Genomic DNA, 45192 nt, shown 5'->3' with positions numbered 1-45192 from the left:
ACGTATTGCTAAGGTTAATACATGCTCCTGTTGTTAGGGAGGCAGCACCTGGTTTTACCCTACGGATTTCCTGCAATAAAATCATCTCCATCAATCACGACAAAAGCCCAATCTCCATCTAGCATGTTGCAAAAATCATAGCCAAACTCTTTCGCAATAAATGTACAATTACTTCTGAATCTGATTTTGTTCTAAAAGTATGTGCTTTCAAAACATCATTTCGTAATTCCTGATGATTATATATTTCGCCATTATGAACCATCCAAGCAGAAGATGTTCCCTGAATAGGTTGTTTTCCCGAATACAAATCTATAATAGACAGACGTTCATGACTCATGATATGCCCTTTTTCCATTATATGCAAATCACTTTCATCTGGACCACGATGTGACATTCTTTCTGAATGTTCTTTTACAAGTTGCGGGTCTTTTCCTTTTCCAATAATGGCTAATATTCCACACATAACTATATATTTTTAATACTTTTAAAATTTTGCGATAACAAATATGGTTAAAATTTTCTTTCAACCCATTGAATTAATAGCTTTTATATTTACAAAGAAAAACGTTCTCAAATTTGAGAGCGTTTTCTTTATATTATTCTATACTGAAACAATTATTCACTTTATGCTTTAGCGTAAGCGTCATCATGAACACTAGCAACTGCTCTACCTGAAGGATCGTTCCATGTTTTTAAATGCCTCATCCCATTCTAAAGCAATTTTTGTACTACAAGCTACACTTGCCTCCTGAGGCACACATTAAGGCTGCGGCATCGCTCTGGAAAATGTTCCGCAAAAATAGAACGATAGTAATATTCTTCTTTAGAAGTTGGTGTCTGCAAAGGGAATTTATATTTTGCATTCGCCAATTGTTCATCCGAAACTTCTTTTGCCACTACTTCTTTCAAAGTATCAATCCAGGTATATCCTACTCCATCTGAGAACTGCTCTTTTTGCCTCCAAGCAACACTTTCTGGCAACATATCTTCAAAAGCCTTACGAACTACCCATTTTTCCATAGGATGCTCTTTATTGATCATTTTGTCTTGTGGGTTAATACGCATAGCAACATCCATAAATTCTTTATCCAAGAACGGCACTCGTCCTTCAATTCCCCAAGCTGCTAAACTTTTATTTGCACGCAAACAGTCATACATATGTAATTTACCTAATTTACGAACGTTTTCTTCGTGGAATTCTTTTGCATTTGGCGCTTTGTGAAAGTATAAATACCCTCCAAATAACTCATCTGCCCCTTCACCAGACAACACCATTTTAATCCCCATTGACTTAATAACTCTTGCCATTAACCACATTGGAGTTGATGCTCTAACTGTAGTTACATCATACGTTTCTAGGTTGTAAATTACATCTCGAACTGCATCCAAACCTTCCTGAATCGTGAATTTAATTTCGTGATGAATTGTTCCAATATGTTTTGCTACAATTTGAGCTGCAGCTAAATCTGGTGAACCTTCTAATCCTACCGAGAAAGAATGTAATTGCGGATACCAAGCATCTGTTGTATCATCTGATTCTATACGTTTTTGAGCATATTTTTTAGCTACTGCCGATGTTATAGAAGAATCTAAACCTCCTGAAAGTAAAACTCCATAAGGTACATCACTCATTAATTGTCTGTGAACTGCCGCTTCTAATGCTTTTTTAATTTCAGGAATACTTGTTTCGTTATCTTTTACCGCATCATACTCCATCCAGTCTCTTTTGTACCATTGTACAAATTCACCATCTTTACTTGTCATATAATGCCCTGGAGGAAACAACTGTATTTTTGTACAATACCCTTCTAAAGCTTTCAATTCTGAAGCTACATAAAAAGTTCCATCCTGATCCCATCCAATATATAGCGGAATAATTCCCATATGATCACGAGCAATAAAATACTCATCCTTTTCTACATCATATATTGCGAATCCAAAAATACCATTCATTTCATCTAAAAAATGAGGTCCTTTTTCTTTATAAAGTGCTAAGATAACTTCGCAATCACTTTCTGTTTGAAAGTTAAATTTCCCTTCAAATTGTTTACGTAACTCTCTGTGGTTGTAAATTTCACCATTTGCTGCCAGAACTAATTTCTTATCTTCTGTAAACAAAGGCTGCTTTCCTGAAGCCGGATCTACAATCGCCAAACGCTCATGTGATAAAATTGCTTTGTCATTACTATAAATACCACTCCAATCTGGTCCGCGGTGGCGAATGATTTTAGACATTTCTAATACTTGAGGTCTTAAGGTTTCTGCTTTTTGCTTTAGATCAAAAGCACATACTATTCCACACATAACTATATATTTTTATATTTTTATTCATTTTGATAAGGCAAATATCCAATAACAGTTACAAATACAAAACACAAATAGCTATTTCAGTTATAATTCATAACCAAAATAGACAATTTACAACAAAAACAAAACAATTAAGAAATAAAAAATAGCATTATAGTTATAATTTTAAATTCTTAACTCCATTTTAGTTTAAAAGTGAAAGAAAAAAGCTTTTTACGAAACACTTTCGATAGTATAATGTGTTTTATTAATTTCAAATTTAAAACCAACTACATTACCCATTAAGTGGGTTCCTAATGGTGACTGAGGTGATAATGCAATCACATTAATTCCATCGATAGTAATCTTTGGTAAAGCTACACTCAAGTACAAATAAATGCCGTTTGCCTGAACTAAACTTCCAATAATAATAGTCGAAGAAACAAAATCAGCATCTATTCTATCCAGAATTGTCTTTTGAGCAATCGCTTCTTTTAATTTATTAGTTAGTTTTTCTTGTTCAATATGCATCATCGACAAAGCTGTTTCATGCTTATCCCCCGCTGAGCCTTTAGCATCATTTTTAGAATCTTCTGTCAACTCCGAAATCATGTCTTTAAAAACATCTATTCGATCCTGAACCATTTGTAAATAATAAGTATGTATTTTTTGTTTGAAAGTCATTTATTTTAAGGTACTAAGTTTCTTAGGCACTGAGATGCTAAGTTTTTTTTCTAACAACAAAGCATATCAGACTCACGCAAAGATCGCAAAAAAGAATCTATTTATTTAATATGGATTTTACTAACTCAAATTAAGAATTTAGCCGCAAAAAATATTTTAGATATGTGGTATGATTTTCACCAATTGCTAAAAAAACAAAACTCGCTAATCCTTTTTTAAGGCTTAGCGAGTTTTGTGTATCCCGATAGCTATCTAAACTACTCTCTTTGCGATTAAACTCTTTAAAAATCAAATTTGTAATTAGCTCCAGCCATAATCTGAAAACCTTGAACTGGGTAATTCAACCATCTTTGGTAAGCCTGATTGGTAATATTATTTGCTTTTAAATAGAAAGTCAATCTTTCGCTGTATTTATACCCTACATGTGCATTTAAATCGAAATAGCTTTTTAATGTAATCGGACTTGCATCTATTCCTAAGCTAGTATTTACCTGCTCGTCTTTTCTTTCTCCTACATAAAATAAATTAAAACCTGCATACCATTGTTTAGTAACATTAAAATCTAAACTTGTACTTAATTTCATTGTTGGCAAATTCCAAGCTTCACTTTGGTGATCATTACTATAACTATTAAAAGTTCCGTTGATTCCGAAAGAAACATTCTCTGAAAAATCGGCTTTTAACTCTCCATAAAAACGCATTGTTGTCATATCATCATACACTATTTGAAAAGAGTTTCCAAAAGCATAATTCTCATTAGCTATATCTTCTGTATAATTATTGCTTTTGAACAATGCTTTATTTCTTTCGTTTACATATGACCCCTGAACTTTATAACTTACATTATTTGCTAATTTCCCTTTTAAACCTGCAAAAATATCAAACTGTTTATCTGTTGGATTAATATTTAATGTTGGAGATAAAAATGGGTTTTGATCCACAAAGTCCATATAAGTATTTTGCTCTAAATTCCCTTCCGCTCCAGCGTAAAAAATCATTAAATCACCAACTACTTTATACGAAGCAGTCACGTTTGGATACACTAAAATTTTACTATTACTATTTTCATTATCTAAACTATAAAATAATTTAGCTCCTAAATTCAGCGTCCAATCATCTTGCTGCATTACAAAACTCGGTGATAATCCAAAATTTGTAAAACCATATTTTATAGGCTGTAAATTTGTTTTCTCGTAATTATTCTCAAAACTTCCACCTACATAATCTACAATTACATCTGTATTAATAGATTGATCCATTATCTCTACTTTAAAAGATGGCTTTATGTAAAATCTATTTTCAGAAGATTTTAAACCATCCGAAAAGTGACTGTATTTCATACTTGCTTTAGTAAAAATCCCATCACTGAAATCAATATTCCCTCCAAGATTAATTCCGTTATACGAATGCTTTGGACTTATACTACTAAGTAGCATTCCACGATCCTGCGGAGTTAAAGTTGAACCAAAATCAACTGGCAGCCCATACCAATTATAAATTTGATTTTGATATCCTAAATCAATACTCCAGGACATATCTCTATTTTTTACTCCATAGATCACATCTAATGAAGTATCATAAAATTTGTCATTAAGATCTATTCCTTTTATTCCTCCTTGTGATGATTGATGCTTAAACATTCCTGCTACATAGTCATTGTTTCCTAATTCCTGCGCAACAAATAATTCAGCATTTAAATTACCATAATTTCCAACTCCTGCAGTTGCATAATTAGTAAACAAATGCTCTTTTTTAGCTTTATCTACTCCTTGTGCATTACCTTTTGAAGGCGTAAAAGTCGATGCTACTGGAAAAGAAAAAATAGTATATTTAATCGTTTCTTTAGGAGCATTTCCTTCATCATTTAAAGAAGGAATTTCTTTTACCTTAAAAGCATCTGAGATTGTAGGCAAATATGCTTTTACCACATTTACTTCTTCGGTTCCAATTGTTTCTTCTTTCTTTTTTGTTTCATCCTTTTTTTGTGCCAAAGTCAACTGTGAACTTAGCAGTAAAAGAAAAGCGATATGTTTATTTTGGAAATTGATTTTCATATTTTATTTTTTTGAGAAAATAGAGAAAAGAGGATAGAAAATAGATTTCAATATCTATTCTCTTTATTCTATTCTCTTTATTCTATATTCTTTGTTCTATTTTCTACTTTGTAATCGATGAATTGGTTTTAGATTCTTCTGCTTTAATAGCACTTAATTCTTTTTCAGCTTCAGAAACCACATCTGGATAAGCTGTAAAATTCTGAATTACATTTTCTAAAATATAAGTCGCCTGATAACTATCTTTTAGTCCATAGAAATTTTTCGCCATTAGCACCAACCCTTTTGCACCAAAATATTTAAATGATGAATAGTTTTTTGCTAATTTTTGTACTGCTGCATTTGAAGCATCATACTTATTCTCTTTATTTTTAAAATAAGCATCATAATACAATGATTCTGCTGCCAACTCTCCTTTTGATGTTGTAGCCAATTTTGCATAAGCTGTTTTAGCCTTATCTTCATCACCAGATTTAATTGCTGCTCTTGCTACAATAATTTGAGCATCACTTTTTACATTTTCATCAGTTTTAGGATTTTGCAATACTTTTTCTGCATACACAACTGAGTTACTATAATCGTTTTTATCATAATAACATTTCATTAGGTTCGCTTGTGCAAATGTTTTATTCTGAGAAGAATCACCTTCGTCTTCTATACGAGACAAAACAGGAATTGCTTTATCACAATCTTTAGCTTTTAAGAATATCTGAGCCAATCGCATTAAAGATTGCTCTGTATATTCACTACGAGGCTGCTCAATTACATATTGATAATTAGGGATCGATTTAGTTTCTGAACCTTCTGCCGTATAGGCTTGCGCTAATTTAAAATTCGCTTCCAGTGCATGAATTCCTTTTGGAAATTTACTCACATAGCTACTCAAACCTACAATCGCTTGTTTAGTATTATTTTGATCATATTGTTTTATAGCCCCTTCAAAAGTATCGTTATCCAAGTCGGCATCTGTAACTGCTACAAAATCCAGCGTACGTACCCAAGTTGCATATTCATCTACTCTTCCGTTATCTACATAAATCAATCTCGCTGTAGAAACCGCTTCAAGAGCCTCTGGAGTTCTAGGGAAGTCAGCGGCAACTTTTTTAAATTTCGCCAAAGCCAATTGATCTCTATCTGAATTATAATAAATTAACCCTTCACGTAAAATAGACTTCGCTGTGAAAGCTCCATTTTTGAACTCAGCAACTAATTGATCATACATTTTAATTGCCTGCTCTTGTTTTTTTACTGCAGCGTATGTATTTGCTAACTCAAACATAGCGTCATCACGATATTCTGATTTTTTATACATCTGAAGAAACCCATTAAGCTCCTCGATTTTTTTGTCATTTTTATTCATAAAACCATAACAAATGGCTTTTTGATAATAAGCATAATCAGCATCAACTCCTTTAAAACTCATCACTTTTGTATAAGCCTCCATTGCCAATGCGTACTTAGAGGTTACAAATCGACAATCAGCTAATCTTAAATAAGAATCATGTAATCTTGAAGTATCTTCTTTTGAATTATCAATTTGAGTTTGAAATGAATTACCAGCATTATTGTATTCTTTTAATTTAAAATACGTATAAGCAATATTGTAATTGACATTTTTAAACTCTGGAGTCGCTTTGGCTGCTGCCAAACCTGCAAATTGTTTATAACTTATTAAAGCATTTTTAAAATCATCATTAAGATATTCTGTTTCTCCTTTCCAAAAAGTAGCACGAGCCGTAAACTCAGGGCTTTTTTGTTCGTTAAGAGATTTCACAAACATCTTAGAAGCTTCTTGATAATTATTATCATTATACAATTCTAGACCTCTATAAAAAAGCACTTTTTGATAAGCTAATCTATTCTCTGGAGATTTGTTTTTTTAAAATAAGTTTAAAGCTTCACTATAATTTTTAGACGAAATATAAGAATCTATCAATAACTTCTCTACTTCTGATTTACTAGAATTATTTGGGTATTTCTTCAAAAAATCAAGCAATACTACTGGTACATTTTGGTACGAATTCCCAATTTCGTAACTCAGCTTAGCATAATTTAAACTTGCATCTTCTTGAATTGCTTTATCATAATCCATTTCGGCTGCATTCTTAAATGCATTTAAAGCTTGTTGCTTTTTATCAGTATTTAAATAACTCTGACCTAAATGATAATATGCATTTTGTGCTACAAAATCTTTTCCTTCAATAATTTTATTGAATTGTGGATAGCATTTTCGTAATCTTTTTGCTGATAGTAAGCATATCCTAATTGGTAAAAATCAGTATTATTCCATTTCCCCTTTTTACCTTTATATTGTACTAAAATGGAATTGCCTTATCATATGCTTTTAAATTAAAATAGCTCTCTCCGATAATCTATTCAATTCTGACTTTTCGATTTCATTTGATTTCGGCATTGCTTTTTGTCCTAAATCAATTGCTTTTTGGAAATTCCCTAATTTAAAATTCATATCAGCCTGATAATACGAAAGCTTTTCTTTGTATTTCTCTTCTCCTGAAACCTCATCAAAATATTTGGTTGCTTCTTTATAATCATCACCTTCATAAGCCATAAATCCTAAGAGAATACTTGGCTTGAGAACCATATTCAGGAGAATTCACCACCTTTATTAAAAATAAGTCGTTGCTTCTTTTTTCTTTTCTAGAATTAAAGTAACTGTATCCTTTCTGGAAGTTAAATTTATCTAAATCGTTCTTGCTCATATAGCTCTCATCTACACGATCAAACCACTGCAATGCTTTTGGATAATTTGCCTGGTCGAAAAAATAATGAGCGGCCTACTTCTATATACGCTTGATTTTGTTTGGTGCTTATTGGGTAATCCTCAACAAAACGCTCCATAAGCTCATCAGCATTTGGCTGATTGGTTCTTATGGCGCAATTAGCAATATAATAAGTACAATCTGCCTTTACTTCTTCTCTCGCATCTTTTTCTTTTACTTTTTCGAAAATAATCTGAGCCGATGCATATTGTTTGTCATTATATAAAGAAACTGCTTTGTCAAAATCCTTTAAATCATAGGTATAAATAGCCGACTTTTGTGCCGAAACCTTAATCGATAAAGGGAAAACTAGTATAAAAATTAACCGTGAAAGTTTGTGCATTGTGATTTTAATTTAATTTTCAAATGTATCATTTTCTACTGGGTATAACGAATTGGTTTTAGTATTTATTATAAACAAAACCACAACTATCATCATTTAACACTCTTATAAAAGCCAACATCCACACACTTATAGCCTTAAATAATGGTATATAAAGGACTATTTCTTTAAATGAGGAAATTTTATTTTGAATACAGCCGTTAACTTATTACTTTTACCATTCAAATTAATTTTATCATGTCACAAACCGTACTGTCTCTTAAAGATGTAGCTATTTATCAAGAAGGAAAAAATATTTTATCTCATGTAAATTTAGAAGTAAAACATGGAGAGTTTATTTATATCATCGGAAAAACAGGTTTGGAAAAAGTAGTTTCATGAAAACTTTATATGGCGACTTACCATTAACAGAAGGTGAAGGTCATATTGTTGATTTTGATTTGGCTACCCTAAAAGAAAATGATATTCCGTATTTGAGACGTAAAATTGGGATTGTATTTCAAGATTTTAAATTACTTCCGGACAGAACTGTACAAGACAACATGCTTTTTGTACTTAAAGCAACGGGATGGGTTGATAAAGAAGGAATGGAACGTAAAATCGATGAAGTCCTTGATAAAGTTGGCATGAAAGAATTTACTCAAAAAATGCCTCATCAACTTTCAGGTGGAGAGCAACAACGTGTTGCAATTGCAAGAGCTTACTAAACGATCCTGAATTTATTCTTGCTGATGAGCCTACAGGAAACCTAGATCCTCAAACAAGTTCAGAAGTTCTTGAAGTTTTAAGAAGCATCAATGCACTTGGAAAAACCATTATCATGGCAACACACGATTATGCATTATTAATGAAATTCCCTTCGAAAACATTAAAATGTGAAGACGCTAGAATTTTTGAAGTAGTTCAGAGAACGGTGTAATACACTTTTAAATTATTTTTCAAAAACTAAGATATCTTGAAAATCTAATAGGGGCTTATCTCCTCTTTTAGACCAAGTTCCGTATATTTTATTTTCAATTTTTAATTTACTTAGCCCTGCCATTTTATATAAATACTTTTCATTAAAAGCGATATTAGCTGATGGTACTTTTTCATTCATCAATCTATATCCTTCATTTTTATATGGAAAAATATAAGTTCCGTTATTGTTTGAAATCATACTCTGATTAATTTCATCATAAACAAAAAATGTAGCTAAACATCTTCCACCAGGCTTTAATACTCTATAAATTTCATTAAGATAATTTTGAATCTCTAATGGTTGCATATGTGTGAAAACTGAAAATAAAAACACAGTATCAAAAGAATTATCAGGATAAGGAAACGTAAAGTTTTAGCTTTTTCGATTTGTTAAGCTATACAAATCATTGTTTAAGGGATATGCTGAAAATTGAAATTAGGAAAATTTATCGTTATATTATTTTTACACCAATTAATGCCTTTTTTAACCAAATCAAATCCCTCGTAGCCGACCATCAGTGTAGAGATAGTTAGTAAGTGGAACTGCAACTCTACCAATACCACAACCAACATCCAGAACCGAATGATTTAACTTTAGGTTTACATATTCTATTAAAAGCTTAAGATGGTGTTTCCCTTGCTCTACGAAGTCTCCCGAGCCAATAAAAATATCTCCTTTATTTGGAACCATTTTCTTTTTACGTCCACTTAATGAATTGAACAGATCAAAAGGAGAGTAATATATTTTTCGTGCAACAAGTCTTGATTTTGGAGAAATAAAATAATAAACAGATCTTAAATTCATTTTCAGTGTTTTACTTTTATATAAACTTGATATCATTTTTATTAACAAAGAGATTTTTTTAATAAAAAGTATTTCCTTTACAAATATATTTTAAAAAACGACAATTAATGCTTTCCATTCTTATTCCAGTATATAATTACAATATTTGTCCTCTTGTCAAGGAGTTACATAGGCAATGTTTAGAATCTGAAATTGAATTTGAGATTATTTGTCAGGATGATGGATTGGATCAATACTTAATTGAAAATAACGAAATAAACCAATTAAAGAATACTTCTTATACTATTTTAGAACATAATATAGGACGTAGTGCAATTCGAAATTTGTTAGCTCAAAAAGCTCATTTTGAAAACCTCCTTTTTCTGATGCATGATACATTACCAATTCATTCCAATTTCATTTCTAATTATATTACCCAAATAGACAACGAAGAAAAAGTCGTTTATGGAGGAATTCAATACCAAAAAGAAGAACCAACAAAATCAGAAATTCTAAGATGGATTTACGGTAAATCCAGGGAAGCTTTATCTGTCGAAAAAAGACAAGAAAACCCATATCTTTCCTTATTAACATTAAACTTCCTGATAAAAAAATCAATTTTTAAAAAGGTATGTTTTAATGAAGAAATTCCAAATTTAAGGCATGAAGACACTTTGTTTTTCTTTTGAATTAAAACAAAACAACATCCAAATAATTCATATTGAAAATCCTGTTTATCACCTAGGAATTGAAAGCAGTGAAACTTTTTTAAAAAAATCGGAAGAATCTGTAAGTGGATTAAAATATCTAGTCGACAAAAAGCTTATAGACGTAGAATATGTCAAACTTTCGTGTTATCATAAAACAATAGACAAGTATAAACTTTCAGTATTTTATGGAAAATTATTTTTGTTTTTAAAATCATTATTAAGCAAAAACTTATTGAGTGATAGCCCCTCACTTTTTATCTTTGACCTATACCGATTGGGTTTTTATTGTACTTTAAAAAACTAAATATATGCCTTTTTTTTCAGTTGTTATACCGTTATACAATGCATCTAGTCATATTGAAAATACTTTAAAGAGTGTTTTTGACCAATCCTTTACAGATTATGAAATTATCATAATAAATGATGGTTCTAGTGATGATAGCGAAATCAAGGTCCTCAGCTTAAAGGATTCTAGAATAAGTTTATACAACCAACAAAACCAAGGTGTCTCTGTTGCAAGAAATTTAGGAATCGAAAAATCTAAAGGAAAATTAATTGCTTTTCTTGATGCTGATGATTATTGGTATTTTAATCACTTAGAAACACTATTTAAATTATATAATGACTTCTCCAACTGCGGTATTTATTGCTCTCGCTATAAAATAAAAACAATATCAAAGCAATTTTTAATTCCACATCACAAGGGAGTCGAAAAGTCATTTTCAGGGATTATCGAAAATTATTTTTATTCGAATACTCCATTTCGAACAGACATGGACTTCGAGCTTAGCAATTCCAAAGGAAATTCTATTGAAGTATGGAAGTTTTACACCTGGAGTTACAAATGGTCAGGATTTAGAATTATGGACAAAAATTGGTATCCAGCACACTGTAGCGATAAGTAATAAAATTACGGCTATCTATAATTACAACACTCCTAATAGCCTATCAAAGAAGAATATTAATACTATGAAATTAATGGATTTTAGTCAATTTAAAATTGCTGAAAGTAAAAACTCATCTCTTAAATTTTTCTTGGATTTATACAGAATTGAATACAGCTTACGTTATCATACATTTGGATATAAAACCGAAAAAGACTTTTATTTAAAAGATGTTGATAAACAAAATATTAATTTAAAGATTCAATTTTTATTAAAATCTACCCAGTTTTTCTTTGCTCATACTTTTTAAAGTAAAAAATTATCTAAAAAAAACGGGGCTATACTTTTCTATTTACGAATAGAAAAGTTCATGAACTCCTCAAAATCTCTTATATAATCCGCTTCTATGTAGACCTCTGAAGCCACAACCAAACAAACAGAACCTGAAGAAAAATTCTGCAGTTCTCTCCAAATTCCAGGTTTAATCAATAAGCCTTCAAATGGTTTATTCAAAGTAATAATTTTTGATTCTTTCCCATCATTTAAAACAACATCAAAACTACCACTTAATGCAACTAAAAATTGTTGCAAATTTTTATGAGCATGCCCACCTTTTCTGCCCCACTTGGAACATCATACAGATAATACACTCTTTTAATATCAAAGGGAACTGTGTCGTGTTCTATTACGGAGAGATTCCCTCTTCGATCTTCAATTTTAGGAAGTGAAATCAGACTTATTTTGCTCTTATTGTTTTCCATAATTCATGACTTCAATTTTTTTTCGCCCTTTATTAAAATTATCAACTGCTTTAAAAGAAAAATTTATTTTTAACTTGTTTTGTTTTAAATCAAAGAACATCTTTATCATCAACCAAAATACATGATTTGTTATTAAACTGCGACTTAATATTGCTCCATAAATATAATATTTATGTAAACTATCTATTTTATTTGAAGATGTTAAACCTTCATGCTTTACAATTATCTGATTTTCAAAAGCAATCTGTTGATCTTTACGCTTTAAATCAAACAAAAAAACAGCCTCTTCTCCCATTTCAAAGCTACTTCCTAAACGAAAATTTTTGTCAAATCGGATTCCAGTTAATCCTAATTTTTCTTTATTTATAGTCATTTCAATAGAACTGACATTCAAAATTCCTAAACTATTTAATTGTAATCTAGATCTATTAGAATACTTTTTTAAACCAACTCCTTTTTCTTTGATTGCACAGAAATTAATTATAGTTGCTTTATTGAATTTATTATGTGCTTCAATAATTTTTTTGATAAAATTCTTTTGATAAATTACATCATCGTCCGCAATTAATAAAATTTTCCCAATTGCATTTTCTATTGCTAAATTCCGACTCTTTGATAAGCCAACATCAAAGCTATTAATTACTCGAACGGAAGGAAATTTAGATGATAAAGTTGTGGTTTTAGACTGGTTAATTATAAGAATATTATAATTGGAAAAATGCTTTAAAGGAAATATTTGAAATAAAAAATCGAGATTTGTCTGATTCATTGTAGAAATCAAAATCTCGATATCATTTTCTGTAAAAACCTTTTCCATTTTTTATTTTATACTCACAAATATAAGTTTTTTTTGAAATAAAGATCTAAGACAATATAAAGAGGAGAAAAAAGCAAAAAACTTTTGACTATCGCAAAGTATGTTTGATAGAATAATTAAGGTTTTAAAATTGATTAATTATTACTATTTACTATTCCAAAAATCAACATATTGTTGAGCCACTTGTATATAATTATGATGCTGCTCTACAAATCTTCTGCTATTTTCTGAAATTTCAGAAATAATCATTTTATTCTCTATTAGTTTTTCCAATTGGCTGTAAATATTCTCTTTCACAGGAAATACATTAATAATTGGACGATTATTATTTTCATTTAACAATTCATACATTTCTGGTTCTCCTCCTCCTACTAAAACCAAACCTTGCGCCATACCAATTAGACCATTCATACCAGGAGTGTATGAATAAAGCTGATCTAATAAAACATCTGATTCTGACATAATTTTCACATATTCCATCCAAGGTAAGGAAGTAACTTTATTTACTACAACCTCTTTGGGGTAAGCTTGCTGAATTTTCATCACTTCTTCAAGAAATAAATCAGTGCCTTTCAATTTCGTTTTAAACTTTTGAATACCAATAAAAATTTTGATTTTATCCTCTTGAATTCCTTTTTGTTTATACTGAAGCAAATCAGTATTAATAGGCAAAGGAATATATTCTAATTTATCTTTATAGTAAGGTTCATACGCTTTATAATACTCGTACAAACATGAGATTACACCAGTACAAGTTTCTGCAATTTCAATATTTGCATCTTGAAATTGATTTCCTAACCATTCACACTTATAAATATCAAGAGGCTTTTCTCCGATAAATAAATCAGTATATCTAAGTGTTTTATTTTCTACACATAACTTCTCCCAAAAATAATCAGTCCCAAATGCACCTAAAAAAACTTTATCATTATTTTTTAATAAAAATCTGTAAAAATGAAGATTTCTTTTAATCTTTAAATCCAAAAATGAAGGATTATTAATCTGTACGATATCATAACCTGTAAATTTCTTAAAGATATTATGTACTCGGCCCAAGTATTTTACTGAGTTGAAAAAATCGTATCCAGAGCGAAACAAATCAATATCTCTATCATTTCCCATCCATTTGCACCCATCAGAAGCTACTGTAACATCATGCCCTAATACTCTTAACCCTTCTGCTAATGTATAATGAAGAGCACTATATTCACCTAATAAAAGAATTTTCATATTTTTTACATTATTATATTCAGCAAAAAAATAAAATAATCTTTCCTGAAATAAACACTTCAAATTATAAAATCAAAAGAAACACATTTCTCTAACATAGTATTTGATTCTTATTTTTTATTAGAAATTCTTTACTTCCTTATGTTTTAAAGATTATTTTCATGAATTACAACCAACGAATACATAACTATTATAACATATTAAATTTTTAAAGTATTATCCCTTTTTAAACTCAAAAATAATTTAAAAATTTCTTTTAGCTCTTCTAGTTTTAATATCCAGCAAATAAATAAATAAGCTAAAACTCCTAAAATGGCTCCTAAAAACAACTGAAATATTAAATTATCTATAAAGTAACATATCGCAAATACTAAGACAGCCATTCCTATTGTTGCTGCAAAAATGGGTAGCATATCCTTTAATTGTTGTACAGCCCCATAACCATAAAACTTACCCGGCAAATATGCATTTATTATGAATGATATTGCTGATGTAATAACATGACCAATAATAATTGATTTTACGCCTAATGGAATTGTAATTATCATTGCTACGATGGTTAAAGGTAATTTGGACAGATCAACTTTCAAAAATAAGTCTGAGCGACCAATTGCATTCAATAAATTCATATTAATTGCACTCATAGGAAAAAAAATACGAGCAAAAACCATCCATTGTAAAAGTGGAATTAAAGAGATCCATTTTTCTGTAAGTAATAATATAACAATTGGTTTTGCCAACAAAGCAATCAGAGTCATTAAAGGAATAATAAAAAAAGCTGACATTCGAATCATACGACTGTAAACAGAAACTAGTTTTTCTTTATCATTTTGTAATGATGCAAGAACCGGAAAAGTGGCTTGTTGCAAGATGCTAACTATAGTTCCAGCTGATAAATCCGCAAAATTCTTAGCTCTTGTATAATAGCCTAGTGAAGCAATTGGATAAAACTTACCTAGACAAATATTATATATATTGTTAAGAACTTGAGCATACAAACCTGCTATTAATAACTTTGATCCATAACCAAATAAAGATTTAAATGCCGTTTTTGAAAAAGTAACAGAAGGCGTCCAATTACTTAAAAACCAAAAAGATAAAGATGAGCTAAAAGCTCCAATAAGCATTTGAATAACTAATGACCAAACTCCATATCCATTCATTGCAGCTACTACTCCACACAATCCGCCAGTAATCATCCCAATAACATTACTTTTTGCAATGGATTTGAAATCAATCTCAATTGTCAGTTTAGTTCGTTGAACTATTGCAAAAGCATTTAAAAACAAAACCAAACCTAAGATTCTTGTCAAATCAATTAATTGAGGTTGCTTAAAAAAAAAGAGATATAAGGTGCTGAGAAAAATAATACCAAATAAAAAAAACTGCTTATAACTAAATTGAATACAAATAGAGTCGAAAAATCAACTTTAGATCTATTTTGACGTTGAATTAAAGCTACTCCTAATCCACTTTCGATAAAAGTCTGTGATAGCGCTATAAAAATAGTTAACGCCCCTATTAAACCAAAATCTTCAGGCAATAAAATGCGTGCAAGTATTACACCTACAACAAATTGGCCGAACTGAGCAGCAAATTTATCTACGGCAGACCAAATAATTCCTTTTATTGCGATTGCCTTTAGAGAAGAATTATGCATCTAAAAAAAGATTAAGTTTAATTTCTTCAAAGTCGTACATCTATCACTTGCCCTGTATAGTTAGACAATAAAGTCTGAATACACCTTAAAGCAACCATTTCGGGTTTAAGTAAAGTATCTTCTGGCTCATTACCAAAATTTTTTACTCTCATTGGTGTTTGTGTACGCTCTGGATTCATACAGTTTACTTTGATGCCCAAAGTTTCCCATTCTTGTGAAATTCCTTGCACAAAATTAACCGTAGCAGCTTTACAAGAAGAATAAATACTGTAAAATGCTCTACCTCTTGTATACGAACTTGAAGTAAAGAACAAAATATGCCCTTTTGATTCTTTTAAGTAAGGCAATGAAGCAAGTGCAATATTAACCATTCCAGTATAATTAACATTTATTGAATCTAAAATATTTTGGTACTCCATCGTCTCCAATGGTTCTTTATGCAATATACCTGCTGAATTAATAATAAAATCAATTTTACGTTCTATTTCAAACACATTTCCTAAAGCTTTCTTAACCGAATCTATATTAGAAACATTAACATCATTTTCGCTTCGGGAAAAACTATAAACACGAATTCCGTTTTGCTTTCCTAAATTTACAATGCTTTTTCCTATCCCATAAGCCCCCCCGAAAACAACCATAACCTTATCCGACAAAGCTTCTATCGATAATTTTATGTCTTGAATTTCAACCGAACGTAATTGAAATAACTTATCTAGTAAATAAGTATCTTCGGGATAAGTTAGTTTCATATTAACCTCTTCTCCATTTACTACATAGATATCTTCTCCAGGTAAATATTTTTTAACGACTCCACAATCATCCGTTGCTTTAAAATTTTCATCTTTCAGCGCCAATTCATATGCTTTTGCAATAATATTTTGTCTAAATCCTTGAGGAGTTTGCCCTCTAAGCATTTTTATTCGCTCTGGAATAGCTCTTATAATATCATTTTCGACCTCAATAATTGTATCCGAAGAATTAATAGCAACATCAACAGCATTATAATTATCCATTGCTTTTACAACATCGTCAATAATTCTTTGACTAACCAAAGGACGAGCAGCATCATGAAAAATCAAATTAGCATCTTTAAACTCATGATACGCATTAACTGCTGTAAGACTAGAATGATATCGTTCCTTACCCCCAATTAAAACACGTTTAACTTTTTTCCATTCGTTTTTAATAATAATATCCTCTATCATAAAAAGATAATGATTATTAATCACAATAGCGATTTCATCAATTAATCCATTCTTTTCAAATGCATCAATAGCATGCTCAATAACCATCTTTCCTGCAACTTTAAAAAACTGTTTAGGCAAAGATCTCTCTAACCTAATCCCTATTCCTCCCGCTAAAATGACAGCTATATTCATTTATTCTTTTTTAAATAAAAAACCTTAATAATCTCTAAAAATAGATTATATAACAATTTGATTTTCAATATAATTCATTATATTTTGAGATGCAATTAAATTGTTCTTTTGTATTAAATTATTCTGTACAAAATCATTACGTTTTTCTTTCATCCAATCATTTCCACTTAACACAACATTCTCAATAAAATCGATTAATTGTTTCTTACTTCTCGATTGATAATGCGCTGCAACAGCCATTTCTCCGAACTCACTCCACAGACTCATAACAGACTCATTTCTAACCATAAAAAGAGATGGTTTTCCCGTAATGAGATATTCTGCCATAAAGGAACCACAATCATGAATCAGCGCATCTGATGTTAAAAAAAGATCTATATAGTCTGAACCTTCAAACTGACCATTATCTAAATTTATCCATTTATTATAATAGGCATCTGTTTTTTCTTTTCCCCAATTTAAATCATTCTCTAATTTAGCCCTTAATAATGGATGTGGCTTAAACGCTATTTGCAATTTGTCTTTATAAATAACAGCCAATTCTAAAAACACATCAAAGTATTCTAAAAAATTTGAAACTTTATTTAATTCATGCATCGAATGATGTGGCGCCCATATTACTTTCTTTAAAATTGAATTCTTATTTTTCCAAACCTCATAATTGGGTGTTTTATTAATTAAAAGCTGATCAAATCCAGGATATCCAGTTACAACATTATTCTTTGCTTTATTTCTTTGCTTTTGAATAGCTATCTTTTTATGAATGGGAGTTTCTGAAAAAATTCGCCAGACAAGATTATGAAATTTTAAATTATAAAAAGCTTCATAATTGGTAGTCATAATAGCATAAGGTACGTAACAGGTTAAAGTATTTGGAAACATTTTTATATAATATCTATAATCTACTAAACCGTCATATGGATTGGTAAAAAAAATAATATCAGGTGAAAATTCTTTTTTTATATCCAGATATTCCCCTGTAGCATTATCATAGGTTTTAATAATATCATATCCTTTATTTTTAAATGCTTCAAAAGATTTATTCATTTCGATAAGCATGTTTTCCTCACCAAAGTTTACAACAGGGCAAACAAATATTTGGGGTTCAAATCTGGGATGCTGTAACATTAAATCAAATAATACTTCATATTTCCAAACAGACTCATGAATTAAAAAAAAAGCAACTTTTACTTTTTCTTTTTGTCTAACAATTTGAAGTGCTTTTTGATGTTTTTTAGGTGCTTCTTTAATTAAATACAAATTATAAAGATCCCTTAAATGTGTAAAATTATAAATCTTAATAAACGAAATCCATATTTTTTCTGGTACATATCGTTTAATACTTAATTTAAGTTCATGTCTTTTTGTAAAATCCATTTAATATTGGTTTAAAATATCAACTATATGACTTACTTCTACATCCGTTAAAACAGAACTCATTGGCAAACTTAAAACTTCGTTATGTATTTTTTCAGTAATCGGAAAAGATAAACTATTCCATTGTGGGAAGGCCTTTTGCTGATGTGGCGGAACAGGATAATGAATCATCGTTTGGATACCATTCTCTAATAAATAAGCCTGTAAATCATTCCTGTTTTGAGTTCGAATAACGAATAAATGAAATACATGATTATTTGAAAAATCCCAAAATGGTAATACTACTTTTTTGTTTTTTATTTCAACTAAATATCTTTTTGCAATATCTCTTCGTTGCTCATTTTCAGCATCTAAATTTGGTAATTTCACATTCAGAAACGCAGCTTGCAATTCGTCTAATCTCGAATTTACACCGACAAAATCATTATAATATTTTACTTCTGAACCATAATTTCGAAGCGAAAATAAAATTTTAGCCAATTCAGTATCATCCGTTGTAATTGCTCCACCATCACCCAAAGCACCTAAATTTTTTCCTGGATAAAAACTATATGCTTGTGCATTCCTACTTTTGACTTTTGACTTTTGACTTTTGTCTAATAAAGCACCGTGAGATTGTGCTGCGTCTTCAACAACTAAAAGATTATTTACATTGGCAACCTCATTTACAGCATCCATTTCTGCCAATTGTCCGTATAGATGAACTACTAAAATTGCTTTAGTTTTTGGTGTAATTTTACTCTGGATTAAATCTGGATTAAGATTATACGTTTCTAACTTTGGTTCAACCAAAACAGGAACTAAATCAGCTTGTAAAACAGCTAAAATACTCGCTATATATGTATTTGCCGGAACAATAACTTCATCCCCTCTTTGTAATTTCCCTAACTGAATATAGCCTTTAAAAATTAACGTTAAAGCATCCAGACCATTTCCTACTCCTATACAATATTTTGCACCACAATACGCTGCGAATGATGTCTCAAATGCTTTGACTTCTTTCCCCAAAATATACCAGCCATTATCCAAAACTACTTCCATTTTTTCCTGAAATACTTTTTTGTATGGCTCGTTTATTTTTTTTAAATCTAAAAAAGAAATCATAATAAGACGTTATTTAATAATCTGTAATTTATTGTTTCTACTTCATAAAAATCATGAACTATTGTACTCGCACCAAAACTTTCTTTCCAATATGACAATCCTTCATTTAGCTTTTTCCCTTGTTCCTCATTAGATATTCCAAAATCAAAAAATTGTTTTTCGTTAAATACTTTCTTTATCAAAAACTCAAACAAAAAGTCCAAGCTTCCTAAATTATCCTGATTTTCATTTTTAGAAATATACTGGCAATGTGCTACATTCTTACTTTCAAAAACTGATGTTCCTGCTACTATTTTATCATTCTGATACACATTAAACTGACGAATATTATCTGGAAAAATACTTTTTAGATAATTTATCTCTTCTAAAGTATGAACTGGGCTTGCTTTATGTTTCTTATCTAAATTAGGAATTAGAATTTCATTCCAAAATCCTTCAAAAGAATCTTCTTCTTTAATTATTAATTCATTAAAAATAGCTTTTTGAATACCTCTTTTTCTGATTTTAGATATTTTATTTTCTTGAGATAAATCTAAAACAGAAAGCGAATCTCGACGAACCAATTTAGCTTCTGCTAAAAATAAAGCATATTGAGTTTCTTCCGCAGGTTTTAAATGATAAATAGATGGAAGAGTCTTTAGATGTAATTTTGCAATAACATTCTCGTTTAAAAAAATCAAAATCCTTTTAAAAATTTCAATAATCGAAACAAGTTTTATTTTTTTACTATAAACCAATCCTCCATAAGTCAATCCTTGATGAGAATAAACAACATCATTGACTCTATTTGCAGGGAAAACCGAAACTAATTTTTCATTTTCATAAACTAATAAAGAGAAATCTTTAAATCGGTCTTTATGATATTCCATAAAATCACGATGAAACAAGAAAGTAGCATTTTTGGCTTGACTGATAAAGTCATTCCACTTTTCATAATCTGTTTCCTGATATAATTTTACAGTGTAATTTTTCACAATTTGTTATTGGAATTCATTAGAGAAATCATTTAGCGTTTATGTTCTAGAGCTGGTAAATACCATTTGTATTTTACCGCCATTAATCGAACTAAAATAATAACAACACAAGTTACAAGATATAAGATATCATCATTAAGATTTAATTTTTTTAATACAAAAAAAACAATTCCACCCAGAATACAAATTGTTGCATAAATTTCTCTTCTAAAAATTACAGGAATTTCATTACATAAAATATCACGAGTAACACCTCCAAAACAAGCTGTCATAGTACCTAATGCAATACAAATTATAGGATGTAAACCCGTAAGTATTCCTCTTTCTAACCCAATTAATGTAAAAACGCCTAAGCCTATGGTATCAAATAAGAACAAAGAAGTTCTTAATTTATCAAACTTTTTTCTAAAAATAACAGATAGAATAAACCCTAAAATAATAACGTAAACATATTTTAAATCAAGCATCCATCCCACAGGTGTTCTACCAATTAAAACATCACGTACCGTTCCCCCACCTACCGCAGTCACAAAGGCAATTATAAAAACTCCAAACGGATCAAGTCTTTTATTCATTGCTGTCAACGCGCCAGACATAGCAAATGCCATTGTTCCAATGATATCTAATAAGCTAAACATTTATATGTTTTTAAAATGAAAATAAAATCTACAATTCTGACAAAAATAAAGAAATACTCTTTATAAACAGATGCCAACTGCAATTAATAAATTTATTGATTTTCTAAAAAATAGTATTGAATTTAAAATTTAAAAATTCTTATTACCTTAGCCACTTACAAACTCAGCACATTTTCCCTTGAAACAAATTACCTCGATACAAAATCTATTTATAAAATCATTAGTGTTATTGCAAGAAAAAGCAAAAATACGTAAACAAACGGGAACGTTTTTAATTGAAGGAAAACGTGAAATTCTATTAGCTACAAAGGGGGATTATGAAATAGAAACGATTTTATTTTTACCCGAATTAATTTCTGAAAACGAGATCAATAAACTAACTGGCAAACAAGTTAATTTAATCGAAATCAATAAAGAAGTCTATCAAAAATTAGCTTATCGCGATACCACCGAAGGTATTTTGGCTATAGCCAAAACCAAATCATTGCAATTATCAGATTTAAAACTATCTGATAATCCATTGATTCTTGTTGCTGAAGCTCCAGAAAAACCTGGAAATATTGGTGCGTTATTACGTACTGCTGATGCAGCAAATTTAAATGCAGTAATTATCGCCAATCCTAAAAGCGATTTGTACAATCCAAATATTGTTCGCTCTAGCGTAGGCTGCTTATTTACAAACCAAATTGCAACAGGGACAACTACTGAAATCATTTCTTTTTTAAAAGAAAATAAAATTAATTTTTACTGCGCTACACTTCAAAACTCAACTTCTTACCACACACAGGACTTTACTACTCCAACAGCATTAGTTGTAGGTACCGAAGCTACAGGGTTAACTCAAGAATGGAGAGATGCAGCAACTCAAAATATCATCATCCCCATGGAAGGTGAAATAGACAGCATGAATGTTTCGGTTGCAGCAGCTATATTAATTTTTGAAGCAAAAAGACAACGAGGTTTTAATCAATTATAAAATTTAAAACATGAACTATAAATTATCGCTTTTAGCACTACTATTCGGTTTCTCAGTTTCTGCACAAATCACCAATAAAGAGGTTGATGCATTGGTAGAAAATACGTTAAAAACATTTAATGTTCCCGGAATTGCTGTTGCCATTATTAAAGATGGAAAAATCGTTCAGGCTCAAGGTTATGGTGTAAAATCGATCATTACTAAAGAAAAAGTAGATGCCAATACGTTATTCGGAATCGCTTCAAACAGTAAAGCTTTTACTAGTGCAGCCTTGGCCATCTTAGTTGATGAAGGCAAAATCAAATGGGATGATAAGGTGATAAAATACCTTCCAAATTTTAAAATGTATAATGAATATGTAACTCAAGAATTTACGATTCGTGATTTATTAACTCATCGCAGCGGGCTAGGTCTTGGAGCGGGAGATTTAATGATCTGGCCTGATGGAAGTGATTTTACAGTACAGGATATTACCCAAAACTTACAATATTTAAAACCTGTTTCGGGTTTTAGAACCAAATATGATTACGATAATTTATTATATATAATTGCTGGTGAAATCGTTCATGTTGTCAGCGGAAAAAGCTGGGGAGATTTCATAGAAGAACGCATCATGAAACCATTAGAAATGAATCATAGTGCAGCTTCATTTTTACGCCTAAAAGACTCAACCAATATCATTGCACCACATGTACCTATAGATGGGAAACTAAAAGTAATCACCAGATATAAAAATCAACTATTTGATGCTGCTGCAGGTATTTATTCTAGCGTAAACGACTTAAGTAAATGGGCCATTATGCAAATGAATAACGGTAAATATGGCCCTGAAAACAAACAATTATTTTCAGAAAAAGAACATGACGAAATGTGGCAACTACAAACCATAATTCCAGTAAAACCTAGAACTCCATATAATACTCATTTTAGCGGATATGGCTTAGGATGGTTTTTGAGTGATGTGAAAGGAAACAAACAAGTTAGCCACACAGGTGGGCTAGAAGGAATTGTCACTCAGGTGACTTTAATTCCTGAACTAAAATTAGGAATTATAGTCTTAACAAATCAACAATCTGGTGCAGCATTTACTGCTATTACCAATACTATAAAAGATAGTTATTTAGGAATTAAATCTGAAGATTACGTTGCATTATACAGCAATCGTATGAAAGCTAATGTAGAAACAGCAGATAAAGTAACTGATGAAGTCTGGGCTGTTGTAGCAAAAAGCAAGAAAGACAAAGTAAAAACTGATTTCACCAAAATTACTGGAACTTACAAAGACAATTGGTTTGGAGATGTAACGATAACTGAAAAAAAGGGAAAAGTATATTTTGCATCAAAACGTTCTCCTCAATTGGTAGGTGAAGTATTCTTTTACAAAGATGGAAATTATGTGGTAAAATGGGATAATGCTTATTTTCATGCCGATGCCCATTTATTTTTTAAATATGACTCTAACGGAAAAGCTACTAATTTAAAGATGCAAGCAATCTCTGAACTAACCGATTTTAGTTACGATTTTCAAGACTTGGATTTCAGTAAAGTTCAGTAAATTTAGTCCATCCAAAAAGAGCATAAATACAAAGAAACAAAAGATAAAAAAAGAAAATGTACTTAGAGATTTTAATAGCTCTTTATTTTAATTCTTTATAAGACAAGCCTATTTAAATCTTTAAAATTCAAGTAACAAAACATAACAAACTAAAAATCAAAACACTATTTCGTAATAGTGTTTTTTTTATGCTTAAAAAAAAATATTTTTTTAAACATTTTATTCTATTTTCAATATTTAAAACACTTCCATTCCCTTGTGTATATTGAAACTTATTCTTATTTTTAGGGGATTGAACTAGGTGTACTTATGACAGAGATAGATATTGAAAAAGAGAATAAAGCAATCGCACAGGAATACAAAGAATTGCTTCGAATTAGTTACCAGACTTTAAGTCCAACAGACAAAAAATTAATTCGAAAAGCTTTTGATGTTGCTGTTGATGCTCATAAAGAACAAAGACGAAAATCAGGTGAAGCTTATATCTTCCATCCTATTGCTGTTGCAAAAATCGTTGCTTCCGAAATTGGATTGGGGGCAACCTCAATTGCTGCTGCCTTATTGCATGATGTTGTCGAAGACACACCTCTGACAGTTCAGGACATTGAGCGTTTATTTAATCCAAAAGTAGCACAACTTGTAGAGGGATTAACCAAAATTTCGATGGTGCAAAGAGATTTAAATGCATCAATGCAAGCGGAAAATTTCCGTAAAATGATCCTTACTTTAAATGATGATGTTCGTGTAATTTTGATAAAATTAGCCGATCGTTTGCATAATATGCAAACTATGGATTCAATGGCTGAGTACAAACAAACAAAAATTGCATCGGAAACTTTATACATTTATGCGCCTCTTGCTCACCGATTGGGATTGTATAACATCAAAACTAAACTCGAAGACTTAGGATTAAAATATACTGAACCAGAAGTTTATAATGACATCGTAAGTAAAATTCGAGAAACCAAAGAAGAACAAGACGCTTATATCAAAGATATATCGGATGTACTGAAAAAATCATTGGATGAAGAAGGAGTAGAATACATGATAAAAGGGCGCCCGAAATCTATTTATTCCATTAGAAGAAAAATGCGTGCACAAAACGTAAGCTTCGATGAAGTTTATGATAAGTTCGCCATTCGAATAGTATACAAATCCAATCCTCATGACGAAAAGTTTCTAGCTTGGAAAATATATTCTATCGTTACCGACCATTACCGACCAAGCCCAAGTCGATTGCGAGATTGGATTTCATCACCAAAATCTACTGGTTATGAAGCTTTACACATAACCGTTATGGGCCCAAAAGGACGCTGGATCGAAGTACAGGTCCGAAGCGAGCGTATGGACGAAATTGCGGAAAAAGGATATGCGGCACATTATAAATATAAAAATGGAGCCACAGAAGAAAGCGGCCTTGATGTTTGGCTAAACCTACTTCGTGAAGCTTTAGAAAACTCAGAAACAAATGCAGTAGATTTTGTTGAAGATTTTAAAATGAATTTATATTCTAAAGAAATCTTTGTATTTACGCCAAAAGGCGAAATAAAATCACTTCCAAAAGGAGCAACTTCATTAGATTTTGCTTTTAGCATTCACTCCGAAATAGGAATAAAAACTCGTGGAACACGTGTAAATGGACGATTAGTACCGCTTAATTACGAATTAAAAAGTGGAGATCAGGTTGAAGTTATTACTTCTCAAAACCAAAAGCCAACCATAAACTGGCTAGATTACGTAACCACATCCCGAGCAAAAACCAAAATTAAAAACGTATTAAACGAAAATACCAAAAAGATTGCCGAGGAAGGAAAAGAATTACTTACTCGTAAACTAAAACACTTAAAAATAACTATCAACGAGCAAGTTATAAACGAGTTAGTTAATTTCTTCAAACTCAAAACAAGTTTGGATTTATTTTACAGAGTGGGAGTTGGCGCAATCGAGAACCAACAATTAAAAGACTATGCTGCTCAAAAAAGCAACACGTTTATCAATTTCTTCAAAAACAAGATAAAACGCAACAATAGTACTACAGCCGATACAGATATTCATAAACCTGTAATTAGCAGCAATTATGATATGTTGGTTTTTGGAACAGAACATGATAAACTTGATTATAAACTATCCCCATGCTGTAATCCAATTCCTGGTGATGATGTTTTTGGTTTTGTAACAATAAACGAAGGAATAAAAGTTCACAAAAAAGACTGTCCAAATGCCATCGGTATGCAATCAAACTATGCTTACCGAATTATGACAGCCAAATGGATTGACTCGTCGCAAGAAGAATTCAAAGCTATTATAAATATTACTGGAATGGACGTTTTAGGACTCACCAACCAATTAACTAAAGTTATTTCTAATAACATGAACGTAAACATTCAAAGTATCTCATTAAGTACTGATGCAGGTATTTTTCATGGTCAGATTGCGGTCATCGTAAGAAACAACTCTATACTAAAGAAGATGATCAACAATATTAAAAAAATTGATGGTGTTGAGAAAGTAACCAGAGAATACAGAACCTAAGTCCCTGAATTTTTAAGATTAAACATTTGAACGTGAAACTTTAAACAGGAAACTTTTATTCATTTAAAATAATAAATTATCTTTGCAGGATATGACACTCATTTCAACTGACAACAACAAAAATCAAGAAATTGTAAAAAATGTTTTTACATTATATCTTGAGCAAAAAGGCCACCGTAAAACCCCTGAGCGTTATGCTATACTTCAGGAAATATACGATAGCGAAGAACATTTTGATATTGAAAACTTGTATATCAAAATGAAAAACAAAAATTATCGTGTAAGTAGAGCTACTCTATACAATACGATAGAGTTATTATTAGATTGTGCTTTAGTTCGTAAACATCAATTTGGGCAAAATCAAGCCTATTACGAGAAATCGTATTTTGATAAACAACACGATCATATTATTATGACTGATTCTGGTGAAGTAATCGAATTTTGCGATCCTAGAATCCAAACCATAAAAAAAACAATCGAAGAAATATTTGATATCGAAATCACGAATCATTCATTATATTTTTACGGAAACAAAAAACAAAAATAGGCAATCAATAAAAAGATTGCTCTCAAAATATTTAAATAAAATAGACAACTAATTAATCTGAGCAGGTAGCAAAAAAACTACCTCTACAATTAAAATTAAAAACAGAATGACCGTAGATTTATTACTAGGATTACAATGGGGAGATGAAGGTAAAGGAAAAATTGTAGACGTTCTTACCTCGAATTATGACATTATTGCTCGTTTTCAAGGTGGACCAAATGCAGGACACACTTTAGAGTTCGACGGAATAAAGCATGTTTTAGAAACAATTCCTTCAGGGATTTTTCACGAGAAATCTATTAATATTATTGGTAATGGAGTTGTAATTGACCCTGTGGTTTTTCAAAAAGAAATTGAAGGTTTAGAGAAATTTAATTTAGACATCAAAAGCAAATTAATTATATCTAGAAAAGCACATTTAATTTTACCAACGCACCGCTTACTTGATGCAGCTTCTGAAGCTTCAAAAGGGAAAGCAAAAATTGGTTCTACTTTAAAAGGTATTGGGCCAACTTATATGGACAAAACAGGTAGAAATGGTTTACGTGTTGGCGATATTGAATTAGAAGACTTCAAAGAACGTTATAGAGCACTAGCAGACAAACATGAAGCTATGATTGCTTTTTATGATGTTGCCATTCAATACAACTTAGCAGAACTTGAAAAAGAGTTTTTTGAAGCTATCGAAGAATTAAAAAAATTAGATTTTATCGATAGTGAAGAGTATATGCACCAAGCTCAAAAAGCAGGTAAATCTATTTTATGTGAAGGTGCTCAGGGATCTTTATTAGATGTAGATTTTGGAACATATCCTTTTGTAACATCATCTAACACTACTGCAGCTGGAGCGTGTACTGGTTTAGGAATTGCACCAAACAAAATCAAAGAAGTTTACGGAATTTTTAAAGCATATGTAACTCGTGTAGGAAGCGGTCCTTTTCCAACTGAACTTTTTGACGAAGTTGGAGCTACAATGGCAAAAATCGGAAACGAATTTGGTTCAGTAACAGGAAGACAAAGACGTTGCGGATGGCTAGACTTAGTAGCATTAAAATATGCAATTCAAGTAAACGGTGTTACACAATTAATGATGATGAAAGGTGATGTCCTTTCAGGATTTGAAACTTTAAAAGTGTGTACTGAATATAAATACAAAGGAAAAAACATTTCTCACTTCCCTTATAATATCGAACCAGAAAATGTAACTCCAGTTTATAAAGAATTCAAAGGATGGCAAGCAGATTTAACAGGAATGACAACTTATGAAGAGTTACCAGTTGAATTAAAAGAATATATCGAGTTTATCGAGGCAGCTGTTGAAGTACCTATAAAAATTGTTTCTGTAGGTCCAGACAGAAAACAAACGATACTTAAATAAAAATAAAAAACGCTCTGGATTTCAGAGCGTTTTTTTTGCCAAAAAAATTGATCCATGAGCAATCCTAAAATAAAAATAACAGAAACTAAACTGTTATCTGATAATTGGTACATATTAAACAAAGTAACTTTTGACTATCAAAAGAATAATAAAGCAACAGAAACTCACACCCGAGAAGTATACGATCGAGGAAATGGAGCTGCAATTTTACTTTATAATTCCAAAAAGAAAACAGTAGTCCTTACCAGACAGTTTCGCATGCCTACTTATCTTAACGGTAATGATTCTGGAATGATGATTGAAGTTTGTGCTGGACTATTAGACAAAGACAATCCCAAAGAATGCATTATCAGAGAAACTGAAGAAGAAACAGGATATCGTTTAAAAAATGTAGATAAAGTAATTGAAACTTACATGTCACCAGGATCTGTAACCGAAATTTTATATTTATTTACAGGAGAATATGACCAAAGCATGAAAGTTAGTGAAGGTGGAGGGCTTGATAGCGAAAATGAAAATATCGAAGTACTTGAAATACCTTTTGATGAAGCATACAATATGATTGCAACTGGCGAAATAAAAGATGCTAAAAGCATTTTATTATTACAACATGCTAAAATAAAAGGGCTCGTTTAAAACATAAAAAAGGCGCAAGAAAAAATCTTACGCCTTTTGTTTTATATGAAAACTTCTAAATTATCTTGAATAATTTGGAGCTTCTTTTGTAATAGTTACGTTATGAGGGTGACTCTCTGTAATTCCGCTAGAAGTAATTCTAACAAAACGTCCTGACTCTTGCAAAGTAGGAATATCTTTTGAACCACAATATCCCATTCCTGCACGAAGTCCACCAATGAATTGAAGCATACTTTCGTTTAATTCCCCTTTGTAAGGAACACGACCTACAATTCCTTCTGGAACTAGTTTTTTAACATCATCCTCAACATCTTGGAAATAACGGTCTTTTGAACCACCTTGCATCGCCTCTACCGAACCCATTCCGCGGTAAGATTTGAATTTTCTTCCTTCAAAAATAATAGTTTCACCTGGAGATTCTTTTGTACCTGCTAATAATGATCCTAACATTACACAATCTGCTCCAGCAGCAATTGCTTTAGGAATATCTCCTGTATAACGTATTCCTCCATCAGCAATTACTGGCACACCAGTTCCTTTTATAGCTGCAGCAACTTCTAAAACTGCTGAAAATTGAGGAAAACCAACACCTGCTACAATACGAGTTGTACAAATTGAACCTGGTCCAATACCAACTTTTACTCCATCGGCACCGTTTTCTACTAAATATATAGCCGCTTCAGGAGTTGCTATATTACCTACGATAACATCAATTCCTGGAAATTTACTTTTTACTTCTTTCAATACATTTACAACACCTTCTGTATGTCCGTGTGCTGTATCAATAATAATAGCATCTACACCAGCAGCAACTAATGCAGCAGCTCTATCAACAGCATCGCCAGTTACTCCAATTGCAGCTGCAACACGCAAACGCCCATAAACATCTTTATTTGCAATTGGTTTTTGTGTAAGTTTTGTAATATCTCTAAAAGTAATTAACCCAACTAATTCATAGTTTGCATTAACAACTGGTAATTTTTCTATTTTATGTCCTTGTAAAACTACTTCGGCTTGTTCTAACGAAGTTCCTTCAGCTACAGTTACCAAGTTTTGACTTGTCATAACTTCAACAATTGGTCTTGTTCCATTTTTTTCAAAACGTAGGTCACGATTGGTAACAATTCCTTTTAGAATTCTATTTTCATCAACAATTGGGATTCCACCAATTCCGAATTCTTTCATTGCCATTTTAGCATCAGCTATTGTAGAAGTTAATGGCAAAGTAACTGGATCGATTATCATTCCAGATTCAGCACGTTTTACTTTACGTACTTTGGCTGCTTGCTGCTCGATAGTCATATTTTTATGTAAAACACCTATCCCTCCTTCTTGTGCCATAGCAATTGCCATTGCACTTTCGGTAACAGTATCCATAGCTGCAGATACAATTGGAACGTTTAATGTTATGTTTCGAGAAAATTTTGATTTGATACTCACTTCGCGAGGAAGCACATTCGAGTAGTTAGGTACTAATAATACATCGTCGTAAGTTAAACCTTCGCCAATAATCTTGGAGTTGTGTGCTTTCATGGTGCAATTTCTAGTTGAATTGCGTGCAAATATAGTAAATAAATTGAAAACATACACGTTATACTATTTATAAATTTTTACAATTATAAATTCTAACGATTAATTTCAATTATAAACGATCTTAAAACCACTAGTCTCCTAGCCCAGATAGCAACGAAAATCCTTTATTGTTTTTCTTTAAAACAATAAAGATTACAGTGAATAGCTGGATTAGCTTCTAATAAAAAACAACTTAATTGTATTCCGAATTTTCTTTAAAAATAAAATTTAAACCAAATTGAAATGTTGCACTATTCGCTTTTGTAATATCTTTATATTCCAGAATATTATCAAGCATGGCATACAAATTAAACTTCCCAAGTGTTGTCGAAAACCCAAAACCTATATTTTTGGAAGAATAAGAATCGACAGTATAAGTTGCTTTTACTTGTAGGTTTTGAAAAAGCGTACGTCTATAAAAAGCCGTTAAAGCTACCAGTGGAGTTCTAGGCGTAGACATTACAAATAGTTGCATACCAACTCCATTGAGATATTCCGTTTGACCATGTGCTTTGCAATTACATTCTTCATCTAATCTGGCCTCACCAAAAGAATATTGAATTGATGAATTAAATTTAACAGGACGCCAAGTGGTATATTTATTATAAAGTGTATCTCTTGGAATTGCAGCTTCAAATTCATCGAATACATTTTCTGGCTTATTAGGATTGGTAAAATTTGGATTTACTCCTTCATATTGATAATACCCTTTATAAGTAAGGTTTTGAACTTCTTTACTATGGCGAATAAAACCAACATCGAGAACACTCGCTGTAAACTGAATATTCTTTTTAGGATAATAGGTTATTCCTGCATCAAAGCCTACTCCATAATTTCCACCTAAAAAAGTTTTATGTGCAATATCTGAAGCTATACTCCCATCATAATCATCCTCTAGATATTCGGCAATTCCTGAAGATTTTAATTCCAGATTAGAAGAAATTATTTGATTATACATTGTTGTGTTCGACATTCCTGTATAGATATATCCTGAATTTTTAGTAGAAGTTGCATTTAATCCGCTTGAATATAATTTTGCTCTCCCCCCTAAAACCAACTTATCACTTACCTTTTTATGATAACCTATGTGAAAAACAGAAAGCACTTCGGCCTTGACACTTAATTGACTTAAATCGAATGATTTTCCTATGTATTTTTGATTTCCATCTAATGCTAACAATGCTAAATCTTTGGGTACATACATAAAGAAATCAGCTTCTTGATACACTCCAAACGAAATATATCCTTTATTTTCACGACCACCAAGTTTAAATCCCCCCGAGAACAATTCAATTTGTTCATTAATCGAAACCACATCCTTTTCGGATGCTTTATTTACTGCATTTCTCAATTTAGTATTAAAATCGACTCCGTTATTTGCAAATAAATCATATGCCGAGAAACTACTCGAACCAACATTTGCCGAAATACCCGATAATAATGGCACTCCAAAATAATATTTATACGAAATGTCTGTACCTGGATTTACAAGCAATGATTGTGGAATAGAATTAAAATTATACAAGATTTGCTTGTTCTGCGTTACCCCTGAAACGCTTACTATCAGTAAAAAAATCAAATAAATTTTTCTCATTTTATCTCGAAGTAAAGGGTTCCTCCTGAACGTAACTTTAAATTCCCTAAACTATCTGCTGTTAATAGTGCACCAGACAACATCCTAATTCTTATTTCTAGCTTAATTGATTTTTTTAACAAATCTAGTGTTTGATTTTCGAAAACATCAGTATGCTTTACACTATTTGGTATGCCTACATATGCAGGAACATTTATTTCTGTATCATGCATAACCTGATTATTTTCGTCTAGAAAAACCAAACTCACAATATAAGCACGAGATATTGTATTTTCAATTTCAAAATTGAACTCCACTTTCTTTAAGTTATCCCTAAAAAAACTATCTTTAAATACATCAAAATCCTTTGCATCAAAAAAAATATCCTGCTCAGTTCCATTATCAACAAATGCATTTGCCTTAACATCAAAATAAGTTAAATTAGCAACAATAACAGGCTCTAATCTAAGATCTTTAGTCTGATCAAAATCCAAATCACTCGCGCATGAACAAAACAACATTACAACAATTATTAACCTAAAAAACATATTATAGTGATATGATTTCATTGCAAAATTATTTTAGTTTAATATAATGCTAACAACGGATTTTGATTCTTACTTATTATTTCTTTGTAAAAAAAATTAATGATAAGCACCAAACAGCTTTGAAGCTTCATTATAAGCACTTTCAAAACTCATCGCTCTTATATTCGTATTTTGTTTTTGTGCTGTAAAATATGATACCATTTTTTCTGTTGGCATATTCCCCGTTAACTTATCTGTTGCCATCGGACACCCTCCAAAACCCTGAATTGCCCCATCAAAACGATAGCAACCTGCGTGAAAAGCAGCATCAATTTTCTCAAACCAAGTAGTAGGCGTGGTATGTAAATGGGCACCAAACTCAATTTGTGGGTATTGCGCAATTAAATTCGAAAATAGATAGGTTATAATATCTGGCGTTGAACTTCCTACGGTATCAGAAAGCGAGAGCGTTTTTACTCCCATTTTAGATAGCTTTTCTGTCCATTCACCAACTATCTCCACGTTCCAAGGATCTCCGTATGGATTTCCAAATCCCATCGAAAGATAAGTTATAACTTCCTTATTCTTTTTATCCGCTATTTCTAATATTTCCTGAAGTGTAATTATCGACTCAGCTATTGTTTTATGCGTATTTCGCATTTGAAAATTCTCAGAAATCGAAAAAGGAAAACCTAAATATTGAATTTCTTTGTGCTCTGAAGCTATTTCTGCACCTTGTGTATTTGCTATAATCGCCAGTAATTTACTAGTTGTCTGCGACAAATCTAGTTGTGCCAAAACGGCAGCAGTATCTTGCATTTGAGGTATTGCTTTTGGAGAGACAAAACTCCCAAAGTCAATGGTATCAAAGCCTACTCGCAATAAAGACTGGATATAAGAAACCTTATTCTTAGTAGGAATAAATGTTTTAATGCCTTGCATGGCATCTCGTGGACATTCGATAATCTTAATTTCTTTACTCAAAGTGACTCTATTTCTAAATGCTAAGTTACTGTCTTTTTTATATAAATAAAAAATATCGCTTTGTTTATTTTATTACACAAAATTGTAATAATCACAAACATTACATAAAATTGTAATAAAAAATATTATTCCTTATCTTCGTAATGTTTTTTATCATCCTTCTTTTCAAGATAATTCTATCGAATCGAAAGCATATTACCCAACAGATAAACTATTGAATCAAGAAAAATGGAAACTAAAATAGTATTTAATTTTTAATTATATTTGAATATGATAAGTATAATCACAGGAGATATTATTGGCTCTAGACAGCTAAAACCTAAAGATTGGATTGATGGTTTAAAAAAACTTTTTATTCAGTTTGGTAAGAACCCAAGTGAATGGGAAATTTATCGTGGTGATGAATTTCAGATAGAAATCAAGAATCCCGAGGATGCCTTATTATCAACTTTATTAATAAAAGCATATTTGAGAACCCTAAAACTTGATGCCAGAATGAGCATTGGTTTTGGAGACAAAATACATAAGGCTAAGAAAATATCCGAAAGCAACGGAACTGCCTTTATACATTCTGGAGAACTTTTTGAAACATTAAAAAAGCAAAAAACTACTTTAGCATTAAAATCCGGAAATACAGATTTTGACACAAAGCTCAATTTAATGTTACGCCTAAGCTTAACTTTTATGGATAATTGGTTAGTACCTGCTGCAGAATTTATAGTAATTGCAATACAGAATCCCACATTATCACAGGAAGAAATTGGATTAAAAATAGGGATCAACCAAGCTGCTGTAAGTCGAAGACAAAAACGTGCACAATTTGATTTAATGATGGATTTAGACTCTTATTTTAGGTCGCAAATAAAAGAATTAACTCTATGATACTATTTGTAAAATTATTTTTGGCACACCTGCTTGGAGACTTTATTTTTCAACCTAATTCTTGGGTTATTGATAAAGAAACTAAGAAACAAAATAGCATTTATCTATACATACATGCTATTCTACATGGTATTTTAACTTGGATTTTGGTTGGTGAATCATCCTTTGGATGGTACGCCCTTTTATTGACGGTTACACATGGATTTATCGACTTTTTGAAGCTTTATTTTCAGAAAGCACCTACCAAAAGAGCTTGGTTTATTGGTGACCAAATAGCGCATTTTATAGTTTTAATTGCAATTGCACTTTTATATAATCAGCAAAAAATAGATTTTCTTGGATTTAATAACCAATTCTGGGTTATTCTAACTTGTATTTTGTTTTTAACTAAACCAACTTCCATTTGCATTAGAAACCTAATCTCTATTTGGACTCCCGAAAACAATAATAGAAATGACAATTCTCTTGCCAATGCAGGAAATTACATTGGCATACTAGAACGTCTATTTGTTTTTTGTTTTATAATCACAGGACATTTTGAAGCCATTGGTTTTCTATTAGCTGCAAAATCTATCTTCAGATTTGGTGATTTAAAAGAAGCCAAAGACCGTAAATTAACCGAATATGTCCTTATAGGGACTCTTTTAAGCTTTGGAATTGCATTACTTACCGGTCTGATTGCTCAAGTTATGCTATTACAGACTTTTTAAAACCTCCTTATTAATAGCTTTTATCAAAGCTGGCCCTTCATAAATAAAACCTGTATATAACTGAACCAAACTTGCTCCTGCATTTAGTTTTTCGATAGCATCTTGAGCTGTATGAATTCCGCCAACTCCTATAATAGGGAATGCTTTATTGCTCCTTTCTGAAAGAAAACGAATTACTTCGGTAGATCTTTGGGTTAATGGTTTCCCTGATAAACCACCCATCTCTTCTTTATTTTCTGACTGCAATCCTTCTCTAGAAATTGTAGTATTGGTTGCAATTACACCTGCAATTTTTGTAGTTTTAATAATATCAATAATATCCAGTAATTGCTCATCGGTTAAATCAGGTGCGATTTTTAACAAAATCGGTTTTGGTTTTGCATGCGTTAAATTTTTATTCTGTAACGTCTGCAACAACTGAGTTAATGGTTCTTTATCTTGTAGCTCTCTTAAATTTGGCGTATTTGGAGAAACTTACATTCACTACAAAATAGTCAACATAATTAAATAAAGCATCAAAGCAAATGATATAATCATCGACTGCATTTTCATTTGGAGTAACTTTATTTTTACCAATGTTTCCTCCAATTAAAACACCTTTATTGTGTTTTAATCGCTCTACCGCTTCGATAACACCACCATTATTAAATCCCATTCGATTAATAATCGCCTCGGTCTTCTTTTAATCGAAACAATCTCTTTTTAGGATTTCCTTCTTGTCCTACTGGTGTTACGGTTCCTATTTCTATAAAATCCGAAACCAAAATTCGAAAGTTCTTTATATAATTTAGCATCTTTGTCAAATCCTGCAGCAAGCCCAACTGGATTACTAAATTTTATTCCAAAAACTTCTCGCTCTAAATGAGGATCATTTACTTTATAAATCGCTTTTATAATCGAAGAAACTCCTGGTATTTTTGAAATAAATCTAACAAATGAAAAAGTAAAATAATGAACTTCCTCTGGGTCAAACATAAAAAGTATCGGACGAATAAGCAATTTATACATAAGTGTGTTGTTGTTTTTGTGGTTGCAAATTTAATTATAATATGCTTAAATGAACCCAATTTATGTAAAAAAACAGTTTGTTAATTTAATTCATTTTGAGTTTTTTATTGTACTTTTATTTCCCAAAACAAAAACTATATAAATTCTATAGAATTAATGAAAAAAGAAAAGAAAATTTGGTTATTTGGAATGATAACTGCTGGAATTGTATTTATAAGCTTTGGCTACGCAAATTTAACAAAACCAAGTGAAGAAAATTCAACACTTAGATTGCAATGAACTTCAAATGATCTCATCTGAATCAAAATTTGAACCTACAATCATTAGTAAAAAAGCAGCTCCATCTAAAGCTCCAAAAGGTATGGTTTGGATTCAGGAGAATTTCTCGATGGGAAGTAATGTTGCTGATGAAAGCCTATGCAGTATAAAAGGCATTACTAAAGATGCTGCTCCAATACATCGAGTATATGTAGATGGGTATTGGATGAGATAAAACTGAAGTTACTAATGAACAATTTGAGCAGTTTGTAAAAGCAACTGGATATGTTACTATTGCTGAACAAAAACCTACCAAAGAAGAATTCCCTTCAGTTGCCAAGAGGATCTAATAGCAGGTTCTGCAGTATTTACACCTACTTCTACATTTGTAAATTTAGACAACTTCTTACAATGGTGGACTTACATTGGCGGAACTAACTGGAGACATCCTGAAGGCCCTAATAGCACAATAAAAGGCAGAGAAAAATACCCAGTAGTGCAAGTTGCTTATGAAGATGCCGCTGCATACGCAAAATGGGCTAACAAAAGACTTCCAAGTGAAGCTGAGTGGGAATTCGCAGCTAGAGGTGGCAAAACTGGAGAACTATATGCATGGGGAAACACTTTAAAACCTAAAGGAAAATTTCAGGCTAACATATATCAAGGTCATTTTCCTATTAAGGATGGTGATACTGGAGAAGACGGATTTAAAGGAATTGCTCCAACAGCGCAATACGCTCCAAATGCCTACGGATTATACGATATGGCAGGAAATGTTTGGGAATGGGTCAATGATTGGTACGATGTAGATTATTATAAATCATTAGCAGAAACTGGTAAAACTATCATAAATCCACACGGGCCTGATATAAGCAATGACCCTTCTGAACTTGGCTTACATAAAAAAGTACAGCGCGGTGGCTCTTTTCTATGCACTGATCAATATTGTACCCGCTACATGGTAGGTACCCGAGGAAGAGGAGAAGTACGCTCTCCTGCAAACCACCTAGGTTTTAGATGTGTAAAAAGTATTTAAAATATAAAATTAATACGAAAAGGATTCTATCATATGTAAATCCTTTTTTGTTTACATCAGGATGTTTTTAATCTAAAATAAGACAGCTAGAAAAAATGTCTATATTTGCTAAAAAAAATAAAAAAATGCAACATATTATAGATCGATTTATTAGTTATGTAACAATTGATACAGAGTCTGATCCAAATTCACAAACCACTCCAAGTACTGCTAAACAATGGGACCTTGCTAATAAATTAGCAGAAGAACTAAAAAGCATAGGCATGCAGGATGTTAGTATAGATGACAAAGCTTATATCATGGCTACTTTACCAAGTAATGTAGAGCATGCTGTACCAACTATTGGTTTTATTTCTCACTTTGACACTTCTCCAGATTTTTCGGGAGCTAATGTAAAACCTCAAATCATTCCTAACTATGACGGTAAAGACATTGTATTGAATGCAGAGCAAAATATTATTTTATCTCCAAATTACTTCAAAGATTTATTACAATATAAAGGGCAAACTTTAATTACAACAGACGGAACTACATTATTAGGCGCTGATGATAAAGCTGGAATTACAGAAATTGTATCTGCAATGGAATTCCTAATTAAAAATCCAGATATTAAACACGGTAAAATTAGAGTTGGATTTACTCCTGATGAGGAAATTGGTCGTGGTGCACATCATTTTGATGTAGAAAAGTTTGGTGCAGAATGGGCTTACACTATGGATGGAAGTCAGATTGGAGAACTTGAATATGAAAACTTTAATGCTGCTGGTGCAAAAATCACTTTCAAAGGTAAAAGTGTACATCCCGGTTATGCTAAAGGAAAAATGATTAACTCAATGCTTATTGCTAATGAGTTTATTAACGAACTGCCTAAAGGAGAAACTCCTCAAGAAACTAAAGGTTATGAAGGTTTTTTTCACGTACACCATATAACTGGAAGCATCGAAGAAACTGTTCTTGAACTTATCATTAGAGATCACAGCGCAAAAAGATTCGAAAGACGTAAAAAATTGATTGAGAGAATCACTAAAAAAATTAATCATAAGTTTGCTAAAAAATTCGGAGAGCCAATCGTAATTACCGAAATAAATGACCAATACTACAATATGAAAGAAAAGGTTTTACCTGTAAAGCATATTGTTGATATTGCAGAAAAAGCAATGAAAGAATTAAACATAAAACCATTAATAAAACCTATTAGAGGTGGAACTGATGGTTCTCAATTATCATACAAAGGATTGCCTTGCCCTAATATTTTTGCAGGTGGCCATAACTTTCATGGAAAATATGAGTATGTTCCTGTAGAAAGTATGCAAAAAGCAACTGATGTTATTGTTAAAATTGCTGAAATGACTGCTATTCCAGGTATTTTTGATGCACCAGTAAAACCTACAAAAAAGAAATAATTTTATTTGGCTTAAGCCAAAAGAATAAAAAATCCCAATCTAAAAATTTAGATTGGGATTTTTGTTTTTTAATTTCTTTTTTAAAAATCTACATTTTTTTAGAAATGAGGAATAATACATTTCTACATTAGTCTTACCTCAAAATGGCTTCAATCGCTTTTAATTCCTCTTGGGAGAAATCAAGATTTTGCAAACTATCTATATTGTTATTTAACTGCCCTACTGAACTTGCACCAATTAGAACTGATGTGATTCGATTGTCTTTTAGCAACCAAGCCAATGCCATTTGTGCTAAAGATTGATTTCTGTTTTGAGCAATTTCATTCAAGGCAATTATCTTTTGTACTTTTTGTTCTGACACTTCTTCTAGCTGTAAATGCCCATTTGGATTTGAAGCTCTAGAATTTTCTGGAATACCTTTTAAATATTTGTCCGTTAAAAGCCCTTGTGCCAGAGGTGAAAATGCAATACAACCTACTCCTTTTTCTTCAAGAACATCTAGCAAACCAGCTTCGGCTTCACGAACAAACATAGAATACTTAACCTGATGGATTAAACATGGCGTTCCTAATTGTTTCAAAATTGCAGTTGCTTCTCTAGTTTGTTCTGCATTATAATTAGATATTCCTGCATATAAAGCTTTTCCACTTCGTACAGCGTAATCCAAAGCCATCATTGTTTCTTCCAGAGGTGTTTCAGGGTCAAAGCGATGAGAATAAAAAATATCTACGTAGTCCAGTTTCATACGTTTTAAACTCTGATCCAAACTTGATAATAAATATTTGCGAGAACCCCAATCGCCATAAGGTCCGTCCCACATCGTATAACCTGCCTTGGTAGAAACTACAATTTGATCTCGTAAGTTTCCTTGAAAATTATGCCATAGTATTTTCCCGAAATTTTCTTCAGCAGAACCTGGAACGGGTCCATAATTATTGGCTAAATCAAAGTGTGTTATTCCTTTATCAAAAGCTTCTTTAATAATACTTTCACCATTTTCAAAATTATCTACTGAACCGAAATTATGCCATAATCCTAAAGAAATTTGTGGCAGTAATAATCCGCTTTTCCCACATCTGTTGTATTTCATTTTATTGATTTAAAGATTGAAATTTAAAGAATTTAAACATAATCAGGACATAAATTCTATTTCTGTAAAAATAAGAAATCGAAAGTATTATACAATTAATTTATACTAATTGAAATACTTTCGATTTATCGTTTTATGATTTTGAGTACCCAAAAAAACAATCTTTATAAAATCATCTTATTTAATTATTCATGCAGCTTCTCAGAAATATCATGTATTTTTTTTAGCTTGAAAGAAAAATAAATATAGAAAGCTCCAATTGCAATAAAAGCAAAAGCAGTCCAATATACCAACGAAAGTCCTGCGAAAATAGGGTTCCATAATAATATGAATGAAAATATAATTCCCAGAATACCTAAAACCAAAAGATTTGCCCAATCTGGCACTCCATAACTCTTTAAATCAAAAGCAATAACTATAGCCATGATAGAACGGAATAAAATCACAAATCCTACATATAACGGAAGTATTGTAATCGAAATTAATGGATTAGAAATTAGCAATATCCCTACTACTAATCCTAAAATTCCTGAAGCTAATGTCCAACCCCAATTATCGATTTTTTTTCTGTTTGAAAGTGCAAAAATGACTTCAAAAATTCCACTTCCCAGAAATGAAATACTAAAGAGAAATGCAAGAGTTAAATATGCTGCCAATGGTGTTATAAAAGACCAAATTCCAATTCCAACAAAAAGTATTCCCACTAATAATGGGATATACCAATAATCAATAGCTTTTTTTACTTTTTTAAACAAAGAATTTTCCATAAATATATTTTAAAATCATGCTTACTCTATAAAGTTTTCAGCTTACCTTTAATGACCACCCTCAATCATAAAACAGCTATATTCGGTCTGTTTTATTACGAAGTCTCTCAAAGATAAGAAACAAAAACACCTATTTATAAAAATTAACTCATAAATACCTCACTATTATTTACTTAAATAATTTCATCAATTCTATTTAAAAATGCTTTCCAATCCTTTGCTCAAGCATTCCTTTGATATTAAAGAACAACCACATATCTTTATAAATTAAATCATTTCTCTACTTAAAAAATGAAATTCACTATTTATATATTTACAGCTGCAATTCTATTTTCATCATTTACAATCAAAAAAGAAGAAAAAACTGCAAAAAAACAAATTCAAGAAATACAATCTATAATAGACAGGGATGCTATTATTACCTATTCTAAACAATATCTGGGAACACCATATGTATATGCTGGGAATAACCCAAAAAAAGGTTTTGACTGTTCTGGGTTCGTTAATTATGTTTTTCAATATTTTGATATTAGTTTACCACGAAGTTCTGGTGCTTATAAAAATATAGGCAAGGCAAAATCACCTGAAGATTTTAAAGTGGGGGATGTTTTAGTTTTTTATGGCTATAAAGACCGAAAAAACATAGGTCATCTTGGAATTATTTGCGAAGCCAATGGCATGAAGTCAAAATTCATACATGCCTCATCTGGAAAAATAAAGAGCGTAACAATTAGTGCATTAGACTCCAATCATTATAGTAATCGTTTTTATAAATGTATTAATGTATTGCCTTAAAAAGTAAAACAATCAATCCTTACTTTAAACTTTCAAAACAAGCACAAAAAAACTCCAAACAATTTAACCTGTTTGGAGCCTAGACATTATAACTAACTACTTTTATAAAACTATTCCTTTTAATGTAAGCACTTTTGGTGTTGTTTCTGCACTTGTTACTACAGTAACAGTTTTAGAAAAAGCGCCTTTGTTAGCAGCATTATATGTTGCTGTAATCTTTGCTGATTTTCCAGGAAGAATCGGTTCTTTTGTATAATTTGTTGCTGTACAACCACAAGACCCCTGAACACTTGTAATAACTACAGCTGTTTTTCCTGTGTTTTTAAATTCAAAATCAATTTCTTTTGGAACATTCAGTGGTATTTGCCCTACGTCAATAGTTTCTGCTTTCCATGTAATTGATCCAGCAAATGCTGCAGTTTTTTCTAGCATTGATTCTACTGGAGCGACTGCTGAGAAAGACATTAACCCTAAAGTTAATACTAATAATAATGGTCTGATAATTTTCATAAGTCTAAAATTTAAATGATTATTTGGTTTGTCATTTTGAACATTACAAATGTAAATCGGATAAAAATAAAACGCTGTTAAGCGATTTCAAATGTTTGTTAACGACTTGTTAATCGCTATTTTTAAAGATATTTTTGATTAATATTACAACTTATAAATTGTATTGAAGTGAAAATAAATAGACTCAACAGCATTATTATTCTGGGTTTTATAGCAATCATCGGCATATTAGTCGTGCAATTACTATGGACCAAAGAAGCTTTTACCCTTGAACAAAAGAAGCTAAACCAGAAAACACATATTGCATTACTTGAAGTTGCAAAAAAACTACATGAAAGCAGTAGTAACGAGTTGCCTGCACAAAGTCCTATTCAAAAGATATCCAATGACTATTATGTTGTAAACATTGAAAATGATTTTGAACCCGATATTTTAGAATTTTATTTAAAATCGGAATTCAAGAAAATGAATATTACAACTGATTTCGAATACGCCATGTACAATTGCCAGAGCAATGAAATGATATATGGAGATTATATTTCTTTATCAAAAAAATCAAAAGGAAAACAATCTGTTCATTTTCCAAAACACAAAGATCTAGTTTATTACTTTGCTGTACGTTTCCCTAATGAAACTACTTATATATTCAGCTCAATGCGATTTTGGTTTGTGCTTTCGATTATGCTTATTATCATTTTACTAATTTATATCTACTCGATTTTCATGCTTTTACAGCAAAAAAAATACTCCGAGTTACAGCGGGATTTTATTAATAACATGACACACGAGTTCAAAACCCCTTTGGCATCTATTTTAATTGCTTCAAATTATTTAATTAAACAAAATCCGATCAAAGAAGACAAGAAACTGGAGAAATATACTGAAATCATTATCAACCAAAGTGGTAAATTAAATAATCATATAGAGAAAATTTTAAGTATTGCAAAATCAGATTATACCCCATTAGAATTAGAGCTAAAAAACATTTCAATTATTCCTCCCATTGAGGAAACCATAGAAAATATTAAACTAAAATATCCGGATACTGATATAAAAATTGAGTCTGACACTGCAAACTATACTATAGTTGCTGATGTTTTTCATTTTACAAACATCGTTTATAACCTTCTTGATAATGCAATAAAATATTGTGATACCAAGCCTGAAATTATAATTCGTTTAACTACTGAAAATCAATTATTAAAAATTGCTTTTATAGATAACGGAATAGGAATTGCAAACAAAAACATTTCTTTTATTTTTGATAAGTTTTACAGAATTCCAAATGAAAAAAGCACCCAGTCAAATGGCTTTGGATTAGGCTTGTATTATGTAAAAAAGATTTGCAACTTGCATCAATGGAAAATCAATGCTACTAACAATCCTAAAAAAGGGATTTCCATAACCATATCAATTCCATATAAAAAATGAGTATTTTCAAAATTCTTTACACCGAAGATGATGAAACCTTAGGGTTTCTTACCAAAGATAATCTGGAACAAAATAATTACGAAGTGACACATTGTTGCGACGGAGAATTAGGTTTGGAAGCTTTTAACAACGGTAATTTTGACATTTGTATTTTGGATATTATGATGCCCAAAATAGATGGATTTGAACTCGCAACCGAGATAAGAAAAAACAACTCCGATATTCCTATTATTTTCCTTTCTGCTAAAACGCTAAAAGAAGACAGAATAAAAGGACTGCGTTTGGGTGCCGATGATTATCTCGTAAAGCCTTTTAGCATTGAAGAATTGCTTCTAAAAATTGAAATCTTCTTAAAGCGTTCGCAGAAAAATAACTCTATAGATAAATCAGTTTATAAAATTGGAAAATACCTTTTTGACACTAAAAACTTCATCCTTTTTAATGAAAATGAAAAAATCAGTCTTACACAACGTGAAGCTGAGTTATTGAAATTATTTCTTGACAATAAAAATTCAGTTTTAAAAAGAGAACAAATTTTAACTTCACTTTGGGGAGATGATGATTACTTTATGGGTCGAAGCCTAGATGTATTTATTTCGCGTTTGCGTAAAATTTTAGTAAACGAACAGGGGATTTCTATAGAAAACCTACACGGAATTGGTTTCCGATTTACCATCTAATTCTTGTCTAAATTTATAGAATTTTGTATTTTTAATATTCAAATATTCCAGATATGAGATTGCATCATTTACGTAATGCTACTTTAGTAGTTGAAACAGAGAAATATGTTATTTTAATTGACCCAATGTTAGGCAAAAAAAAGACTATTACTCCGTTTAGTATTTTTCGCTACAAACCGAAAAGAAATCCGCTTACCTATCTGCCAAAAAACAGCAGAGATATTTTAAGCAAAGTCACACATTGCATCATTACACATTTACACCCAGATCATCTGGACAAAGCCGGTGAGATTTTTTTAAGAAGAAAATCAATTCCCGTCATTTGCAATATTAAAGATAAAAGTGCTCTTATTAAAAGAAACTTAACCGTTATTCAAACTCTGGATTATTGGAAGCCACAAAACTTTTTAGGAGGAAAAATAACAGGCATACCTGCTGTTCATGGGTATGGTTTTATTGCAAAACTAATGGGAAATGTGATGGGCTTTTATATTGAACTTCTTAATGAAAAATCAATTTATATTAGTTCTGATACTATTCTTACCGAAGATGTAGAAAAAGTATTAACCGAGCTTAAACCCGATATTGCAACAATTGCCTGCGGTACTGCACGATTAGATTTTGGACAGCCATTATTGATGAGAATGAATGATATTTTAAAATTTATTGCACTTGCACCAGGTAAAGTATTCGCGAACCATTTAGAAGCTTTAAATCACTGTCCAACAACCAGAGCAGAATTAAGACTTGCTTTAACGGCAAATAATCTTTTAGCAAAAACTTCGGTTCCTAATGATGGCGAATATGTTGAGTATTTATAAAACCAACAATCCAAATTCTCTTAAAGGTGCTGCCTCCCTAACAACAGATGTATTAACCTTAGCAATACGTAACGAACCAAGTAGAGGACACAA

The 45192-nt window shown here is 31.2% G+C and carries 36 protein-coding genes and 8 pseudogenes; 20 read left to right on the top strand and 24 right to left on the bottom strand.

Translation table 11 applies throughout. The annotated features are described in order from the left end of the window. Positions 1-68: 68 nt before the first annotated feature. The 5 genes and pseudogenes from AC1RYN_RS09495 to AC1RYN_RS09475 all read right to left on the bottom strand — a co-directional run. A pseudogene (locus AC1RYN_RS09495) lies at positions 69-463 on the bottom strand (asparagine synthase B); the annotation flags it as partial. Between the two features lie 161 nt (positions 464-624). Beyond that, positions 625-2304 (bottom strand): annotated as a pseudogene (gene asnB / locus AC1RYN_RS09490) (asparagine synthase B). Between the two features lie 216 nt (positions 2305-2520). After that, positions 2521-2970, bottom strand: a complete 450-nt coding sequence (locus tag AC1RYN_RS09485; RefSeq protein WP_481806777.1) for a hypothetical protein — start codon at positions 2968-2970, stop codon at positions 2521-2523. Positions 2971-3251: 281 nt separating this feature from the next. Next, positions 3252-5024, bottom strand: a complete 1773-nt coding sequence (locus tag AC1RYN_RS09480) for a TonB-dependent receptor (RefSeq protein WP_481806776.1) — start codon at positions 5022-5024, stop codon at positions 3252-3254. A 103-nt stretch (positions 5025-5127) separates the two neighbouring features. Next, positions 5128-8147: pseudogene (locus AC1RYN_RS09475) on the bottom strand (tetratricopeptide repeat protein). A 237-nt stretch (positions 8148-8384) separates the two neighbouring features. Here AC1RYN_RS09475 and AC1RYN_RS09470 point away from each other — a divergent pair. Further along, positions 8385-9066, top strand: a pseudogene (locus AC1RYN_RS09470) (cell division ATP-binding protein FtsE). Between the two features lie 12 nt (positions 9067-9078). On the opposite strand, the pseudogene AC1RYN_RS09465 reads toward AC1RYN_RS09470, so the two are convergent. Continuing rightward, positions 9079-9459, bottom strand: a pseudogene (locus AC1RYN_RS09465) (class I SAM-dependent methyltransferase); the annotation flags it as partial. Positions 9460-9600: 141 nt separating this feature from the next. After that, positions 9601-9912, bottom strand: a complete 312-nt coding sequence (locus tag AC1RYN_RS09460; protein ID WP_481806775.1) for a hypothetical protein — start codon at positions 9910-9912, stop codon at positions 9601-9603. 107 nt (positions 9913-10019) lie between these two features. Between AC1RYN_RS09460 and AC1RYN_RS09455 the strand changes: the two genes are divergently transcribed. The 4 genes from AC1RYN_RS09455 to AC1RYN_RS09440 all read left to right on the top strand — a co-directional run bounded on the left by AC1RYN_RS09455 (position 10020) and on the right by AC1RYN_RS09440 (position 11795). Further along, on the top strand, positions 10020-10580 hold the full coding sequence (locus AC1RYN_RS09455) for a glycosyltransferase (RefSeq protein ID WP_481806774.1): 561 nt from the start codon (positions 10020-10022) through the stop codon (positions 10578-10580). Beyond that, the gene (locus AC1RYN_RS09450) at positions 10555-10905 is read left to right on the top strand and encodes a hypothetical protein (RefSeq protein ID WP_481806773.1); all 351 of its coding nucleotides are present in this window, start codon (positions 10555-10557) and stop codon (positions 10903-10905) included. The genes AC1RYN_RS09455 and AC1RYN_RS09450 overlap by 26 nt, the downstream gene beginning before the upstream one ends. Before the next feature lie 4 nt (positions 10906-10909). After that, entirely contained in the window at positions 10910-11506 is a 597-nt protein-coding gene (locus AC1RYN_RS09445) for a glycosyltransferase family 2 protein (RefSeq protein WP_481806772.1), read from the top strand. Positions 11507-11570: 64 nt separating this feature from the next. Beyond that, positions 11571-11795: a hypothetical protein gene (locus tag AC1RYN_RS09440; RefSeq protein ID WP_481806771.1), complete on the top strand. Its 225-nt coding sequence runs from the start codon at positions 11571-11573 to the stop codon at positions 11793-11795. 38 nt (positions 11796-11833) lie between these two features. On the opposite strand, the pseudogene AC1RYN_RS09435 reads toward AC1RYN_RS09440, so the two are convergent. The 9 genes and pseudogenes from AC1RYN_RS09435 to AC1RYN_RS09395 all read right to left on the bottom strand — a co-directional run bounded on the left by AC1RYN_RS09435 (position 11834) and on the right by AC1RYN_RS09395 (position 21428). After that, a pseudogene (locus tag AC1RYN_RS09435) lies at positions 11834-12246 on the bottom strand (sugar 3,4-ketoisomerase). Beyond that, positions 12233-13063 carry a glycosyltransferase family 2 protein gene (locus AC1RYN_RS09430; protein WP_481806770.1) on the bottom strand — a complete coding sequence of 277 codons (831 nt, stop codon included), beginning with the start codon at positions 13061-13063 and terminating at the stop codon, positions 12233-12235. Before AC1RYN_RS09430 ends, AC1RYN_RS09435 begins: the two are co-directional and overlap by 14 nt. 144 nt (positions 13064-13207) lie before the next feature. After that, positions 13208-14293: a glycosyltransferase family protein gene (locus tag AC1RYN_RS09425; RefSeq protein WP_481806769.1), complete on the bottom strand. Its 1086-nt coding sequence runs from the start codon at positions 14291-14293 to the stop codon at positions 13208-13210. Positions 14294-14493: 200 nt separating this feature from the next. Beyond that, positions 14494-15953 (bottom strand): annotated as a pseudogene (locus AC1RYN_RS09420) (lipopolysaccharide biosynthesis protein). Between the two features lie 26 nt (positions 15954-15979). Continuing rightward, complete coding sequence (locus AC1RYN_RS09415) at positions 15980-17335, bottom strand: SDR family NAD(P)-dependent oxidoreductase (protein ID WP_481806768.1); 1356 nt, start codon at positions 17333-17335, stop codon at positions 15980-15982. A gap of 45 nt (positions 17336-17380) precedes the next feature. Further along, positions 17381-18712 carry a CDP-glycerol glycerophosphotransferase family protein gene (locus AC1RYN_RS09410; protein ID WP_481806767.1) on the bottom strand — a complete coding sequence of 444 codons (1332 nt, stop codon included), beginning with the start codon at positions 18710-18712 and terminating at the stop codon, positions 17381-17383. Next, positions 18713-19816 (bottom strand): DegT/DnrJ/EryC1/StrS family aminotransferase, encoded by a 1104-nt coding sequence (locus tag AC1RYN_RS09405; protein ID WP_481806766.1) that lies wholly within the window; start codon positions 19814-19816, stop codon positions 18713-18715. Beyond that, entirely contained in the window at positions 19813-20790 is a 978-nt protein-coding gene (locus AC1RYN_RS09400; RefSeq protein ID WP_481806765.1) for a GNAT family N-acetyltransferase, read from the bottom strand. The genes AC1RYN_RS09405 and AC1RYN_RS09400 overlap by 4 nt, the downstream gene beginning before the upstream one ends. A 32-nt stretch (positions 20791-20822) precedes the next feature. Then, on the bottom strand, positions 20823-21428 hold the full coding sequence (locus tag AC1RYN_RS09395) for a trimeric intracellular cation channel family protein (protein ID WP_481806764.1): 606 nt from the start codon (positions 21426-21428) through the stop codon (positions 20823-20825). Positions 21429-21606: 178 nt separating this feature from the next. Between AC1RYN_RS09395 and AC1RYN_RS09390 the strand changes: the two genes are divergently transcribed. From AC1RYN_RS09390 to nudK, 6 genes are all read left to right on the top strand, one after another. Further along, positions 21607-22404 (top strand): TrmH family RNA methyltransferase, encoded by a 798-nt coding sequence (locus tag AC1RYN_RS09390; protein WP_481806763.1) that lies wholly within the window; start codon positions 21607-21609, stop codon positions 22402-22404. Positions 22405-22414: 10 nt separating this feature from the next. Continuing rightward, entirely contained in the window at positions 22415-23959 is a 1545-nt protein-coding gene (locus AC1RYN_RS09385) for a serine hydrolase (RefSeq protein WP_481806762.1), read from the top strand. Positions 23960-24268: 309 nt separating this feature from the next. Then, the gene (locus AC1RYN_RS09380; RefSeq protein ID WP_481806761.1) at positions 24269-26491 is read left to right on the top strand and encodes a RelA/SpoT family protein; all 2223 of its coding nucleotides are present in this window, start codon (positions 24269-24271) and stop codon (positions 26489-26491) included. A 91-nt stretch (positions 26492-26582) separates the two neighbouring features. Continuing rightward, a complete protein-coding gene (locus tag AC1RYN_RS09375; protein WP_035618963.1) occupies positions 26583-27038 on the top strand; it encodes a Fur family transcriptional regulator in 456 nt (151 codons plus the stop codon). Between the two features lie 106 nt (positions 27039-27144). After that, positions 27145-28416 (top strand): adenylosuccinate synthase, encoded by a 1272-nt coding sequence (locus AC1RYN_RS09370; RefSeq protein ID WP_481806760.1) that lies wholly within the window; start codon positions 27145-27147, stop codon positions 28414-28416. Between the two features lie 54 nt (positions 28417-28470). Beyond that, complete coding sequence (gene nudK, locus AC1RYN_RS09365; RefSeq protein ID WP_481806759.1) at positions 28471-29052, top strand: GDP-mannose pyrophosphatase NudK; 582 nt, start codon at positions 28471-28473, stop codon at positions 29050-29052. 60 nt (positions 29053-29112) lie between these two features. On the opposite strand, the gene guaB is transcribed toward nudK, so the two are convergent. The 4 genes from guaB to AC1RYN_RS09345 all read right to left on the bottom strand — a co-directional run bounded on the left by guaB (position 29113) and on the right by AC1RYN_RS09345 (position 33708). Then, a complete protein-coding gene (gene guaB / locus AC1RYN_RS09360; protein ID WP_481806758.1) occupies positions 29113-30585 on the bottom strand; it encodes an IMP dehydrogenase in 1473 nt (490 codons plus the stop codon). Between the two features lie 232 nt (positions 30586-30817). Then, positions 30818-32218 (bottom strand): DUF5723 family protein, encoded by a 1401-nt coding sequence (locus tag AC1RYN_RS09355; protein WP_481806757.1) that lies wholly within the window; start codon positions 32216-32218, stop codon positions 30818-30820. Continuing rightward, positions 32215-32766, bottom strand: a complete 552-nt coding sequence (locus tag AC1RYN_RS09350) for a hypothetical protein (protein ID WP_481806756.1) — start codon at positions 32764-32766, stop codon at positions 32215-32217. Before AC1RYN_RS09350 ends, AC1RYN_RS09355 begins: the two co-directional genes overlap by 4 nt. 75 nt (positions 32767-32841) lie before the next feature. Further along, positions 32842-33708 (bottom strand): hydroxymethylglutaryl-CoA lyase, encoded by an 867-nt coding sequence (locus AC1RYN_RS09345; protein WP_481806755.1) that lies wholly within the window; start codon positions 33706-33708, stop codon positions 32842-32844. 270 nt (positions 33709-33978) lie between these two features. Between AC1RYN_RS09345 and AC1RYN_RS09340 the strand changes: the two genes are divergently transcribed. After that, positions 33979-34590: a hypothetical protein gene (locus AC1RYN_RS09340; RefSeq protein ID WP_481806754.1), complete on the top strand. Its 612-nt coding sequence runs from the start codon at positions 33979-33981 to the stop codon at positions 34588-34590. Continuing rightward, on the top strand, positions 34587-35300 hold the full coding sequence (locus AC1RYN_RS09335) for a DUF3307 domain-containing protein (protein WP_481806753.1): 714 nt from the start codon (positions 34587-34589) through the stop codon (positions 35298-35300). Before AC1RYN_RS09340 ends, AC1RYN_RS09335 begins: the two co-directional genes overlap by 4 nt. Here the strand turns inward: AC1RYN_RS09335 and AC1RYN_RS09330 are convergent. After that, a pseudogene (locus AC1RYN_RS09330) lies at positions 35286-36308 on the bottom strand (quinone-dependent dihydroorotate dehydrogenase). The gene AC1RYN_RS09335 and the pseudogene AC1RYN_RS09330 overlap by 15 nt on opposite strands. Positions 36309-36555: 247 nt before the next feature. On the opposite strand from AC1RYN_RS09330, the gene AC1RYN_RS09325 reads away from it, so the two are divergent. The 3 genes from AC1RYN_RS09325 (at position 36556) to pepT (ending at position 39005) form a co-directional block, all read left to right on the top strand. Beyond that, a complete protein-coding gene (locus AC1RYN_RS09325; protein ID WP_481806752.1) occupies positions 36556-36801 on the top strand; it encodes a hypothetical protein in 246 nt (81 codons plus the stop codon). 87 nt (positions 36802-36888) lie between these two features. Next, positions 36889-37602, top strand: coding sequence for a formylglycine-generating enzyme family protein (locus tag AC1RYN_RS09320; protein WP_481806778.1), 714 nt, complete (start codon positions 36889-36891; stop codon positions 37600-37602). A gap of 125 nt (positions 37603-37727) precedes the next feature. After that, positions 37728-39005: a peptidase T gene (pepT, locus tag AC1RYN_RS09315; RefSeq protein WP_481806751.1), complete on the top strand. Its 1278-nt coding sequence runs from the start codon at positions 37728-37730 to the stop codon at positions 39003-39005. Positions 39006-39138: 133 nt separating this feature from the next. Here pepT and AC1RYN_RS09310 read toward each other — a convergent pair whose 3' ends face one another. Next, on the bottom strand, positions 39139-40095 hold the full coding sequence (locus tag AC1RYN_RS09310) for an aldo/keto reductase (RefSeq protein ID WP_481806750.1): 957 nt from the start codon (positions 40093-40095) through the stop codon (positions 39139-39141). 185 nt (positions 40096-40280) lie between these two features. Continuing rightward, complete coding sequence (locus AC1RYN_RS09305; RefSeq protein WP_481806749.1) at positions 40281-40862, bottom strand: HdeD family acid-resistance protein; 582 nt, start codon at positions 40860-40862, stop codon at positions 40281-40283. A 291-nt stretch (positions 40863-41153) separates the two neighbouring features. On the opposite strand from AC1RYN_RS09305, the gene AC1RYN_RS09300 reads away from it, so the two are divergent. Continuing rightward, positions 41154-41657, top strand: coding sequence for a C40 family peptidase (locus AC1RYN_RS09300; protein WP_481806748.1), 504 nt, complete (start codon positions 41154-41156; stop codon positions 41655-41657). Positions 41658-41759: 102 nt separating this feature from the next. Here the strand turns inward: AC1RYN_RS09300 and AC1RYN_RS09295 are convergent, their stop codons facing one another. Next, complete coding sequence (locus tag AC1RYN_RS09295) at positions 41760-42167, bottom strand: DUF1573 domain-containing protein (protein WP_481806747.1); 408 nt, start codon at positions 42165-42167, stop codon at positions 41760-41762. Positions 42168-42335: 168 nt separating this feature from the next. On the opposite strand from AC1RYN_RS09295, the gene AC1RYN_RS09290 reads away from it, so the two are divergent. From AC1RYN_RS09290 to AC1RYN_RS09280, 3 genes are read left to right on the top strand one after another with little or no spacing between them, the layout of a single operon-like run. Further along, on the top strand, positions 42336-43598 hold the full coding sequence (locus tag AC1RYN_RS09290; protein WP_481806746.1) for a sensor histidine kinase: 1263 nt from the start codon (positions 42336-42338) through the stop codon (positions 43596-43598). Next, entirely contained in the window at positions 43595-44278 is a 684-nt protein-coding gene (locus AC1RYN_RS09285; protein ID WP_481806745.1) for a response regulator transcription factor, read from the top strand. Before AC1RYN_RS09290 ends, AC1RYN_RS09285 begins: the two co-directional genes overlap by 4 nt. A 53-nt stretch (positions 44279-44331) precedes the next feature. Then, positions 44332-45099 carry an MBL fold metallo-hydrolase gene (locus tag AC1RYN_RS09280; protein WP_481806744.1) on the top strand — a complete coding sequence of 256 codons (768 nt, stop codon included), beginning with the start codon at positions 44332-44334 and terminating at the stop codon, positions 45097-45099. Positions 45100-45192: the final 93 nt, after the last annotated feature.

The sequence above is a fragment of the Flavobacterium sp. TC780 genome (genome assembly GCF_056783245.1).
This window is presented reverse-complemented; position numbering and strand designations above follow the sequence as displayed.

Excerpts from the sequence above, each read along its gene's own strand:
- AC1RYN_RS09485 (WP_481806777.1), bottom strand. The coding sequence starts at position 2,970 with ATGACTTTCAAACAAAAAATACATACTTATTATTTACAAATGGTTCAG.
- AC1RYN_RS09480 (WP_481806776.1), bottom strand. The coding sequence starts at position 5,024 with ATGAAAATCAATTTCCAAAATAAACATATCGCTTTTCTTTTACTGCTA.
- AC1RYN_RS09460 (WP_481806775.1), bottom strand. The coding sequence starts at position 9,912 with ATGAATTTAAGATCTGTTTATTATTTTATTTCTCCAAAATCAAGACTT.
- AC1RYN_RS09455 (WP_481806774.1), top strand. The coding sequence starts at position 10,020 with ATGCTTTCCATTCTTATTCCAGTATATAATTACAATATTTGTCCTCTT.
- AC1RYN_RS09450 (WP_481806773.1), top strand. The coding sequence starts at position 10,555 with ATGAAGACACTTTGTTTTTCTTTTGAATTAAAACAAAACAACATCCAA.
- AC1RYN_RS09445 (WP_481806772.1), top strand. The coding sequence starts at position 10,910 with ATGCCTTTTTTTTCAGTTGTTATACCGTTATACAATGCATCTAGTCAT.
- AC1RYN_RS09440 (WP_481806771.1), top strand. The coding sequence starts at position 11,571 with ATGAAATTAATGGATTTTAGTCAATTTAAAATTGCTGAAAGTAAAAAC.
- AC1RYN_RS09430 (WP_481806770.1), bottom strand. The coding sequence starts at position 13,063 with ATGGAAAAGGTTTTTACAGAAAATGATATCGAGATTTTGATTTCTACA.
- AC1RYN_RS09425 (WP_481806769.1), bottom strand. The coding sequence starts at position 14,293 with ATGAAAATTCTTTTATTAGGTGAATATAGTGCTCTTCATTATACATTA.
- AC1RYN_RS09415 (WP_481806768.1), bottom strand. The coding sequence starts at position 17,335 with ATGAATATAGCTGTCATTTTAGCGGGAGGAATAGGGATTAGGTTAGAG.
- AC1RYN_RS09410 (WP_481806767.1), bottom strand. The coding sequence starts at position 18,712 with ATGGATTTTACAAAAAGACATGAACTTAAATTAAGTATTAAACGATAT.
- AC1RYN_RS09405 (WP_481806766.1), bottom strand. The coding sequence starts at position 19,816 with ATGATTTCTTTTTTAGATTTAAAAAAAATAAACGAGCCATACAAAAAA.
- AC1RYN_RS09395 (WP_481806764.1), bottom strand. The coding sequence starts at position 21,428 with ATGTTTAGCTTATTAGATATCATTGGAACAATGGCATTTGCTATGTCT.
- AC1RYN_RS09385 (WP_481806762.1), top strand. The coding sequence starts at position 22,415 with ATGAACTATAAATTATCGCTTTTAGCACTACTATTCGGTTTCTCAGTT.
- AC1RYN_RS09380 (WP_481806761.1), top strand. The coding sequence starts at position 24,269 with ATGACAGAGATAGATATTGAAAAAGAGAATAAAGCAATCGCACAGGAA.
- AC1RYN_RS09375 (WP_035618963.1), top strand. The coding sequence starts at position 26,583 with ATGACACTCATTTCAACTGACAACAACAAAAATCAAGAAATTGTAAAA.
- AC1RYN_RS09370 (WP_481806760.1), top strand. The coding sequence starts at position 27,145 with ATGACCGTAGATTTATTACTAGGATTACAATGGGGAGATGAAGGTAAA.
- nudK (WP_481806759.1), top strand. The coding sequence starts at position 28,471 with ATGAGCAATCCTAAAATAAAAATAACAGAAACTAAACTGTTATCTGAT.
- guaB (WP_481806758.1), bottom strand. The coding sequence starts at position 30,585 with ATGAAAGCACACAACTCCAAGATTATTGGCGAAGGTTTAACTTACGAC.
- AC1RYN_RS09355 (WP_481806757.1), bottom strand. The coding sequence starts at position 32,218 with ATGAGAAAAATTTATTTGATTTTTTTACTGATAGTAAGCGTTTCAGGG.
- AC1RYN_RS09350 (WP_481806756.1), bottom strand. The coding sequence starts at position 32,766 with ATGAAATCATATCACTATAATATGTTTTTTAGGTTAATAATTGTTGTA.
- AC1RYN_RS09340 (WP_481806754.1), top strand. The coding sequence starts at position 33,979 with ATGATAAGTATAATCACAGGAGATATTATTGGCTCTAGACAGCTAAAA.
- AC1RYN_RS09335 (WP_481806753.1), top strand. The coding sequence starts at position 34,587 with ATGATACTATTTGTAAAATTATTTTTGGCACACCTGCTTGGAGACTTT.
- pepT (WP_481806751.1), top strand. The coding sequence starts at position 37,728 with ATGCAACATATTATAGATCGATTTATTAGTTATGTAACAATTGATACA.
- AC1RYN_RS09310 (WP_481806750.1), bottom strand. The coding sequence starts at position 40,095 with ATGAAATACAACAGATGTGGGAAAAGCGGATTATTACTGCCACAAATT.
- AC1RYN_RS09305 (WP_481806749.1), bottom strand. The coding sequence starts at position 40,862 with ATGGAAAATTCTTTGTTTAAAAAAGTAAAAAAAGCTATTGATTATTGG.
- AC1RYN_RS09300 (WP_481806748.1), top strand. The coding sequence starts at position 41,154 with ATGAAATTCACTATTTATATATTTACAGCTGCAATTCTATTTTCATCA.
- AC1RYN_RS09295 (WP_481806747.1), bottom strand. The coding sequence starts at position 42,167 with ATGAAAATTATCAGACCATTATTATTAGTATTAACTTTAGGGTTAATG.
- AC1RYN_RS09285 (WP_481806745.1), top strand. The coding sequence starts at position 43,595 with ATGAGTATTTTCAAAATTCTTTACACCGAAGATGATGAAACCTTAGGG.
- AC1RYN_RS09280 (WP_481806744.1), top strand. The coding sequence starts at position 44,332 with ATGAGATTGCATCATTTACGTAATGCTACTTTAGTAGTTGAAACAGAG.